The sequence below is a fragment of the Bradyrhizobium sp. th-b2 genome (assembly GCF_000426785.1).
Taxonomy (GTDB): domain Bacteria; phylum Pseudomonadota; class Alphaproteobacteria; order Rhizobiales; family Xanthobacteraceae; genus Bradyrhizobium; species Bradyrhizobium septentrionale.
Map to the genome: position 1 here is coordinate 55,489 of NZ_AUGA01000029.1, position 56,783 is coordinate 112,271.

Annotated in this window: 50 protein-coding genes and 1 pseudogene; 15 read left to right on the forward strand and 36 right to left on the reverse strand. The window is 64.0% G+C overall.

Annotated elements, in window-relative coordinates:
• Positions 1 to 236 precede the first annotated feature (236 nt).
• The 4 genes from K359_RS0130250 to K359_RS0130265 all read right to left on the reverse strand — a co-directional run bounded on the left by K359_RS0130250 (position 237) and on the right by K359_RS0130265 (position 4,483).
• The gene (locus K359_RS0130250) at positions 237 to 1,112 is read right to left on the reverse strand and encodes a PCC domain-containing protein (RefSeq protein WP_029082665.1); all 876 of its coding nucleotides are present in this window, start codon (positions 1,110 to 1,112) and stop codon (positions 237 to 239) included.
• 4 nt (positions 1,113 to 1,116) lie between these two features.
• A complete protein-coding gene (locus tag K359_RS0130255; RefSeq protein ID WP_051346494.1) occupies positions 1,117 to 2,757 on the reverse strand; it encodes an acyl-CoA synthetase in 1,641 nt (546 codons plus the stop codon).
• 205 nt (positions 2,758 to 2,962) lie between these two features.
• Entirely contained in the window at positions 2,963 to 3,364 is a 402-nt protein-coding gene (locus K359_RS0130260) for an SPW repeat protein (RefSeq protein WP_029082667.1), read from the reverse strand.
• A 174-nt stretch (positions 3,365 to 3,538) separates the two neighbouring features.
• Entirely contained in the window at positions 3,539 to 4,483 is a 945-nt protein-coding gene (locus K359_RS0130265; protein ID WP_029082668.1) for a tetratricopeptide repeat protein, read from the reverse strand.
• A gap of 100 nt (positions 4,484 to 4,583) precedes the next feature.
• Between K359_RS0130265 and K359_RS0130270 the strand changes: the two genes are divergently transcribed.
• Positions 4,584 to 4,856 carry a GNAT family N-acetyltransferase gene (locus K359_RS0130270; protein ID WP_029082669.1) on the forward strand — a complete coding sequence of 91 codons (273 nt, stop codon included), beginning with the start codon at positions 4,584 to 4,586 and terminating at the stop codon, positions 4,854 to 4,856.
• Positions 4,857 to 4,867: 11 nt separating this feature from the next.
• Here K359_RS0130270 and K359_RS0130275 read toward each other — a convergent pair whose 3' ends face one another.
• On the reverse strand, positions 4,868 to 5,659 hold the full coding sequence (locus K359_RS0130275) for a fumarylacetoacetate hydrolase family protein (RefSeq protein ID WP_029082670.1): 792 nt from the start codon (positions 5,657 to 5,659) through the stop codon (positions 4,868 to 4,870).
• Positions 5,660 to 5,761: 102 nt separating this feature from the next.
• Positions 5,762 to 6,169 (reverse strand): DUF3597 domain-containing protein, encoded by a 408-nt coding sequence (locus K359_RS0130280; RefSeq protein ID WP_029082671.1) that lies wholly within the window; start codon positions 6,167 to 6,169, stop codon positions 5,762 to 5,764.
• Positions 6,170 to 6,458: 289 nt separating this feature from the next.
• Between K359_RS0130280 and K359_RS0130285 the strand changes: the two genes are divergently transcribed.
• From K359_RS0130285 to K359_RS0130295, 3 genes are all read left to right on the forward strand, one after another.
• A complete protein-coding gene (locus tag K359_RS0130285) occupies positions 6,459 to 7,364 on the forward strand; it encodes a DUF2189 domain-containing protein (protein ID WP_029082672.1) in 906 nt (301 codons plus the stop codon).
• Positions 7,365 to 7,487 (forward strand): hypothetical protein, encoded by a 123-nt coding sequence (locus tag K359_RS65870; RefSeq protein ID WP_256375180.1) that lies wholly within the window; start codon positions 7,365 to 7,367, stop codon positions 7,485 to 7,487.
• 107 nt (positions 7,488 to 7,594) lie between these two features.
• Positions 7,595 to 8,410, forward strand: a complete 816-nt coding sequence (locus tag K359_RS0130295) for a lytic transglycosylase domain-containing protein (RefSeq protein WP_029082673.1) — start codon at positions 7,595 to 7,597, stop codon at positions 8,408 to 8,410.
• A gap of 164 nt (positions 8,411 to 8,574) precedes the next feature.
• On the opposite strand, the gene K359_RS0130300 is transcribed toward K359_RS0130295, so the two are convergent.
• Positions 8,575 to 8,859, reverse strand: a complete 285-nt coding sequence (locus K359_RS0130300) for a hypothetical protein (RefSeq protein WP_029082674.1) — start codon at positions 8,857 to 8,859, stop codon at positions 8,575 to 8,577.
• Positions 8,860 to 9,583: 724 nt separating this feature from the next.
• Between K359_RS0130300 and K359_RS59240 the strand changes: the two genes are divergently transcribed.
• From K359_RS59240 to K359_RS0130320, 4 genes are all read left to right on the forward strand, one after another.
• Positions 9,584 to 9,736, forward strand: a complete 153-nt coding sequence (locus K359_RS59240; protein WP_016846063.1) for a DUF1127 domain-containing protein — start codon at positions 9,584 to 9,586, stop codon at positions 9,734 to 9,736.
• A gap of 110 nt (positions 9,737 to 9,846) precedes the next feature.
• A complete protein-coding gene (gene trmFO, locus K359_RS0130310; RefSeq protein WP_029082675.1) occupies positions 9,847 to 11,280 on the forward strand; it encodes a methylenetetrahydrofolate--tRNA-(uracil(54)-C(5))-methyltransferase (FADH(2)-oxidizing) TrmFO in 1,434 nt (477 codons plus the stop codon).
• Positions 11,281 to 11,285: 5 nt separating this feature from the next.
• A complete protein-coding gene (locus K359_RS0130315; protein WP_029082676.1) occupies positions 11,286 to 12,389 on the forward strand; it encodes a serine/threonine protein kinase in 1,104 nt (367 codons plus the stop codon).
• 174 nt (positions 12,390 to 12,563) lie between these two features.
• Positions 12,564 to 12,848: a DUF1488 family protein gene (locus tag K359_RS0130320; RefSeq protein WP_029082677.1), complete on the forward strand. Its 285-nt coding sequence runs from the start codon at positions 12,564 to 12,566 to the stop codon at positions 12,846 to 12,848.
• A gap of 44 nt (positions 12,849 to 12,892) precedes the next feature.
• Here K359_RS0130320 and K359_RS0130325 read toward each other — a convergent pair whose 3' ends face one another.
• From K359_RS0130325 to yajC, 5 genes are read right to left on the reverse strand one after another with little or no spacing between them, the layout of a single operon-like run.
• Positions 12,893 to 13,756 (reverse strand): phytoene/squalene synthase family protein, encoded by an 864-nt coding sequence (locus K359_RS0130325; RefSeq protein WP_029082678.1) that lies wholly within the window; start codon positions 13,754 to 13,756, stop codon positions 12,893 to 12,895.
• Complete coding sequence (locus tag K359_RS0130330; RefSeq protein ID WP_029082679.1) at positions 13,753 to 14,136, reverse strand: Mth938-like domain-containing protein; 384 nt, start codon at positions 14,134 to 14,136, stop codon at positions 13,753 to 13,755. The genes K359_RS0130325 and K359_RS0130330 overlap by 4 nt, the downstream gene beginning before the upstream one ends.
• A gap of 6 nt (positions 14,137 to 14,142) precedes the next feature.
• The gene (gene secF / locus K359_RS0130335; RefSeq protein WP_029082680.1) at positions 14,143 to 15,171 is read right to left on the reverse strand and encodes a protein translocase subunit SecF; all 1,029 of its coding nucleotides are present in this window, start codon (positions 15,169 to 15,171) and stop codon (positions 14,143 to 14,145) included.
• A 10-nt stretch (positions 15,172 to 15,181) separates the two neighbouring features.
• Complete coding sequence (gene secD / locus K359_RS0130340) at positions 15,182 to 16,777, reverse strand: protein translocase subunit SecD (RefSeq protein ID WP_029082681.1); 1,596 nt, start codon at positions 16,775 to 16,777, stop codon at positions 15,182 to 15,184.
• Between the two features lie 40 nt (positions 16,778 to 16,817).
• Positions 16,818 to 17,174, reverse strand: coding sequence for a preprotein translocase subunit YajC (gene yajC / locus K359_RS0130345; RefSeq protein WP_029082682.1), 357 nt, complete (start codon positions 17,172 to 17,174; stop codon positions 16,818 to 16,820).
• Between the two features lie 190 nt (positions 17,175 to 17,364).
• Here yajC and K359_RS0130350 point away from each other — a divergent pair, with 190 nt between their 5' ends.
• The 3 genes from K359_RS0130350 to K359_RS53420 all read left to right on the forward strand — a co-directional run bounded on the left by K359_RS0130350 (position 17,365) and on the right by K359_RS53420 (position 20,761).
• Positions 17,365 to 18,336 (forward strand): ATP-binding protein, encoded by a 972-nt coding sequence (locus K359_RS0130350; protein ID WP_029082683.1) that lies wholly within the window; start codon positions 17,365 to 17,367, stop codon positions 18,334 to 18,336.
• Positions 18,337 to 18,402: 66 nt separating this feature from the next.
• Positions 18,403 to 18,882: a hypothetical protein gene (locus K359_RS53415; protein WP_035977379.1), complete on the forward strand. Its 480-nt coding sequence runs from the start codon at positions 18,403 to 18,405 to the stop codon at positions 18,880 to 18,882.
• Positions 18,883 to 19,237: 355 nt separating this feature from the next.
• Positions 19,238 to 20,761 carry a porin gene (locus K359_RS53420; RefSeq protein ID WP_051346495.1) on the forward strand — a complete coding sequence of 508 codons (1,524 nt, stop codon included), beginning with the start codon at positions 19,238 to 19,240 and terminating at the stop codon, positions 20,759 to 20,761.
• 343 nt (positions 20,762 to 21,104) lie between these two features.
• Here the strand turns inward: K359_RS53420 and K359_RS0130370 are convergent, their stop codons facing one another.
• Positions 21,105 to 22,484, reverse strand: coding sequence for a LysM peptidoglycan-binding domain-containing M23 family metallopeptidase (locus K359_RS0130370; protein WP_029082684.1), 1,380 nt, complete (start codon positions 22,482 to 22,484; stop codon positions 21,105 to 21,107).
• Between the two features lie 110 nt (positions 22,485 to 22,594).
• The gene (locus K359_RS0130375) at positions 22,595 to 23,245 is read right to left on the reverse strand and encodes a protein-L-isoaspartate(D-aspartate) O-methyltransferase (RefSeq protein ID WP_029082685.1); all 651 of its coding nucleotides are present in this window, start codon (positions 23,243 to 23,245) and stop codon (positions 22,595 to 22,597) included.
• 359 nt (positions 23,246 to 23,604) lie between these two features.
• Between K359_RS0130375 and K359_RS0130380 the strand changes: the two genes are divergently transcribed.
• Positions 23,605 to 23,982 carry a response regulator gene (locus K359_RS0130380; RefSeq protein ID WP_029082686.1) on the forward strand — a complete coding sequence of 126 codons (378 nt, stop codon included), beginning with the start codon at positions 23,605 to 23,607 and terminating at the stop codon, positions 23,980 to 23,982.
• An 84-nt stretch (positions 23,983 to 24,066) separates the two neighbouring features.
• On the opposite strand, the gene surE is transcribed toward K359_RS0130380, so the two are convergent.
• From surE to K359_RS0130440, 12 genes and pseudogenes are all read right to left on the reverse strand, one after another.
• Positions 24,067 to 24,834 (reverse strand): 5'/3'-nucleotidase SurE, encoded by a 768-nt coding sequence (gene surE / locus K359_RS0130385; protein WP_029082687.1) that lies wholly within the window; start codon positions 24,832 to 24,834, stop codon positions 24,067 to 24,069.
• Between the two features lie 79 nt (positions 24,835 to 24,913).
• Positions 24,914 to 26,014: a hypothetical protein gene (locus K359_RS61705; RefSeq protein ID WP_156928732.1), complete on the reverse strand. Its 1,101-nt coding sequence runs from the start codon at positions 26,012 to 26,014 to the stop codon at positions 24,914 to 24,916.
• Between the two features lie 13 nt (positions 26,015 to 26,027).
• Positions 26,028 to 27,359, reverse strand: a complete 1,332-nt coding sequence (gene serS, locus K359_RS0130395) for a serine--tRNA ligase (RefSeq protein WP_029082689.1) — start codon at positions 27,357 to 27,359, stop codon at positions 26,028 to 26,030.
• 195 nt (positions 27,360 to 27,554) lie between these two features.
• Positions 27,555 to 28,361 carry a twin-arginine translocase subunit TatC gene (gene tatC, locus K359_RS0130400; RefSeq protein WP_029082690.1) on the reverse strand — a complete coding sequence of 269 codons (807 nt, stop codon included), beginning with the start codon at positions 28,359 to 28,361 and terminating at the stop codon, positions 27,555 to 27,557.
• A complete protein-coding gene (gene tatB, locus K359_RS0130405) occupies positions 28,358 to 28,903 on the reverse strand; it encodes a Sec-independent protein translocase protein TatB (protein ID WP_029082691.1) in 546 nt (181 codons plus the stop codon). Before tatB ends, tatC begins: the two co-directional genes overlap by 4 nt.
• Positions 28,904 to 29,062: 159 nt before the next feature.
• Positions 29,063 to 29,296 (reverse strand): twin-arginine translocase TatA/TatE family subunit, encoded by a 234-nt coding sequence (locus tag K359_RS0130410; RefSeq protein ID WP_028332136.1) that lies wholly within the window; start codon positions 29,294 to 29,296, stop codon positions 29,063 to 29,065.
• A gap of 169 nt (positions 29,297 to 29,465) precedes the next feature.
• Positions 29,466 to 30,332: pseudogene (gene scpB, locus K359_RS0130415) on the reverse strand (SMC-Scp complex subunit ScpB); the annotation flags it as partial.
• A 22-nt stretch (positions 30,333 to 30,354) separates the two neighbouring features.
• Complete coding sequence (locus K359_RS0130420) at positions 30,355 to 31,176, reverse strand: ScpA family protein (RefSeq protein WP_029082693.1); 822 nt, start codon at positions 31,174 to 31,176, stop codon at positions 30,355 to 30,357.
• Positions 31,173 to 32,198, reverse strand: a complete 1,026-nt coding sequence (gene nagZ / locus K359_RS0130425; protein WP_035977381.1) for a beta-N-acetylhexosaminidase — start codon at positions 32,196 to 32,198, stop codon at positions 31,173 to 31,175. The genes K359_RS0130420 and nagZ overlap by 4 nt, the downstream gene beginning before the upstream one ends.
• Before the next feature lie 46 nt (positions 32,199 to 32,244).
• Positions 32,245 to 33,729 carry an SPOR domain-containing protein gene (locus K359_RS0130430; RefSeq protein ID WP_029082695.1) on the reverse strand — a complete coding sequence of 495 codons (1,485 nt, stop codon included), beginning with the start codon at positions 33,727 to 33,729 and terminating at the stop codon, positions 32,245 to 32,247.
• Positions 33,730 to 33,847: 118 nt separating this feature from the next.
• Positions 33,848 to 35,644, reverse strand: a complete 1,797-nt coding sequence (gene argS, locus K359_RS0130435; protein WP_029082696.1) for an arginine--tRNA ligase — start codon at positions 35,642 to 35,644, stop codon at positions 33,848 to 33,850.
• Positions 35,645 to 35,653: 9 nt separating this feature from the next.
• A complete protein-coding gene (locus tag K359_RS0130440; protein ID WP_029082697.1) occupies positions 35,654 to 36,862 on the reverse strand; it encodes a deoxyguanosinetriphosphate triphosphohydrolase in 1,209 nt (402 codons plus the stop codon).
• Positions 36,863 to 36,999: 137 nt separating this feature from the next.
• On the opposite strand from K359_RS0130440, the gene erpA reads away from it, so the two are divergent.
• Positions 37,000 to 37,329 carry an iron-sulfur cluster insertion protein ErpA gene (gene erpA, locus K359_RS0130445; protein ID WP_029082698.1) on the forward strand — a complete coding sequence of 110 codons (330 nt, stop codon included), beginning with the start codon at positions 37,000 to 37,002 and terminating at the stop codon, positions 37,327 to 37,329.
• A gap of 56 nt (positions 37,330 to 37,385) precedes the next feature.
• Here erpA and K359_RS0130450 read toward each other — a convergent pair whose 3' ends face one another.
• Entirely contained in the window at positions 37,386 to 40,514 is a 3,129-nt protein-coding gene (locus K359_RS0130450; RefSeq protein WP_029082699.1) for an efflux RND transporter permease subunit, read from the reverse strand.
• 3 nt (positions 40,515 to 40,517) lie between these two features.
• Entirely contained in the window at positions 40,518 to 41,651 is a 1,134-nt protein-coding gene (locus K359_RS0130455) for an efflux RND transporter periplasmic adaptor subunit (protein ID WP_029082700.1), read from the reverse strand.
• A 163-nt stretch (positions 41,652 to 41,814) separates the two neighbouring features.
• Here K359_RS0130455 and xth point away from each other — a divergent pair, with 163 nt between their 5' ends.
• A complete protein-coding gene (gene xth, locus K359_RS0130460; RefSeq protein ID WP_029082701.1) occupies positions 41,815 to 42,606 on the forward strand; it encodes an exodeoxyribonuclease III in 792 nt (263 codons plus the stop codon).
• Positions 42,607 to 42,625: 19 nt separating this feature from the next.
• On the opposite strand, the gene K359_RS0130465 is transcribed toward xth, so the two are convergent.
• Both K359_RS0130465 and ilvD read right to left on the reverse strand, forming a co-directional pair.
• Positions 42,626 to 43,462 carry a tetratricopeptide repeat protein gene (locus K359_RS0130465; RefSeq protein ID WP_029082702.1) on the reverse strand — a complete coding sequence of 279 codons (837 nt, stop codon included), beginning with the start codon at positions 43,460 to 43,462 and terminating at the stop codon, positions 42,626 to 42,628.
• Positions 43,449 to 45,173: a dihydroxy-acid dehydratase gene (gene ilvD / locus K359_RS0130470; protein WP_029082703.1), complete on the reverse strand. Its 1,725-nt coding sequence runs from the start codon at positions 45,171 to 45,173 to the stop codon at positions 43,449 to 43,451. The genes K359_RS0130465 and ilvD overlap by 14 nt, the downstream gene beginning before the upstream one ends.
• A gap of 1,023 nt (positions 45,174 to 46,196) precedes the next feature.
• On the opposite strand from ilvD, the gene K359_RS0130475 reads away from it, so the two are divergent.
• Positions 46,197 to 47,225, forward strand: a complete 1,029-nt coding sequence (locus K359_RS0130475) for a hypothetical protein (protein ID WP_029082704.1) — start codon at positions 46,197 to 46,199, stop codon at positions 47,223 to 47,225.
• A gap of 343 nt (positions 47,226 to 47,568) precedes the next feature.
• Here K359_RS0130475 and K359_RS0130480 read toward each other — a convergent pair whose 3' ends face one another.
• The 6 genes from K359_RS0130480 to K359_RS0130505 all read right to left on the reverse strand — a co-directional run bounded on the left by K359_RS0130480 (position 47,569) and on the right by K359_RS0130505 (position 56,732).
• Positions 47,569 to 48,546: an HAD family phosphatase gene (locus K359_RS0130480; RefSeq protein ID WP_051346500.1), complete on the reverse strand. Its 978-nt coding sequence runs from the start codon at positions 48,544 to 48,546 to the stop codon at positions 47,569 to 47,571.
• A 247-nt stretch (positions 48,547 to 48,793) separates the two neighbouring features.
• Entirely contained in the window at positions 48,794 to 50,473 is a 1,680-nt protein-coding gene (locus K359_RS0130485) for an arylsulfatase (protein WP_156928739.1), read from the reverse strand.
• A gap of 127 nt (positions 50,474 to 50,600) precedes the next feature.
• Positions 50,601 to 51,527 (reverse strand): formylglycine-generating enzyme family protein, encoded by a 927-nt coding sequence (locus K359_RS0130490; RefSeq protein ID WP_035977384.1) that lies wholly within the window; start codon positions 51,525 to 51,527, stop codon positions 50,601 to 50,603.
• Between the two features lie 665 nt (positions 51,528 to 52,192).
• Positions 52,193 to 53,107 (reverse strand): hydroxymethylglutaryl-CoA lyase, encoded by a 915-nt coding sequence (locus K359_RS0130495; protein ID WP_029082708.1) that lies wholly within the window; start codon positions 53,105 to 53,107, stop codon positions 52,193 to 52,195.
• On the reverse strand, positions 53,104 to 55,113 hold the full coding sequence (locus tag K359_RS0130500; RefSeq protein ID WP_029082709.1) for an acetyl/propionyl/methylcrotonyl-CoA carboxylase subunit alpha: 2,010 nt from the start codon (positions 55,111 to 55,113) through the stop codon (positions 53,104 to 53,106). Before K359_RS0130500 ends, K359_RS0130495 begins: the two co-directional genes overlap by 4 nt.
• A 14-nt stretch (positions 55,114 to 55,127) precedes the next feature.
• On the reverse strand, positions 55,128 to 56,732 hold the full coding sequence (locus K359_RS0130505; RefSeq protein ID WP_029082710.1) for a carboxyl transferase domain-containing protein: 1,605 nt from the start codon (positions 56,730 to 56,732) through the stop codon (positions 55,128 to 55,130).
• Positions 56,733 to 56,783 lie beyond the last annotated feature (51 nt).

The window sequence follows — 56,783 nt, forward strand, 5'->3', positions numbered from 1 at the left end:
TATCCCCACGCCATTCCAATAGACCTCGCTTCCGAAGCAACGTTCTACTCGCAGACCGCGCAACAAATTCGATGTCGTCCCGGCCTAGTGCGCAATTGCGCACGGGAGCCGGGACCCATAACCGAATGACTATTGTTGCGCGACGCTGGAAGGACGAGTCCCTCTCCAACAACTGCTGCGGAGTATGGGTCCCGGCCTTCGCCGGGACGACCGTGGGGAGAAAGCTCACCCCACCCCTACGGCCGCTCCGTCTCTTCCAGCACCTCGAGCGCCAGCTCCATCGTCATCAGCACCGGATTGTCGCCGCGCACCAGGTGTCCCTCGGCGATGCCGCCTAGATAGTCGACCAGCGCGATGTCAAGCTCGGCGTGCAGCCGGCCATCCGCATCAGGCGCGATCTCGCCTGCGGTCAGCGCAAGCTCGGTCGCGAACGGCACCACGCTGTGGCCGTCGGTGAAGATGGCGCCGATGGTCGAGCCGACACCGCCATGCACCCGCGCGCGCAAAATGCCGTGCTGGCGGCAAAAGCCCTCCAGCGCGCAGGCAAAATCCTGGTTCGGCCGCAGCCGCAACGCGTAGGCATGGCGCGTCGCCTTCGCCCCGCGCGGCTCGGTTGCGACCGGACCGAACAGCTTGAAATTGGTCTCGCTGTCGGGCTCCGCCAGAAACGTCGCGCCGTCGATCCCGAACGCATTCACCTCGAACGGCTCGGCGACGATGGTCTCCTCCGGCAGCATGTGGCCACCGTTGCAACGGCCGTCGGCCTCGGTCCACAATCCGTGGCAGTGAAAGAACGGCGCGCCGTCACGTTCGCCAAAGGTCAGCGCCGCGAGCTTGAGCCGCGTCACGCCGTCGGGACGGAACGTGTCGCTGTAGAACGCAGCGTTGACGCCGTCCTTCGACAGCGCCGGCATCACATAGGCGAACGGGCCGAGCGCGCCGGCCTTCGCGCTCAGCACGCCGCCGGCAAATCCTTCCGCCGCAAAGCCGCGGCGCACGGCCTCGAGCAAGGGAATGCCGGCTTCCAGCACGAATGAAAAGGCGCGGCCGCGCGCGGCGACCCACTGGATGCGCTCGGGGATGGGAGCGCCGGGCTGGGCGATGCTGCGCATCGCCTCAAGCGCCCGTCGATTTGGCAATCACCTCGAGCAACCCGCGCGCCTCGAGCTCGTCGCGGATCAGTCGCTTCGGCACCTTGCCATAACCGGACTTCGGCAGCGCCTCCCAGAAGAAGAAGCGCTTCGGCATCTTGTAGCGCGGCACTTTTGGCGCGAGATAGGCGGCAAGCTCGGCCTCCGCGACCGCCTCGGTCCCCTCGCGCGCGACACAGACGGCGACGCCGACCTCGCCCCAGAACGGATCGGGCACGCCGAGCACCGCGACCTCGCCGACCGCGGGATGCGTCAGCAGCTTCTCCTCGATCTCGCGCGGATAGATGTTGGAGCCGCCGGAGATGTACATGTCCGAGGCGCGGCCGGTGATGTAGACAAAGCCCTCCTCGTCGATGTGGCCGAGATCGCCGGTGCGGAACCAGCCGTCGCGAAACGCCTTCGCGTTGGCCTCGGGGTTGTCGTAATAGCCGGCGAACACGCCGGGGCCGATCACGCAGATCTCGCCGGTCTCGTGCGGCTTTAGCTCGCTTCCGTCGTCGCCCTGGATCGATACCTGCATGCCGGTGCGCTCGAAGCCGCAGGTGCCGATCCGCGCATGCGGCCCGTCCTCGGGATCATGCAGGCCCGGCGGCAGCACGGTGATATTGCCGGTGACCTCGCCGAGCCCGAAATACTGCACCAGCACGCCGCCGAACTTGCTCAGCGCCGCCTTCTGGTCCTCGCGATACATCGGCGCGCCGGCATAGATGATGTAGCGCAGCGAGGAATGATCATGCTGGTCGGCAGCGGGATGCTCGACCATCATTTTCAGGATGGTCGGCACCGTGAACATGTTGCTGACACGGTGCTTGGCGATCAGGCGGAACGCCTCCGCGATGTCGAACTTCTCCGACGGCAGCAGGATGGTCGGCACGCCGCGCGCGGTCTGCACCAGCTGATGCACGCCAGCGCCATGCGACAGCGGTGCCACCACCAGCGAGGCGTCGTCTTCGGTGGTGCCGGGCATCAGGTCGGCGAGATGGTTGGTGATCACGAAGGCCATCTGGCCATGGGTCAAGACCGCGGCCTTGGAGCGGCCGGTGGTGCCGGAGGTGAAGAAGAACCAGCAGGGGTCGTCGTACTCGACCGCGACGTTCTCAACCGCAGCGCCGGCGTGTTTGGCGATGACGTCGCCGAGCGTCGCCTCGCCGAACGTGCCCTCCTCACCGATCCGCCAGACGAATTCGAGCGCGGGATTGGTGGCCGCCTTGGCGTGCTCGGGGAAATCGCTGTGGCACAGAAACGCCTGGGCGCCCGAGGCTGCTGCCAGATAGGCGACCTCGTCCGGCATCAGGCGGAAATTGGTCGGCACCCAGACCGCGCCGAGCCGGAAGGCCGCGAACATCGACCAGAACATCTCGTCGCAGTTCCTGGAATGCACCAGGATACGGTCGCCCTTGACGATGCCGCGCGCGGCGAGCGCCGCCGCCAGCGCCGAGACGTTCTGGTCGATATGGCGCCACGACCAGGCCTTCTCGTTCCAGATGAAGCCGGGCCGATCGCCGTGGCGGCGGGCGTTCTGGGTCAGGATGTAGGCCAGGTTCATCACCCGGCGCGACACCCGCGCGATCCCGCCGCGCGGCGCGGTCGAAGCCTCCCCGCTCATTGCTGCCCCGTCGACACGCACAACAGACTGGGCAGGATCAGGACGGTCATCGGGTATTTCCTCGGTCAGAACCGGGCGTCTTCAAGCGCCGCAAGGGGATGGTGCTGTCCGGTTTATCGCCAAGCCGCAGCCTTCGGCAAGGCCCGACCGCCGCAGCGCCATGATACCGCGGCGGCGGTCAATCCGTTGGTCTTGGGCCGGACCGCTACTGCGGATGCCTGGCCAGTTCCTGCTCGCTCAGGTTCCAGTCCTGCCAGAGCTGCAACGCGCCGATCACGGCGACCAGCGCGCCGAGCAGGATGTGCCAGAACTGCAGCGCCTGGTCTTCGGAGTAGCCAAAGACCAACGGCGATATCATCAGCCAGAGGCCGAGCAGGATGCTCGCCACCTCCTCCCAGCGATGCAGTGCGACATATTCGAGCTGGGAGACGCCCAGTACCAGCATGCCGACCATGAAGCTGTTGAGGACGAGATGGCTGCGCTCGATATCGACGGCGCCGCTCACCTGCATCGGAAACCAGGGCGAGACCATGATCAGCACGCCGAGCAGCATGCCGACCCAATCCTCCCAGGGGCGATGTGTGTTGAAGAAACGATTGTTCGACATGACCAACCTCCTTGCGACAAGGGGCATACGTCAGCGGCCACTCCATATCAGTCGACCATCCGGCCGCTTCAGGGGCGTATGTCTGATATCAAACCTAATCGAACCGTATCGGCCCGCAAGGCCCTGGCGGGCTGTGTGCGACGCCGCAGAAGCGCCGGCCGACCGCGTCGAACCTCACCGCGCCGCGCCGAGGCGCTCCAGCGCCTCCTGGGCGGTCTTGAGATCCGGGCGCAGTTCGAGCGCCTTGCGGAAATCGGCCGCGGCCCCCTTCTTGTCGCCAAGCTGCATCTTGCCCAGCCCGCGGTTGCTCCAGGAATAGGCGTCATTCGGATCGTATTGCAGCGCCTTGTCGTAATCGGCGATTCCGCCCTTGATGTCGTCCTGATAGAGGCGGATCAGGCCGCGGTTGCGCCAGCCGCGCGCGTCCGTCGGCGCGATCCGCGCGGCCTCGCCATAGTCGGCCGCGGCGCGGTCGAGCTGATTGATGTCGCGATAGACGTTGCCACGGTTGATATAGGCGAGCACGTTGGGCTCGAGCTTGATCTCGGCGGTGTAGTCGGCGATCGCATGCGCCGCATCGCGCTTGCGGAAATAGGCAAAGCCCCGATTGCCATAGGCGGTCGCGAGCTGCGGATTGTATTTGATGGTGAGGCTGAAATCGGCCAGCGCACGGTCGAGATCGCCCTTGGTAGCCCAGGCGTCGCCGCGATTATTGTAGGCCAGCGCGAAGGTCGGATCGATACGGATCGCCTCGTCGTAGTCGGCCAGCGCATGATCGAGATCGCGCTTGAAGGCGTAGACGCGGCCGCGATTGGAATAGGCGCAGGCGTAGGCAGGATCGAGCTTGATCGCCTCGTTGAGGTCGGCGAGCGCGGCGTCGAGCTCGCGCTTCTCGGTCAGGCCGTGGCCGCGGTTGCAATAGGCCCCGGCCAGCCGCTTGCCGGTCTCGGTCTTGCCGTCGATTACGGCGTTGCAGGCCGTCACACGGTCGCTAGGTGCCGTCGTCAGGCCGACGCAGGCCTGCCAGTTCGGATCGTCGCCGGCGGCGGCTTGCGGAGGATTTGGCAGTGTCAGGGCGGCGCCGAGCAATGCCGCGGTCAGGCAGGCCAAAATGCGCATATCGTCAATCCACAAATGCCAATTTGCGGGTTGGTCGCGGCTTTGCACCGGTGGGTTCACGCGCTTAGATCAGGGCCTGTGAATCAACCGGGATTTTGCGATGGCTGCCGTCCGCGACAACAAGGCCGAGAGGCGCTTCGAACTCGACACCGAGGGTGGTCTCGCCTTTGCGAACTACCGGCAGACGCCCTCGGCCGTGATCATCACCCACACCGAGACGCCCCGCGCCCTGCGCGGCCGCGGCATCGCATCGGAGCTGGTCAAGGGAGCGCTGGAGCTGATCCGCGCCGACGGCCACAAGGTGATCGCCGGCTGCAGCTTCGTGGTGGACTATCTCAGCAAGCATCCGGAATATGCGGATCTCGCGGGCTAGCGCCTTGTCCGTCAGACGATCTTGATCGACATGTCCGGCAAGCCCTCGAGCTTGCAAAGCAGCACGTCGCCCTTGACGACCGGGCCGACATTCTCCGGCGTGCCGGAATAGATGATGTCGCCGGCCTTCAGCTCGAACGCCTCGGACAGCTTTGCGATCTGCTCGGCTACGCTCCAGATCATGTTCTTCAGATCGGAGCTCTGCCGCACCGTACCGTTGATCGCGAGCGAGATCGCGCCTTGCGTGAAGTGGCCGGTCTTATCAGCCGGATGGATCGGCCCGAGCACCGCCGCGTGGTCAAAGCTCTTGCCGATCTCCCACGGCTTCTTCTCCGCGGCCATGCCGTTCTGCAGATCGCGCCGCGTCATGTCGAGCCCGAGCGCGTAGCCATAGACGTGATCGAGCGCCCTGTCGGCTTGGATGTTAGTGCCGCCGGATTTCAGCGCCGCGACCAGCTCGACCTCGTGGTGGTAGTTCTTGGTCAGCGAGGGATAGGGATGATCGGCGACGGTACCAACGGCGACATTCTGGATCGCGTCGGTCGGCTTCTGGAAGAAGAACGGCGGCTCGCGGGTCGGGTCGGAGCCGCGCTCGATCGCGTGCGCCGCATAGTTGCGGCCGATGCAGTAGATGCGGCGGACCTGGAACACCTCGGCCTCGCCGACGATCGGGATCGTCACCGCCGGGACCGGAAATATCGCCTTCGGTCCGGCCTGCGCATGGGCCGGCGCGGATTGCGCGGCGGCGCCTGCCAGTGCGAAGGCGCCGGTCGCAAGCATGGTCCGGCGGTCGAGATCAGTCATGAGCGTTCTCCTTGTTGTTGGCCGATCTATAGATGTTCGCCGCCGCATAAAAAAGGGCCCGCGCTGGCGCTGGCCCTGGCCGTGCGCGGGATGATGATCCCGTCAGTGCTTGATGTCCGGAGGCAGCTTGCCGCCATTGGCGGCGAGCTTGCCCATCACCTGCTTGTGCAGCCAGATGTTCATGCTGGCGGAATCGCTGGTGTCGCCGGAATAGCCGAGCTCCTTGGCGAGCTCCTTGCGGGCCGACAGGCTGGAATCGATGTCGAGCGCCTTCATCAGGTCGACGATCGAGGTCCGCCACTCGAGCTTCTCGCCCTTCGCGGCGACCGCCTTGTCGAGGATCGGGGCGACGTCAACGGACTGGGCGGGCGCCGCACCGGCGGGCACTGCGGCGGGAGACGGCGACGTGCTGCCGGATCCACCGGCGGGAGCTGTGGTGGTGCCGCCGGCGGGCGCAGCACTCGCGCTGCTGCCGAAGATCGCGCCCATGATTTTTCCGAAAATGCTCATCGTTCGCTCCCAAGAGAGTTGAGATGTGAAGGCCAGACGGCGCTGGGACGCCTGACCGAGGTCGCCGACAAAGTGTATCGCCCCCACCATAGCCTGCCAATGCGACATTTCACTTAAGCGTGAGTGCTTTTGGCGCGGTTTGGGAGTAGCCTCAATGCACAGTTCGCGACACGGCCAGTTCCCTGCTTTGTCTTTCGCGTCTGGCTTGATCGTGATCGTTTCGAGAGCCGGTACGTTTGTGCTCGCGCGCCGGGCGCAAAATGCGACCGTCCAGAGGGAGACAACGACCATGGCCAGTCAATACCAAGGCAATGTCACATCGATGACGCAGAGCGGCGCCGCATCTGCGCCTGTCATCCGCACCATCGGCCTGTCCGATTTGCATCATGCGCTGCGTCTCGGCTGGGAAGACTTCAAGGCGGTGCCAAGCCACGCCATCATCCTTTGTCTGATCTATCCGGTGCTCGGCCTCGTGCTGGCGCGCGCCGTGCACGGTTATTCCGTGTTGCCCCTGCTGTTTCCGCTGGCCGCGGGCTTTGCCCTGCTCGGCCCGTTTGCCGCGATCGGTCTTTACGAGATGAGCCGCCGCCGCGAGGATGGCGGGGAAGCATCCGCATGGGATGCCCTGGAGGTATTCCGGTCGCCGTCATTCGGCGCGATGCTCGGGGTCGGAACGCTGCTGTTCGCGCTGTTCGTGACCTGGATCGCGACCGCCCAGGCGATCTACACGGCGGTGTTCGGCTATGAGACCGCCGCCAACATTCCCGATTTTGCCGCGCGCGTGCTGACCACCCCGCAAGGCTGGTGGCTGATCGTGGTCGGCTGCAGTGTCGGCTTCCTGTTCGCGCTCGTGGCGCTGTGCATCAGCGTGGTCGCCTTCCCCATGATGCTGGACCGCCAGGCAACCGCCGGCGAAGCGATGGTGACGTCGATGCGCGCCGTGGCACAGAACCCGGTGCCGATGGCCGCCTGGGGCCTGATCGTCGCGGTGCTGCTGCTGCTCGGCTCGATCCCGTTCTTCCTCGGGCTTGCCGTCGTGATCCCGCTGCTTGGTCACGCCACCTGGCATCTCTATCGCGAGGTCATCGTCAAGGATCCGAATGCGCGGCCGGTGATTCCCGAGCCCCGCGAGCGCAAGCCGGCCGCGGACTTCCCCGCCAACCTGTTCCCGTGGCGGCGCAGCGATCGCGGGTAAGTGCTGGCCGAACGTGAACTCGTGAACGTCAAAGCAACCGTCGGCCGATGCTTGGCCGGCGGTTTTGTTGTCCTGACCGTCAAATGGGGTGAGATTGGCGTGGCAATTGCCAGTGCCATCTGAGATAGATCGATCGATCAAGAGCCTTGTTTTGGCCGCTGTTGCCGCGAACATACCGCCGGATTCCGCGACCAATCGATAACATCGCAGACTCCGGAGTGAATTGCCTGATGACCTCTCACCTTTCCCTTCGCACGCTCGCCATCGGGGCGTGGCTCGTGACCTCGACGGCGTCCGCGCTCGCCGCCCCGTGTGGCACGGGCACGTTCGAGTCCTGGCTCGACGATTTCAAGAAGGAGGCTGCGGCGAAGGGCATTTCGCAGAACGCGATCCAGGCCGGGCTGAATGGCGTCACGCAGGACAAGGCGATCCTGGCGCGCGACCATTCGCAGCAGGTGTTCAGCCAGACGTTCGAGCAGTTCTCCGGCCGCATGGTGCCGCCGCGCCTCAACCGCGGCTCCGACATGATGAAGCGCTACGGCTCGGTGTTGTCGCGAATCGAGGAGGCCTATGGCGTGCCGGGTGAAATCCTGGTCGCGATCTGGGGGCTGGAGACCGATTTCGGCGTCAACACCGGCAAGTTTGCGACCATGCGTTCGCTGGCGACGCTCGCCTATGATTGCCGCCGCTCCGACATGTTCAAGGCCGAGCTGATGGATGCGTTGCGCATCGTCGAGCGCGGCGACCTTGCGCCGCAGGAGATGCGCGGCGCCTGGGCCGGCGAGCTCGGCCAGACCCAATTCATGCCGTCGTCCTACATCAAGTTCGCGGTCGACTTCGACGGCAACGGCAAGCGCGATCTCCTGCGCAACGTGCCCGACGTGCTGGCGTCGACGGCGAACTTCCTGAAGAGCCATGGCTGGAAGCAGGGCAAGGGCTGGGAGCCCGGCAGCGAGAATTTTGCGGTGATCCAGCAGTGGAACAAGAGCGAGATTTACGCTCGGACGATCGGCTACTTCGCGACCCAACTCGCCAAGGCGCCATAGCGCTTTGGAGTTCGTACCGGCTTGCGTAGCGGCGAGCCAGGAACGACAGCCAAGACGAGAAGCCCGAACTTCGGCGCTGGTTCGATCAGCGCTGATGCTGCACGGATGAATCAAAAAGGGCCGATCGCCCCAGGCAATCGGCCCTTATCGCCATGATCAAAAGCTTACTTCGCCATGCTGGCTTCTGCAGCCTTGCTGAGGTGCGCGCCGCAAGCGCCCCACTTGTTGTTCAGCATCGCGTCCTGGGCGAGCGAGACTTCCTTCTCCGCCGCGAATTTGACCTCGTTGTCGGCCATAGCTTCGACAGCGGCTTCGGTCTTGCCGAGGTTGTCACCGCTGCAGCCGAGGCCCGCATGATGATGATGTGCGGCCTGAGCGGGAGCGACGGCGTAAGCAACGGCAGCTACGGTGGCTGCTGCGATCAATGTCTTGATCATGAGATGTTCCATCTTTTGTTCTTGAACAGAAACCAGCGTGATTGCGGAATCTGCAGAACGATTTATCGCTGTTCCCAGCAGCGTTCAGAATGAACTTCGTGCGATCCAAATGTGATGAGCGTTGCGCGCGGATCGCGCATGCGTTGCATAGTGTTTTGATTACATGTCCGTAAGGAAGCGCCGCCGCATTAGCTTTGCTGCAGCTGTTCACTTCAACCGAAGTGCGCTTCCGATAATCAGCAAATCGATCTGCGCGATCGAAAGCCAAATATGAGGTAGACACAGGATCGAACTACCTCTCGGGTCAATGCGACCGATTGACGCTGCAATCATTCAGCACCATCGAGATGATACAATGAACTAATGATCATTCTTATGTCACGATTCTGCATGCGAATCACGCATGGAACACATCGAAGTGATCCGTCTCTAATGGGTGCGCCAGAAGTTGATTGAACGGTCCTTAATTACCACGTAAGCAAAGTCTTTAGACACGCTGAAATTCTATTAACCTACTGATCTCAGGAATATTTCTCCGGGAGATGCAGATTCCTTGGAACGTCCGTCCGGAGAGCGGCCCGCGATACCCGGAACGGTTAATCGAAGCTTACCTCCGCCATGCGTTTTGAGCCTAGCTGCATCGCACCATTGCAACTACCGCGCTGCACCATATCATCTATATTCACTTCAACGGTGAGGCGTTGAAAAGCTGAATCGGAACTACTAGGAGACTACCATGTTGCTCTCGCTCATCCGCATGATCCAGGCTTTCCGGGATTATCAGCGCAATGTCAGCGAACTGTCCCAGCTCAGCGATCGCGAACTGGCCGATATCGGCCTCGACCGCTCGGACATTCCGCGCGTTGCCGCCGGTACCTACAACGGCTAATCGGCCGCAAGCCATCTGATGAACGGATAACGCCCGCTCCTGCAGCGGGCGTTATCGTTTTTGGCGCGGTTTCAGATGCATATGGAATCAAAACGCGCTAACGCTGCGCGATGACACCGCATCAATCCTCTTCCCAACCCGTGCACATCGTGGGCGCGGGGCTCGCCGGCTCGGAAGCCGCCTGGCAGGTCGCCAATGCCGGCATCCGCGCCGTCCTGCATGAAATGCGCCCGCACCGGATGACCGAGGCGCACCGGACCGAAGGCTGCGCCGAACTGGTCTGTTCGAACTCCTTCCGCTCCGACGATGCCGCCAACAACGCAGTCGGGCTGCTGCACGCCGAGATGCGGCGGCTGGGCTCGCTGATCATGCGCTCGGCCGATACCAACCAGGTGCCCGCCGGCGGCGCGCTGGCGGTCGACCGCGACGGCTTTTCCGCCGCCGTCACCAAGGCGCTGAACGAACATCCGCTGATCGAGATCAGCCGCGAGGAAGTCGCCGGCCTGCCGCCGGCCGACTGGAGCAACGTCATCGTCGCCACCGGTCCCCTCACCTCGGCGCCGCTCGCCGACGCCATCAGGCAGCTGACCGACGAGAGCGCGCTCGCGTTCTTCGATGCGATCGCGCCGATCGTGCACAGGGATTCCATCGACATGTCGGTGGCCTGGTTTCAGTCGCGCTACGACAAGGTCGGCCCCGGCGGCACCGGCGCCGACTACATCAACTGCCCGATGACCAAGGAGCAGTATGACGCCTTCGTCGCGGCGCTGCTCGATGGCGAGAAGGTCGACTTCAAGGATTGGGAGACCAACACGCCCTATTTCGACGGCTGCCTGCCGGTCGAGGTGATGGCCGAACGCGGTCACGAAACGCTGCGCCACGGGCCGATGAAACCGGTTGGATTGACCAATCCGCACAATCCGACGGTCAAGCCCTATGCGATCGTCCAGCTGCGGCAGGACAACAAGCTCGGCACGCTCTACAACATCGTCGGCTTCCAGACCAAGCTGAAGCACGGCGCGCAGCAGCGTGTGTTCCGCACCATCCCGGGCCTCGAGCAGGCGGAATTCGCCCGCCTCGGCGGCCTGCATCGCAACACCTTCCTCAATTCGCCAAAGCTGCTCGACGGGCAATTGCGGCTGCGCGCGCAGCCGCGGCTGCGCTTCGCCGGGCAGATGACGGGCTGCGAGGGCTATGTCGAGTCGGCCAGCGTCGGCCTGATTGCCGGGCTCTGCGCCGCCGCCGACACGCGCGGCGCCGCGCTGACGCCGCCGCCGGCCACGACCGCACTCGGCGCGTTGCTCGGCCACATCACCGGCGGCCATATCGAAACCATCGAATCCGGCCCGCGCTCGTTCCAGCCGATGAACATCAATTTCGGTCTGTTCCCGCCGCTGGCCAGTCCTCCGACCAAGAAACCGGACGGCTCGCGACTGCGCGGCAACGAGAAGACGGTCGCCAAGAAGCAAGCGATCAGCGCGCGGGCGCTCGTCGACCTCGACCATTGGATCGCAGAGCACCTGCGTATTGCAGCGGCGGCCTGACCATCATGAGCTTGCCGAAAGACGACGACGCGACCCTGTCGGCGCGATGGCGCCAGGGTGTCCTGCTCAAGCGCGATGTGTTCTCGACCGTCGAGCGCGGCCGCTTCCGCGCCGACGACGGCGAGGTCGACGGCGTGCTGCGCCGGCTCGACCATGTGCCGTTCTGGTCGTTCGCTGTCGCGCTGCATCTGTTTTCGCGCGAGCGCCGCGCGCTGACGCTGGCGCGCGACCTCGATGTCGGCCCCAAATTGCTGTGGGCCGGCAAGCGCGCGCTGGTGCGCGGCTTCATCGACGGCGCGGCGCTGCATCTGGCGAAGCCGCACGGCGACGTCGCCTATTTCCGCTCGGCCAAGGCGGCGTTGCGCAAGCTGCATCGCGCCGGCATCTGCCACAACGACCTCGCCAAGGAGCAGAACTGGCTGGTCGGCCGCGACGGCCGCGCCTACCTCACCGACTTCCAGCTCGCCGCCTGCTTCAAGAGCCGAAGCCGGCTGTTCCGCATCGCGGCCTATGAGGATCTGCGGCATCTCTTGAAGCACAAGCGCAGCTACGCGCCGGAGGCGTTGACGCCGAAGGAGCGCAAGGTGCTCGCCAAGAAGTCGGCGGTCGCCAGCATCTGGCTCAGGACCGGCAAGAAGGTCTATCAGGCTGTGACCCGCGGCATCTTCAATTTCACCGACCGCGAGGGCGGCGGCCGGCGGCTGGTCAACGACGCCCCGGTGCTGGTCGATCTGATCCGCAGGAATCCGGATGTGCGCGACACCGCGATCGTTGCCTTTGCCGACCGGCGCGTCGGCGTCGGACTCTATGCGTTCGTCGAGGCCGACCAGTCCGCGCTGGAGAGGACGCTGCGCAGCGAGCTTGCTGCAGCCAAGGGCGTCAAGCCGCCCGAGCACATCCAGATCGTGCATGCGCTGCCGCGCGATGCGGCCGGCAAGCCGCGCACCGAAATCCTGCAGCTCGTCGCCATGAACCAGATCGACCTGATCGAGCCGATGATGCGCAGCGACGCCGATCGCGAGTTCCTCAAGGACATCCTCGAGCAACGCAAGAATCTGCGCGATCGCTTCAATTTTGAAGTGGCCGAGATGGATCGGCCGGCGCGTTAAAGCATGATCCGGAAAAGTGCGAAGCGGTTTTCCGAAAAGATCATGCTCAAACAACAAGCTAAAGCGCGACGACGATCCAACCCGATCTCATCGCGCTTTAGCGCGCGCACTCTCGACAAACGCAGCGCGAAACGCCAATCTTGCGAAGGCTAGCGCGCTCAAGGGACAAGCTTAATGCCACTCACCCGTGGCCGTATCGGGGGATACAATTCCGAACGCCTGGCGTTCGGATTCACCATGATGCACGGCGATCAGGAAATTGAATGCCAGATCAGCGATGCCGCAATGGACGAGCTGGCGGGCACGCGCGGAACACCGAGCCTGGCCCGGCAGGCGCAATTCGTTGCGCTGCGCGACGCCATCGAGATGATCGCATCCGACATCTTTGACAGCGGTCCGGTGGTCAAGGGCGCGACGATCCGGATATTCACCAAGCACATCTCGAAAGAGCGGAGTTGAGCATCATCTCCACGCAAACGTTTCGCGCTTTTCGGGATGATGCCTTAGCGACCGAATTCCTCGGTGCGCGCAGCCCGCCACAACGTCCAGAGCGTGCGCAGGCGTGAGACCGGTTGCGGCAGGAACGGATCGTTGTCAGCCCTCCTCGCCCGGTTCAGTTCGCGCCTGACATAAGCGAGCGGCAGAAAGATCGGCCGCACGCCGGATGGCACATCCGCGAGCAGCCCGAATGCGGTCCTGAGATGGCCCTGTGCCTCGTCCGCGAGCTGATCGATCGCCGCACGGATGTTCGGCGTCGGCTTGCCGGCAAACACCTCCTCCTTGCTGCTGCCGTGCTGCTGAAGCAGCGGTAGCGGCAGAAACAGCTGTTGCCGCGCGGCGTCGCGGCCCAGACCCGCGATGACCTGCGCCATGCCCTGGGCAAGGCCGGCATGACGGGCCAGGTGATCGATCGCCTCCGATGGCCGCGCCACGATGCGCGTGGCCTCCGAGAACAGCCCAGACGCCGTGGCGTCAAGATAGCCCTCGAGCGCGGCCAGCGACGGCATCGGGTCGTTGTAGAGATCGAACTGGTGCTCCTCGACCAGCTGCGACAACGGCGAGACCGGCAGGCGGTGAGTGCGGATCGCCTGCAGCAGTTCGGCTGCGACAGGATTGCCTTCGACACCGCCATGCCCTGCCCCGGCCAGCATGTCGGTCCACCATTGCAGCCGCATCTCGCCGGGCAGCGGCTGGCTGACCTGCTCGTGCACGCGCGAGACCTCGATGTTGAAGGCGTAGAGCGCAAGCAACGCCCGGCGTTCCGGTCCCGGCATGAACAGGGTCGACGCGTAGCGCACGAAGTCATGGGTGCGCACCAGATCGGCGCAGAAGGCCGCGCCGTCCTTTGGCGCCTCCGCGGCGCTCATGGCACCGCGATCAGCGCCGCCGCGACGCGGCGCCGCTCGCCCAGCATGATGTTGTAGGTGCGGATCGCGGGGCCGGTCTGCATCGGGTCGAGCACCACCCGCACCGCGCGCAGGGCCTCGCGCAGGCCCTTTGGCGGCACCCAGACCTCGGTGCCGGTGCCGACGATCAGCGTGTCGATCGCATTGGCTGATGCGAACACCTTCTGCAGCGAATATTCGTCGATCTCCTGCGGCCTGGTCACCGGCCAGGCCCAGATCGCGTCAGGCAGGCACAGCAGCGAGCCGCGGTGCGACATATCGGCGAACGCGAAGCCGCCCTTGCCGTAAGCCTCGATCGGCGCCGACCTCGGAAGATGGGGAGCGTCCGAGGAGTTGCTCATGACCGGCTACTTCTTGGCTGCCGCCGCGTCCGGCTTCTTGGCCGGCGCATCCTGCGCCTCGCCCCGCGTGGTGTGAACGCCGAGATAGATCAGGATCGGCGCCGCGATGAAGATCGAGGTGTAGGTGCCGACCAGCACGACGCCGAACATCATCACGGCGGTGAAGCTGTGAATCGCCTGGCCGCCGAACAGCAGCAGCGCGAGCAGCGCCAGGGTCACGGTGACGTGGGTGATGATCGAGCGCGACAGCGTCGAGTTGATCGATTCGTTGAGAAGCTGCGGCATCGGCATCTTCTTGTAACGCCGCAGCATCTCGCGGATACGATCGTAGATGACGACGGTATCGTTGAGCGAATAACCGAGAATTGTCAGCAGCGCCGCGATACTGGTGAGATCGAAATCGACCTGAGTGATCGACATGAAACCGATCGTCAGCACGATATCGTGGACGTTGGCGATCATGGCGCCGAGCGCGAACTGCCACTCGAACCGGAACCAGAGATAGATCAGGATGCCGACGATCGCGAGCATCAGGCCGAGCATGCCGAACGCCAGCAATTCGCCCGAGACCCGCGGTCCTACCACTTCGACTCGCCGGTATTCGACGGATTCGCCGAGCGCGCCCCGCACCTTCGTCACCGCATCCTGTTGCGCCTTATCGCCGCCGGGCTGCTCGGCGACGCGGATCAGGACTTCGGCCGGACCTCCGAACTGCTGCAACTGCACCTCGCCGAGACCAAGACCGTTCAAGGTCGTGCGCATCCCGGCGATGTCGGCGGTGCCGGACTTGGCCCGCACTTCCAGCAGTGTGCCGCCCTTGAAGTCGATGCCGAAGTTCAGGCCGTGGGTGAAGAACAGCGTGATCGCGACGATCGAGAGCAGCGCCGAGATCGGGAAGCTGATGCGACGGAAGCGCGTGAAATCGAAATGCGTATCGTCGGGCACGATACGCAGCGACGGCAGCAGGCCGAGCACCGCGACCACGGTCAGCACGGCGATCAGGATGCCAAGGCCAATGAGAACGATATGAGTCACAACAGGCCTCTCAGATCGGCACGGTTTGCGGCCGCTTCCACCGCACCCACCCGGCGACGATCAGGCGCGTCAGGGTAAAGGCGGTGAACACCGTGGTGATGATGCCGATACCGAGCGTCACGGCAAAGCCGCGCACCGGTCCGGTGCCGATGTAGAACAGCACGGCGGCAGCGATGAAGGTGGTGATATTTGAGTCGAGGATGGTCGCCAGCGCCCGCTTGAAGCCGGCGTCGATTGCCGAAATCGCGTTGCGGCCGCCGCGCAATTCCTCGCGGATACGCTCATAGATCAGCACGTTGGAGTCGACCGCGATGCCGACGGTCAGCACGATGCCGGCGATGCCGGGCAAGGTCAGCGTGGCGTTGAGCAGCGACAGCAGCCCGAAGATCATGGCGACGTTGATGGCCACGGCAATGTTGGCGAACACCCCGAACAGCCGATAGGTCAGCAGCATGAACACGATGACCAGGATCGAGCCGACATAGGCCGCGAGCTCGCCCTTTTCGATCGAGTCCTGCCCGAGGCCGGGACCGACGGTGCGCTCCTCGACCACGGTCAGCGGCGCCGGCAGCGCGCCGGCGCGCATCAGGATCGCCAGATCGTTGGCCGACTGCACGGTGAAGCTACCGGAGATCTGGCCCTGTCCGCCGGTGATCGGCTCGCGAATCACGGGCGCCGAGATCACCTTGCCATCGAGCACGATCGCAAACGGCTGGCCGACGTTCTCGGCGGTCGCCTGAGCGAATTTGCGGGCGCCCGACGTATTGAATTTGAAGCTGACGATCGCCTCGCCCGTACGCTGGTCAAAGCCGGGTTGGGCATCGGACAGCTCGCTTCCGGAAACCAGCACCTGCTTTTTCACAATGTACGGAACGGGCGGCGGCGATGCGCTCATGAGCCGCTCTGAATCCGGCGGCACCACGCCCTGATCGGCCGACACCGTGGTGTCGACCATGCGGAATTCCATCTTCGCGGTCTTGCCGAGCAGCTCCTTCAGATGGGTCGGATCCTGCAGGCCCGGCACCTGCACCAGGATACGATCGGTGCCCTGACGCTGGATCAGGGGTTCGACGGTCCCGAGCTCGTTGACGCGACGTTCAACGATCTGAATCGACTGTTCGATGGTCTTGCGCATCCGCTCGATCATCGCTGGCTGCGACAGGGTCAGGCGGATCAGGCCGCCCCCCGCATCGGTCACGTCGACATCGCGCTGGCCACTGGAGCCGAGCAGGCCGCCGATCGGCTGCGCGACTTCCCGAAGTTTGGCCAACGCCGCCGGAACATCGGATTCCTTCGAGATCCGGACTTCGACAGCGTCGTTGCGGACCTGCACGCCCCCGCTGAAGAGGATCTTGGCGTCACGCAGCGCCTTCCGGACATCGTCACGAACCTGTTCGAGCTTCTCCTTCTTCACGTAGTTGGAGTCGACCTCGAGCAAGAGATACGAGCCGCCCTGCAGGTCGAGGCCAAGCACGAGGCGCCGCTGCGCCCAGGCCGGCCAGGTCTTGACCTGCGCCTCGGGAAAGAAATTGGGCACGGCGCACAGGCAGACCACCAGCGCTGTCAGGATGATCGCCAGCGCTCGCCACCGCGTGAAATACAACATCGAATTGACCTGTCAGATTCGGCAAAAGGCTCCGCGGCAATCAGCTCGCGGACGCCTCGTCCTTGGCGTCGCCCTTCGCCGGCTCACCCTTGGTCCGCACGCCCGAGATCATCTGGCGCATCTGCCGCACGCGAACGCCGTCCGAAATCTCGAACTCGATCTGGTCGTCGTCGACCACCTTGGTCACCTTGCCGACGAGGCCGCCCGTGGTCACCACGGTGTCGCCGCGGCGGATGTTCTTCACGAGGTCCGCATGATCGCGCACCTTCTTCTGCTGCGGGCGCAGAATCAGGAAGTACATGATGACGAAGATCAGCGCGAATGGCAGCAGCGACATCAACATGCTGTTGGTATCAGTGCCAGCTCCAGCCTGAGCAAACGCAGGAGTAATCAGCATTCGGACGATCCTCGGATAAGACGGGAAAGAACCGGCAGCGCCCTCGGTTTCGGGGCGGTATGGCGGTCCGGACAAATTCGCGCGGACTATAGCGGCCGCGGTCCCAATTGCAACGTTAACGGACCTTCATTTAGGGCGCTTGCGGGACCGCCGCCAGCCCGATAAGGCTGCGCCGTCAGGAACTGGACAAATGCCGAAAAAAGCCAAGAAAACCACCAGTAAAACAGCCCCCAAAACCGCCGGCAAACGCGCTGCGAAAGCCGCGACAAAACGCCCGGAAACGCCGCTCGACGGCGCGACCGCCGAGCGGATCGCGAACGCCCTGGAGAACATTGCGAGCCGACTTTCGGCTGCCTCCCCCGCCGCCGATCCGGCCGAGTCGTTCGGCGTCGCCGACGCCTTTGTCTGGCACCCGGATGGGCGCCTGGCCCCGGTGCCACGCGTCAGCCGCGTCGAGATCGGCCTGCTCAAGGGCGTCGACCGGATGCGCGATATCCTGATGGAGAACACCGAGCGCTTCGCCAACGGACTGCCCGCCAACAATGCGCTGCTGTGGGGCGCCCGCGGCATGGGCAAGTCGTCCCTGGTGAAGGCCACCCATGCCAGCATTAATGTCGACCGCAAGCCGGCCGATCGGCTCAAGCTGATCGAGATTCACCGCGAGGACATCGAAAGCCTGCCCGGCCTGATGGAGCTGTTGCGCAACTCCTCCTTCCGCTTCATCGTGTTCTGCGACGACCTCTCTTTCGACGGCAACGACGCCTCCTACAAATCGCTGAAGGCGGTGCTCGAAGGCGGTATCGAGGGGCGCCCCGACAACGTCATCCTCTATGCGACCTCGAACCGGCGGCATCTCTTGGCGCGCGAGATGATCGAGAACGAACGCTCGACCGCGATCAATCCGGGCGAAGCGGTCGAGGAGAAGGTGTCGCTGTCTGACCGTTTCGGCCTCTGGCTCGGCTTCCATCGCTGCAGCCAGGACGAGTACCTCGCGATGGTGAAGGGTTATTGCGACCATTACGGCATCAAGATCGCCGAGGACGAACTCGAGCGCGAGGCGCTTGAATGGTCGACCACTCGCGGATCGCGCTCCGGCCGCGTCGCCTGGCAATACACCCAGGAACTGGCGGGGCGGCTCGGCGTGCGGCTCGCAGGGGCGTAGCCCGAATCGCGATTTGGGCCGGCCACCGGCCTTCTGAATTCGGCGCGGCATGGGTACACTCGCTCCATGCCGGCCGATCCAAGCACGACCAAGAGACGATGTGGCGACTGTACGGCTTGCTGCGACGGCTGGCTGAAGATCCGGATTCGCGACCACGACGTCTATCCGGGTCATCCCTGTCCGTTCAGCCGTGCGGGCCAATGCGCGATCTACGAGGAGCGTCCGGTCGACCCGTGCCGGAATTTCGTCTGCGGTTGGCTTGCTCCGACGAGCCCGCTGCCCGAGTGGATGCGTCCGGATAAATCCGATCTGATCTTTCTTCCGGCGAGCTTCGTCTGGCGCACCATTCCGGTCGACGTCGCGGTTGCCGTCGGCGCTCGTCCGAAAGCAAAGGCGCGCGCGTGGCTCGAAGCCTTCAGCCGCGACACTCGCCGTCCCCTGTTGCTGCAGTCCGACGGGGACTGGCACGCGAATGGACCGCCGCAATTCCTGACCGACATGGTCGAGCGTCTCGCAGCCGGGCGCGGCCCTTGGCAGTCGGTCTAGGCCTCTCGCGAGGCTTGAATTCGTCCCAGACAGCGCAGTTTCTGGAATCCATTATCCCAGAACGGGTCGACAATTTTGCATCGCAACCATAATTTGTCAGTACACCTGTCTCAATCGGAGGATCATATTTTATCGTTCTAACTCTGACACTTGATAGTCTCAGGAATTCTATTCCAAAATCCCCCTGCGACAAATTGATGCAGTGCATTAGTATTATTGTACCTCCTATATCACAGCAGGTGATTATCTCCCCGGCATTGCTGGCATCCGTGTATCTGGTGTTTGGTATACATTAACTTCCCTCACTTTGTGTCGCCCAGCACCCCGCTGAGGCGATTGGCAAAGGGGGGATCAAATGAAGAAGGTATTTCTCGCCGGAACCGCATTCACGGCGATCTGCCTCGTGCTCGCGCAACAGCCGGTACAGGCAGCGACACTGGACGACGTGATGGCGCGCCTGGATGCACTCGAACGAAACAATGCGAAGCTCGCCAAGGAGAATGCGCAGCTAAGGGACCGCGTAAATCACATCGCGAGCCGTCCCGCCGAGCCCGCTTCGACAGGCTCGCCGCCAAAGGGCAACCCGGTGCAGCACGCCTGGGTCGCGCCCTCCCCGAAGCAGCCGCCCGAGCGGCCCATCGTCAGCATCGGTGGCGCGCCACTCTACAGCAAGGCACCGGGCAGCAACGCCTTCGTCGACAACACGACCGTCACGCTCTACGGCCACGTGGATCTGTCGGGTGACGTCTTCAATCCCGGTGTGTTCGACCAGGGCACCAAGACCGGCGTGGCGAGCAACCTCACCTTTTTCGGCATCAACGCGCGTCACGATCTCGAACCCTATGGCTACGCCGGGTGGGCCGCCGTCGCCCAGTTTGAATCCCTCGTCGAGGTCGCCGCGGTTCCGACCGAGCGTGCCGCGTTCGGGACGCGCGACAGCTTCATCGGGATGGCAACGCCGTGGGGCACGATCAAGGCGGGCAAATCGGATACGCCCTACAAGAAATCGACATCAAAGTTCGATCCGTTCTCGGCGACGCTCGGCGACTACAACTCGATCATGGGCAATACCGGCGGCGACCTGCGTGCGAAGTTCGACTGGCGCGCGGCCCACGCGATCTGGTACGAATCGCCGTTCTGGAACGGCTTCCAGGCCACGCTGATGATCTCGCCAGGGCAGAACACCGCAAAGGACAACAGCGATTTCGCGCTCGGCGATTTCAACTGCCCCGGCACCTCCGCACGCGGCAGCGGCAGCGGCTTCCCGCTGACCTCGGCGCCGGAAGGCTGCACCGACGGCTCCTATGGCAACCTCTACAGCGCGTCGCTGACCTACAATCAGGGACCGTTCACGGCGATCGCCGCCTACGAGATGCATGAGGGCACCAACCGCACCGGCGACGAGGCCGTCACGCCGTTGAGCAATGGCGGCGTGCTGATCGTGCCGCCGGGAGCGGTCGGCATCGCCAACGAATGGGCCGCGAAGATCGGCGCCGGATATCGCCTCGACGACGGCATCGGCAAGCTGCAGCTCTACGGCATCTACGAAGTGATGCGGCGCGAGAACACCGTGGCCGACTTCAACGAGCGGTCGCGCGACGGCTACTTCCTCAGCGCCACCCAGACCGTCGGCGCCTGGGATGTCAGCGCGTCATGGGCCCACGCCAACGCCTCACCCGGTTCGCCCGGGACCGGCGTGCTCAACAACTACACCGTCACTCCGGCTGCGGGATCGGCTGACTTTGCGCTCAACACGCTCGACAGCAGCGCCGATCAATATGCAGCTGGTGTCAAGTACCACTTCAGCCCGGTCGTGGCCTGGTATCTTGTCGGCAGTTATCTGCGCAACGGCCCGGCGCACACTACTGCCTCGGCGTGAGCGGTCACGGCTATGGCGTGTGCGGGCGTGACGCCAACAACAATGTTGTCGCGGGCAACAAGGCGTCGGCCGTGACCACCGGCATGACGTTCGACTTCTAGAGCGTTTTCGAGCGAAGTGGATACCGGTTCGCGTGAAGAAAACGCGTCAAAAGAAGAATCTATTGCCCCGTTCCGATTCCATCGGAACGGGGCTATAGCGCATGATCCGGAACGATCTGTAGCGATATTCCGAAAGCGGGATCGCACCTGCGCTCGACCAAAACAAAACGGGGGAGGCTTGCGCTTCCCCCGTTGTCTTTGTTGTGAGACTTGGAAGTCCCTTGGAAGTCCCGGCGCGTGACTTACGCGCCGTTGAGGAACTGGAGCGGATCGACCGGCGACGATCCCTTGCGAATTTCGAAATGGAGCTGCGGTGAGCCCGCCTCACCCGACTGGCCCGACTTGGCGATCACCTGGCCGCGCTTGATGGTATCGCCGCGCTTGACCAGGATCTCGCTGGCATGGGCGTAGGCGGTGACGTAGCCGTTGGAATGGCGGACCAGCACCAGATTGCCGTAGCCCTTCAGCTCGTTGCCCGAATAGGCGACGACGCCGTCTTCGGCGGCCTTCACCGGCGTGCCTTCGGGCACCGCGACGTTGATGCCGTCATTGACCTTGCCGTTGGTCTTCGAGCCATAGGCGGTGATGACCTTGCCGCGCACCGGCCAGCGGAAGGTCGGCAATGCGCCGGTGGCTTCGCTCGACTTGGTGGCTGCGGGCGCTTCTACGGCAGCCGCGGGCTGTTCCACAGTCGCGGTCGGCTGAACCAGCCGCGCGCTCTGCTGCGGCAGCGCGGTGGCGACGACCTTCGGGGCTGCCAGGGTCGGTGCCGGGGCGACTGCGACCGGTGCCGCAGCAACAGCTTGCGCAACGGGCGCGGGAGCCGCCATCGCAGTCTTGGCGCCGGGCACGACGAGCTTCATGCCGAGGCTGAGCCGGGCCGACTGATCGAGATTGTTGGCGCGCGCGAGATCGGCGACCGGGATGTGGTGCTGGCGCGCGATGCTGTGCAGGGTGTCGCCGCGGTTGACGTAGTGGATGCCGGCAGGCGCGGCTGCCACGGCAACAGGACGCGCGGCCGGCGCCGCCATCGCAGGCGCCGCAGCTGACGCCGTCGGGCGTGGAATGATCAGCTGCTGGCCGGGCGACAGTGCGCGCGGTCCCTTGTAGCCGTTAGCGCGCAGGATCTCGGCCGACGAGACGTTGTAGCGGCGCGCCAGCAGCTCCAGCGTATCGCTGGTGCCGACGATGATGGTGGTGCCGTTATGCCCGGCATGCGCCGCGGCGACCGAACGCGGAACGGTGCCGGTTGCTTCGATCTGCGGGCGCGCGGCCGGCGGTGTGTAGGACGAAAGCCCGCGCCCTCCGCCGGAGACGCCAGCGCCGGCGACCGGATAGGATTGCGGCGCCGCAACCGGCGGCGGCAATGGCTGTGACTGATACTGGGAATACTGCGGTTGGCTGTGCGGCCGCGCGTATTGCGGCAGCTCGCGCGGCGGCTGTGCCTGCTGCACGGTGCCGGTCGGCTGCGGATCAAACGCAAACGGATTTTGCGAGTAGGAGTTTTGCGAGAAGCGCGACGACATGTCGGCGCTGCAACCGGCAAAAGCCATGGACATCAGCGTCAGCACCGCAACCTGCGGCACGCGACGCGAGCGAAGCAACTCAACAACCCCGGACATGGTTACTCACTCGTACGCAACAAAAGACTGTTTTGAGTAAACACGTACTGAGTAAATAACCGCTTAACCCTGCGAATAAGGCGTTGGCGCCAAGCGGCAAATCGCCAAATTTACAATTCGCGCGCGATTCCCGGCAGCGCCGGCACAAAGCGGACGTCGACCAGGTCCTTGCGGTCGAAGCCGTTCTCCGTCCGCACCACGCGGACCAGGGTCTGGGTGCCCTGATGCGGTCCGACCGGGGCGATCAGGATGCCGCCCGGATCGAGCCGCTCCAGGAGTTTCTCCGGGATCTGCTCCATCGCCGCAGTGACCATGATGCGGTCGAAATCACCTGCCCCGGCCGGGATATCGAAGCCGTCCCCGAGCAGCACCTCAATGTTGTAATAGCCGAGCGTTTCGAGGCGCTTGCGGGCGCCGTCGGCCAGCGTCCGGTAACGTTCGATGGTCAGGACCTGCTTGCACAGCCGGGACAGCACGGCCGCCTGGTAGCCCGAGCCGGTGCCGATCTCGAGCACGCGGTGGTCCTTCTGCAGCTGCAGCTGCTCGGTCATGTAGGCCACGACGAAGGGCTGGCTGATGGTCTGCCCGCAGGCGATCGCCAGCGCGCTGTCGCGATAGGCCTCGCCGCGATCGCGCGGATCGACGAACAGCTCGCGCGGCACCTCCTCCATGGTGCGGAGCACCGCCTGATCGCTCACCCCTCGCCGCCGCAGGGTGAGCTGAAACATCATCTTCTCGGTCGGATCTGACTTCACGGCCATGTTCGTCAGCGTCTCTGGGCAGCAGCACGGAATCTTGCTCTGCTTGATGCCATTGAAATCCGAAATACCGCGTTAAGGAAAAATTTCCCGTTGCGTTTTGTTCCTCGTCAGGAACCAGCACTCTGATTTGGCGTTGGCACCTTCCCATATAATCGGCAACGCCGCGCGGCTAACGTGCTGGTGGCGCCGACCGGGGTATCTGGCTGTATCGCCACACCTCGCTGACTGCGGGTAATGCTTCAGCGGGGCGATGCGACGAACGGCGGTCGGCGCTGGAAAACGACCAAATCCCAAACGTTTGCGTTGCGCGCTGTAATGTTATTTGCGAGCCTATTTCAGGGACGGGCAAGGATTCCATCATGACAGCGATACGGCCGGCGGGCTGTTCAGTTTTCCTCGTGGAGGACGAGGTCATGATCCGGATGATGGTCGCCGACATGCTGGAGGAGCTCGGCCACACCGTCGCGGCCGAGGCCGGCGAAATCGGCGAGGCGGTCAGGCTTGCGCAATCCACCGAATTCGACCTCGCGATCCTCGACGTCAACGTCAATGGCAAGGTGATCACCCCGGTCGCCGAGTTGATCAACGCCCGCAACCGCCCCTTCATCTTCGCGACCGGCTACGGCTCGTCCGGCCTGCCTCCGGAGTATCGCGACCGTCCGGCGCTGCAAAAGCCCTTCCAGCTGGAAACGCTGGCCCAAGTGATCTCAAGCGCGATGAAGAGCGCGCCGGTCTAGATCTCACCGCATACGGAGCGCGTAGCCCGGATGAGCCAACGGGTCGCGCGAACGCGCGCCCGATGGCTCATCCGCGCTACTGGATTACTTCAGCGTCGCGGCCAGCGTTTCCGAAAACGCTTCATCGGTGCGGTCGAGCCGCAGCGGCGTCACCGAGACGTAGCGCGCCGCAAGCGCGGCGAGATCGGTGCCTTCGGCCGGCGTATCCATCATCGCCGCGCGCTCGAAGCCGATCCAGAAATATGGATTGCCGCGGCCATCGTGACGGCGATCGATCTTCAGAAACCCCTGATTGCGCTTGCCCTGCCGTGTGATCCTGATGCCCTTGACGTCATCGGGCATGCAGGACGGGAAGTTGACATTGACGACGGTGTTTCTCGGGACGCCTGCGGCAATGACCTTGCGGATGATGTCGGGTCCGAATTTCAGCGCGGTCTCCCACAGCGGCGCGTTGCGGGTTTCGATGGAAAATTCCTGCGACAACGCGAATGACGGAAAGCCCAGGATGGTGCCTTCCAGCGCGCCGGCGATGGTGCCGGAATAGACCACGTCCTCGGCGACGTTGCGGCCCTTGTTGACACCGCTCAGCACGAGATCGGGCAGCTTGTCACCGAGAATGTGGCGCGCGCCCATGATGACGCAATCGGTCGGCGTGCCGCGCACTGCGAAGTGACGCGGGCTGACTTCGCGCAGCCGCAGCGGATCGTTGAGCGACAGCGAATGCGAGACGCCGGACTGATCGAGCTCGGGGGCAACGATCCAGACGTCATCGGACAAGGAGCGCGCGATCTGCTCGACGATCTGCAGGCCGGGAGCGTGGATGCCGTCATCATTGGTGCAGAGAATTCGCATCCGTCAAAGTGCCCTTTGTTCCGATTCGACGCGGGTTTCTTGAGTTGCAGTTTCTTGAGTTGATTGCCGTCTTAACCGGCTAGGGCCGCGGAGGCAAACCCGCCGAAGGCCCGTGCCATTGCGCCGACGTCACGCGCCAGGGACGCACAAATCTGCCGGTCGCGGCAATCTTGCCGTCGAACGCCGGCCAGGCAGGCCCGGCTCGCGGCCGCACAAGCACGACAGCGGGCCGGCGAACGTCGGGCTTGGGAGTTTCGGAGTTGAGAGGCTCAGATTTGAGAGGAGACTCTGGCTTGGAGCCCTCGCGTTCGGCAGACGCAGGCTCGGCAAGCTCGGGCTTGGCGACTTCGGCTTTGGCAGGTTCAACCCTCGGTGCTTCGGAGCTGGGCAGCTCGGGGGCGACCGGCGCTGTCTGGCGAGGCTCCGGCTGGGGAGAGCTCGGAGACTCCGATTTCAGAAGCTCGGACCTGCCAGCTTCGGACTTGCCAGCTTCGAACTTGGCGGGCGCAGGTCTGGGAGGCTCGGGCTTGAGAAACACGGGCTTGGCAGGCAGAGCCTTCGGAGGTTCAAGCGTCCGGGCAGGCCCCGGTGGCTCGGGGGGCGCAGTTCGGCGAAGCACGAGCTTGGGAAGCTCCGGCTTGGGAGGTTCTGGCTTGGGAAGCTCTGATTTGGGAGGCTCTGATTTGGCAGGCTCTGACTTGCTCGCTTCAACCTGGCGAAGCTCAATCCGAGGCGGTTCGGGTTTGGCCGGTTCGGGTTCGGGCGGATCCGGTGTGGGTGCCTCGGCCGGTTTTGCGACCAGCGCTGCTGCAGCCGATTTTGATTTCAGCCTGGCCAGCAGCTCCTCGATCGAGGGCACCGATGACGGTTCAAGCGGAGCACGCGGCACGGCCAGCGGCGGCGTCCGGACCGGTGGCGGCAGCGGCGCAACCGCCGCTGATGGCGAAAAATCGGCCGGCGCCAGCTGGGCGAACCTGGCGCGTGCGAGCTCCAGTGCGTTGTCGAAGTCCGGCCTGTCGATCCAGGCCTTCGATTGCACCTCGGTCACGCGCGCCTCCCACAAGCGCGCGGCCTCGATGTCGTAGTAGCCCATCTGCTTCTGATTGATCAGCTGCAGACCATGGCCCGTGACGGCCCATTGTCGACCAAGCCAGTGGATGTCACGGTGGAGCGGCATCACACTGGCCCTCGCCTCACATGCCGCGCTCGATGACCTTGAGCCCGCCCATATAGGGCTGCAGCACATCGGGCACCGCGATCGAACCGTCCTGCTGTTGATAGGTCTCCATCACCGCGATCAGGGCGCGCCCGACCGCCGTGCCGGAGCCGTTCAGCGTATGCACGAAGCGCGGCTTGCCGTCGGGGCCGCGATAGCGCGCGTCCATGCGGCGGGCCTGGAAATCGCCGCACACCGAGCAGCTCGAGATCTCGCGATAGGCGCCGCCGTCGCCCTGCCCGGGCATCCAGACCTCGATGTCGTAGGTCTTCTGCGCGGAGAAGCCCATGTCGCCGGCGCACAGCGTCATCACGCGATAATGCAGGTCGAGCTTCTGCAGAACCTGCTCCGCACAGGACAGCATGCGCTCGAGCTCGTCCTTGCTGGCTTCGGGTGTCGTGATCGACACCAGCTCGACCTTTGTGAATTGGTGCTGGCGGATCATGCCGCGCGTGTCGCGTCCCGCCGCGCCGGCTTCGGCGCGGAAACACGGCGTCAGCGCGGTGAGCCGCATCGGCAACTCTTTTTCATCGAGGATGGATTCGCGCGCGAGGTTGGTCAGCGAGACTTCAGCGGTCGGAATCAGTCCGAGGCGCTCGCCGCGCAAATCGGCATTCGGCGTCGAGAGCAATTCACCCTTGATCGCCCAGAACTGGTCGTCCTCGAATTTCGGCAATTGCCCGGTGCCGAACATCACGGCGTCGCGCACCAGAAGCGGCGGATTGATCTCTGTGTAGCCATGCTCGCCGGTGTGCAGATCGAGCATGAACTGCCCGATCGCACGCTCGAGCCGCGCGAGCCCCCGCTTCAGCACGACGAAGCGCGCGCCGGACAGTTTCGCGGCCGCCTCGAAATCCATGTCGCCGAGCGCGGTGCCGAGATCGTCATGCAGCTTCGGCGCGAAGCCGTAGTCGCGCTTCTTGCCGAACACGTGGTGCTGAACGTTGCCGTGCTCGTCGGTGCCGTCGGGCACCTCGTCGAGCGGCAGATTGGGAATCGACGACAGCTCCTTCGTCAGCTCGTCGTCGAACGATTTCGCCGCCAGCTCGAGCTGCGGCATCGTGGTCTTGAGCTCCGCGACCTCGGCCATCAGCTTGGCCGCACGGTCTTCGTCCTTGGCCTTCTTGGCGTCGCCGATCTCTTTCGAGGCCGCATTGCGCCGCGCCTGAGCCTGCTCGGACGCCAGGATTGCGGCACGGCGCTTCTCGTCGATCGCCAGCAGCGACGGCGACAGCGCCTCTAATCCGCGGCGCTTCAGGCCGGCGTCGAAGGCTGTCGGGTTGTCGCGGATCGCTTTGATGTCGTGCATGGTAGTCCTGATGGCGGGCTTGCAGATAACGTCGTACGTCAACGCTTGCGTTGCATGTTTCCACTACCACGACCGTCATTATCAGCGAAAGCGGGTGATCCAGTATTCCAGAGATCCGTGCGTGACGGAGGGGCCGCAGCGTACTGGATACCCCGCTTTCGCGGGGTATGACACCTGTTTCGGGGGAGACGGGCCCTACTCGGCCGGATTGGCCGCCGGCGGTACGCTGGACGAGGCTGCCTTGGTCGCGGCCTTCTTCTCCACGATCCGGACCGCGATGATGGCGCCCTCGTAGAGCGCGAGCAGCGGGATCGCGAGCGAGGCCTGGCTCAGCACGTCCGGCGGCGTCAGCACCGCGGCGATGATGAAGGCGATCACGATGAAGTAGCGCCGCTTCTCTCTCAGCATCTTCGAGGTGACGATGCCGATGCGGCCCAAGAGCGTCAGGATCACCGGCAGCTGGAAAGCGATGCCGAAGGCGAAGATCAGCGACATCATCAGCGACAGATACTCGCCGACCTTGGGCAGCAGCTGGATCTGCGCGGTCTCCGCGCTGCCGGCCTGCTGCATGCCGAGCGAGAACCGCACCAGCATTGGCAGCACGACGAAGTAGACCAACATCGCGCCCATCACGAAGAACACCGGGGTCGCGATCAGATACGGCAGGAAGGCGTTGCGCTCGTGCCTGTAGAGGCCGGGCGCCACGAACATGTAGATCTGTCCGGCGACGATCGGGAACGAGATGAAGGCGGCGCCGAACATCGCGAGCTTCAACTGCGTGATGAAATATTCCAGCAGCTGCGTGTAGATGAATTTCGAATTCTCAGGCCCCGCCACCAGCACGAACGGCCAGACCAGCACGTTGTAGATCTGCTTGGCAAAGAAGAAGCAGATGATAAAGGCCACGCCGAAGCCGAGCAGCGCCTTGATCAGCCGCGAGCGCAGCTCGATCAAATGATCCATCAAGGGGGCCTTGCTGGCCTCGATATCTTCTGCGCTCATGACGCCCTCGCGTCCTTGAGCACCTCAGGCTCCGCCGGCGTCACATCCTGCGACGGTGCCGGCGCGGGCTTCACCTCGCTGGTGATCGCAAGTGGCTCAGTTGTGGCAGCGTGCGTCTCAGCCTCGACGAAAGTCTCCGGCGTCGGCGCTGCGGGTGTTGTTGGCGTGACCAGTGCGTCACTTGACGTCACCTGTGCGTCGCTCGACGTCACCGGCGCGTCGATCGCGGAGGCGACCTGCGCATCGACGGGCTTGTCGATCTGCAGGGCGTCACTGACGTCCTTCTGCAGCGAGGTCATGATGTTGCCGCTGGTGATGCCGGTTGCGGCTTCCTTGACCTCGTCAAAGCTCTTCTTGATGTCGGCCATCTCGGCCTCGCGCATGGCTTCCTGGAACTGACCCTGGAATTCGGAGGCCATCTTGCGGGCCTTGCCCATCCATTGCCCGACCATGCGCAGCACGCCCGGCAGTTCTTTCGGGCCGATGGCGATCAGCGCGACGACCGCGATGACGACCAGTTCACTCCACCCGATATCGAACATGAATTCTTCCGCCTAGCGCGCCGCGATCGGCCCCATCGGTCCTAACAGGATTTGGGGCCGCCGGCGCCTCTTCTCAATCGGCGTCAATAGCGCTTCCGAGCGACGGCGTCACCGTTTCGCGCAAAGATAAACGTCGAAATATGTGTCAGTACAGGCGCGTCAGACGGCCTTGCTGCCGACATCCTGGCGCGCGGCTGACGGCGCCGCATTGTGATCGATCGACTTGGTGGGCTCGGTCTTCTCGGCGACCTTGTCGTCGTCCTGCATGCCCTTCTTGAAGGCCTTGATGCCCTGGGCGACGTCACCCATCAGGTCCGAGATCTTGCCGCGCCCGAACAGCAGCAGGACCACTGCGATCACGACGATCCAGTGCCAAATGCTGAGTGAACCCATCCTGCAACCCTCCAGAAATGGCCGGCGGGCCGGCCTGAACTTTGCCGGAAGGTAGGCCCGCGGGGTGTCAAAAACAAGGACCTCGGCCGCGGCAAATCGCTGTCGCGGCTACGTAATATTGCTAGCCTTAACCGGGAATATTTGGCGGCTATTCGCCTCTGTCCTCGGGGTCGGCCTCGCCGCGCTCGTCGCCGTGGGAATCCGGTTCGTCGACGTCGGCTTCGGCCGCTTCCGATTCGTCGGCAACGTCCGCTTCGATCTCGATTTCGGCCTCGGCTGTCATTTCAGCCTCAGCCGACGCTTCGGCTGCAGTCTTCGGTTCCTCGGCCTCCGGCTCGACGGCCGGCGCCAGCAGCAGCTCCAGCGTATCGCCCGGCTCGAGCGGCTCCTCGTCTTCCCGCAGCGTCGCGTCGTCCGAGGGCGACGGAACGGAGAAGCCGGTCGGCAGGCGCGAGTCGAGCAGACCGGTGCCCTTCAGCTCCTCTAGTCCCGGCAGATCGCCGAGCGCTTCCAGGCTGAACTGCGACAGGAATCCGTCCGTGGTTCCAAAGGTCAGCGGACGGCCCGGCGTCTTGCGGCGGCCGCGCGGGCGGATCCAACCGGTCTCCAGCAGCACGTCGATGGTTCCCTTCGACGTCACCACGCCGCGAATCTCTTCGATCTCGGCGCGGGTCACCGGCTGGTGATAGGCGACGATTGCCAGCACCTCGATCGCTGCACGCGACAGCTTCCGGGTCTCGGTGCTCTCGCGCGTCATCAGCCACGACAGATCGCCGGCGGTCCGGAACGTCCACTTGTTGGCGACACGCACCAGATTGACACCGCGCGGCGCGTATTCCGCCTGCAACTGCGCGAGCGCCACCTTGATATCGACGCCGTCGGGCATCCGCTTTGCGAGCGTCGCCTGATCGATCGGCTCGGCCGATGCGAACAACAGGGCTTCCAGGAGCCGCAATTCCTCAGGACGCGCCACCGGATCCATAGGAGAAACCTCCTCCTCGGGCTCTTCTCTGCGCACTTCCGCCAAGCTTGCCATGGGCCTGCTCTCCTTCTTCCACTTACTCAACCGACAGGTTCGGCGCGGCCATTACGGCTTGCGCTGGACGCTTTCGGAAATAGATCGGCGCGAACGCCTGTTTCTGGTTGATCTCCATCTCGGCTTCGCGAACCAGCTCGAGGGCGGCAGCGAAGCTCGATGCGAACACCGTCGCTCTCTGCTTCGGATCGGCGACGTAGTTCATCAGATACTCGTCGAGGCAGCTCCAGTCCTCGGCGAGGCCGACCAGCCGCTCCAGCGAGGCGCGTGCTTCGGCGAGCGACCATACCGTCCGCTTGGCCAGATGCACCGAGGTCAGCACGCGCGAGGCGCGCTGCGTCGCATAGGCCGACAGCAGGTCGTACAAGGTCGCGGTGAACTTCGGATGCTTGATCTCGGCGATCGATTCCGGATTGCCGCGCGGAAAGATATCGCGCTGGAACTGCGGCCGGTTCATCAGCCGGTTTGCCGCCTCGCGGATCGCCTCCAGCCGGCGCAGCCGGTTGGCGAGCGCGGTCGCCATTTCCTCGGCGCTCGGCCCCTCAGCGCTCGGCGGTTCGGGCAGCAACAGCCGCGACTTCAGGAACGCAAGCCAGGCCGCCATCACCAAATAGTCGGCCGCGAGCTCGAGGCGGATCTTGCGTGCCGCCTCGATGAACGAAAGGTACTGGTCGGCAAGCGCAAGGATCGAAATCTTCGACAGATCGACCTTCTGCTGCCGCGCCAGCGTCAGCAGCAGGTCGAGCGGGCCCTCATAGCCCTCGACATCGACCACCAACGCCGGTTCGCCCTCGGCGAGGTCAGCCGGCCGCCCGGTCTCAAACGATAGAATTTCAGCGGTCATGCCGTCCCTACCCGATCCAACAACGCATCCAGTTCAGCCCGTGCCGCCTGCCGGTCGAGCGGCTGAGGCTGCTTCCGCGCCGCGAGCGTCGCCTTGGCTCGCTCAAGCGCCTTGCCGGTCAGTTCCGGCGTCTCCCGCGCCACGTCGCGCATCTCGTCGATGTTGCCGTTGCAGTGCAGAACCACGTCGCAACCGGCGCTGACGATGGCGCGGGTCCGCTCGGCAATTGATCCGGCCAGCGCATTCATCGACACGTCATCACTCATCAACAAACCTTGGAACCCGATCAGGCCGCGAATCACCTGTTCGATGATTGTCGCAGAAGTCGTCGCCGGATGGACGGGGTCGAGCGCGCTAAACACAACATGTGCAGTCATGGCCATCGGCAGGTCCGCAAGTGGCTGGAACGCGGCGAAATCGGTCCGTTCCAGCTCGTCTCGGGCGGTATCGACCGTCGGAAGCCGGAAATGACTGTCCGCCGTGGCCCGGCCATGGCCAGGAATATGTTTGAGAACCGGCAGCACACCGCCTTGTTCCAGCCCCTCCGTGACGGCGCGGGCGATCACCGCAACCTTGTCCGGTTCGGTTCCATAGGCCCGGTTGCCGATCACCGCGTCCGCCCCGGCGACGGGAACGTCGGCCAAGGGCAGGCAATCGACGGTGATTCCGAGGTCGATCAGGTCGGCTGCGATCAGCCGCGAGCTGAGCTTGGCCGCCGCAAGGCCGAGCTTCGGGTCGATGTCGTAGAGGGCCGAGAAGCTCGCGCCGGGCGGATAGACCGGCCAATGCGGCGCGCCGAGCCGCTGTACCCGGCCGCCTTCCTGGTCGATCAGGACCGGAGCATCGGCCTCGCCGCCTGCAGACCTGAGTTCCGCAACAAGAGCGGCCACTTGGGCAGGAGTCTCGATGTTGCGCTTGAACAGGATGAAGCCCCATGGCCGCTCGGCGCGAACGAATTCGCGTTCAGCGTCATTGAGGGTCAGCCCGGATACGCCCGTAATGAATGCGCGGTTCGTCGTCATTCGGCCGATTAGGCCGTATGCAGCCCACGGGTCAAGGAAACGGCCCTTAATTTCTTTGGATGAGGCACTGCGGCCCACCGGCCGACATCAAGCTCTTGCACACTTGGCTCGCCTCCTCCGAGGACGCAAACGGGCCAGCGAAGGCGCGGTAATAGACGCCCTTCTCGCCGAGATCGACGCGTTTCACCACCAAAGGCTGCGAACCGAGCACGTTGCGATATTTGCCCTGCAGCGTCCGGTACGACGACTGCGCGTCGGCCTCGTTCTTCTGCGACGACACCTGAACCAGATATCCACCACCACCGCCGACCGAGGCCGTCGAGGTCGATGCCACCCGGGTCGGAGGCGCGGTAGGCGCAGCTTCAGCCTGACCGGGTGCCAGCGACATCGGCGCGTTCACGCTGGCATTGGCCGCAGCCGGGTTGCCGCGTGACACCGGTGGCTTCGCAGCCGCCGCAGGCTTGGCCGGCACGGCCGCTGTGGCTTGCGTGCCATCAGGTCCATCGCCCTTGACCGCGAGCGTGCGGATCTTGCGCGGCTCGTTGTTCGGCAAGGTCCCGTTCGCATTGACCGGGGCCGGCGCGGGCGGCGTCGTCTGCACGCTCGCCGCCGGCGGCGGATTCGCATTGGCGTTCAGCGGCGGAAACACCACGCGCGGTCCGGCGGTCTTCGAGTTGACGTCAACCGGGGTTTCTTCGCGCGAGACGATCTTCTCGGTGCCGTCCCCCGTTGCCATGCGGTCCGGCGTCTTGGCCGGCGCGTCGGCTTGGGCCGGGATCACCTTGGTCGGCGTGTTGTCGGCCTTGATGATCGGCGGCTCACCGCTGCGGGGCGAGCCGACATAGTTGCGATAGCCGAGCGCAGCGCCAGTGCCGACCACCGCAAGCGCCACCACCGCTACGACCGTGATCAGGCCGCTGCGCCGCTTGCGCGGCTCCGGTTCTTCCTCGTAGCCCTCATAGGCATAGGGATCGTCCGGATAGGCCGGATCGCGCTGGAGATCCTGTTGGCCGGCTTCCAGCTGGCCATAGAGCGCGTCGTCATAGCGCGACGGATCGACATTCTGACCGCCGCCCTGATAGTGCGGCTCCTCGTCAAACGCCTCGGGCTGCCGGGGGGGCTCGACCGGCCGATACTGCGCCACCGGCGCAGTCGCTGGCTGCGTCTGCGGGGCTGCATAGCGGTGCAACGGATGGACCGGCTTCGGCTGGTCGTCCTGCTCAGGCTCGTCGTACTCGGTGTGCTGCACGGGTGCCAGCTGCACAGGGGGCGGAACAACAGCCTCCTGTCGCGCGCGCTGCATCCAGGGTGGCGGACCTGCGGGCGGCGCATCCTCGTCGTCCGCCTGCGGCTGATACTGCTGCGGCCGTACGTTGGCGCGCGACTGCAGTGGATGCGGTGGCGGCGGCTTGTTGGCGCTGCCGAACGGATCCGTCTGGCCGATCAGCCGGGCCAGTTCGGCGAGCGGATCGACTTCGGCCCTCTGGGCCGTGTCGGCGGAAAAATTTCGGTCCTGATATCGATCAGCCATTGTGATGATGCATCCCCTCCGGGACAGCGCCAGGATCGCCGGCGCTGCTGGTCCGAACGAATTGGCCCCTGCCAGATGCCCTCACAAATCCCCACTCGTGAGGGCCAAATGCCCCTACCTACCGCATCTCGGTTGGAGCCTGGACGCCTAGAACAGCTAAGCCCGATGCCAGAACCGAGACGACGCCCTGAACCATTGCCAGTCGCGCCCTCGTGATCTCTGCATCATTATTGATAATGAAGCGTAAATAGGGCAAATCCCGCCCCTTGGTCCAGAGTGCATGAAATTCACTGGCCAAATCATAGAGATAAAAAGCGATTCGGTGCGGCTCATGTGCAATGGCCGCCGCCTCAATGATCCGGGGATAAAGCGCAAGACGCTTGAGCAGATCGAGCTCAGCCGGATCGGCCAGCCGCTCGACGGCGGCATTTCGCAGATAGGCCAGCCGCGCCTCGTCGGTCTCCGGCAGGTCTGGAACCGCCTCCTCCCGCGCATTGCGGAAGATCGAATGGCCGCGGGCGTGGCCGTACTGGACGTAGAAGACGGCGTTGTCCTTTGACTGCTCGATCACCTTGGCAAGGTCGAAATCGAGCACCGCGTCGTTCTTGCGGAACAGCATCATGAACCGCACAGCGTCGGAGCCGACCTCGTCGACCACCTCGCGCAGCGTCACGAACTCGCCGGAACGCTTCGACATCTTCACCGGCTCGCCGTCGCGCAGCAGCTTCACGAGCTGTACGATCTTGACGTCGAGCACAGCCTTGCCCGCGGACACCGCCTTCACCGCCGCCTGCATCCGCTTGATGTAGCCGCCGTGATCGGCACCGAACACGTCGATCAGATTGGTGAAGCCGCGCTCGAACTTGTAGCGGTGGTTGGCGATGTCGGATGCGAAATAAGTGTACGAACCATCCGACTTGATCAGCGGACGATCGACGTCATCGCCATAGGCGGTGGCGCGGAACAGCGACTGCTCGCGGTCCTCGTAATCCTCGACCGGCTTGCCCTTCGGCGGCGGCAAGCGGCCCTCGTAGATGTCGCCCTTGGCGCGCAGGAAATCGATGGTCTCGGCAACCTTGTTGTTGCCTGACGTGATCAGCGATCGCTCGGAGAAGAACACGTCGTGATGGATGTTGAGCGCGGCGAGATCGCCCTTGATCATCTCCATCATCATGGCGATCGCCGTGTCGCGCACGATCGGCAGCCACGCGGCTTCCGGCATGGTCAGGAGCTTGTCACCATGCTCCTTCGCGAGCGCCTCGCCGACCGGCACGAGGTAATCGCCGGGATAGAGCCCTTCCGGGATCGCGCCTATGTCCTCGCCGAGCGCCTCGCGATAGCGCAGGAACGCGGAGCGCGCGAGCACGTCGACCTGGGCGCCGGCGTCGTTGATGTAGTATTCACGGCAGACGTCGAAGCCTGCGAATTGCAGCAGGCTGCACAGCGCGTCGCCGAACACGGCGCCGCGGCAATGGCCGACATGCATCGGCCCGGTCGGGTTGGCCGAGACGTATTCGACATTGACCTTTTCGTCCTTGCCGATGCTGCTGCGCCCATAGGCTGCACCTTCGGCCAGCACGGCGCGCAGCGCGTCGGCCCAGACCTGCGGCTTCAAGGTCAGGTTGATGAAGCCGGGACCGGCGACATCGACGGAGGCCACCAGCGCGTCGGCCCGCAGCCGTTCGGCGATCTTGTCGGCGAGCTCGCGCGGCTTGGCCTTGGCATCCTTGGCGAGCACCATCGCGGCATTGGTCGCCATGTCGCCATGGCTGGCATCGCGCGGCGGCTCCACCACGACGCGGGAGAGATCGATGCCGGCGGGCCAGTTATCCTCGGCTGCAACAGCGGCACAGATCGCGTGCACGCGCGTCAGCATGTCGGCAAAAAGGTGTGGTGAAGCAGTGGTGTCGGCCATGGCAGGGCGCTAACGCAAATCCGGGGTCGAGTCAAAAAGCCTTTGGTGCTCGATCAAGGCGAAACGGTCGGTCATCCCGGCAATGAAATTGCCGATCCGCCTGTTCCGCGCGCTGCCGGTCTCCTCTGCGCTGCCCTCGATCCATTCCGCCGGCAGGTCTTCAGGCGACTGCCGGTAGCGCTCGAACAGATTGCGGACCACCTGCTCCGCCTCCCGCATCACGATCATCACCCGCTGGTGGCGATACATCCGCCGGTACAGGAACGCCTTGATCGCCGCCTCCTGCTCGGCCACCTCTGTGGGAAACGCGATCAGCGGGGCATTGTGGTGGCGCACATCGTGGGCCGATTGCGGCCGGGCCGCCGTAAGGCGCCGGTTCGCCTCCGTGAAGACGGCGTTGATGAAATGTGAGATCAGCTCGCGCACCAGTTCGGCGCCGCGCCGGACCTCGTCGAGCCCGGGATAATGCCGCTCGATCTCGGCGATGATCTCGGCGGTCAGCGGCATCTCCTTGAGGTCGTCGACCGCGAACAGACCGGCGCGCAGACCATCGTCGATGTCGTGGGCGTCATAGGCGATGTCGTCGGCGAAGGCCGCGATCTGCGCCTCCAGCGAAGCGTAGCTCCAGAGCTCGAGATCGTAGCTCCTGTTGTAGTCGGCGATCCCGACCGGAATCCCGCTTTCCAGGTAGCGGCCGGCCGGCGCGCCGTTGCGCTCGGTCAGCGGCCCGTTGTGCTTGACGATTCCCTCGAGCGATTCCCAGGTCAGGTTCAGCCCGCCAAATTCAGGATAGCGATGCTCCAGCGAGGTGACCACCCGCAGCGCCTGCGCATTGTGGTCGAAACCGCCGTCATCCTTCAGGCATGCGTCGAGCGCCCGCTCCCCGGCATGCCCGAACGGCGGATGGCCGAGGTCATGCGCCAGCGCCAGCGTCTCGGTCAGATCCTCGTCGACCCCGAGCTGGCGGGCCAGCGCGCGGGCGATCTGTGCCACTTCCAGCGAATGGGTCAGCCTGGTGCGGTAATGATCGCCCTCGTGGAAGACGAAAACCTGGGTCTTGTGCTTGAGGCGGCGGAACGCGGTCGAATGGATCACCCGGTCGCAGTCGCGCCGGAACGGGCTCCTGGTCTGGCTCGGCGGCTCCGTGACCAGCCGGCCCCGGCTACGATCGGGGTCGCAGGCATAGGGCGCGCGCGGGGCAGCCATTCCGACCGACACGGTATTTTAGTCCTTATCCATTTGATTCCATGGTCCGACGCACTTAACTATGCTTGAGGCGGCCGACCAAATGAATTGGGTATGACGCCGGGCATGATCCGATCAGACCATGCTCAAATAGGGTTTCGGAGACCGACATGACTGTTGCCATCACCGTCAGCGAACGGGCCGCCCGCAAGATCGGGCAGATCCTCAGCAAGGAAGGCGAAGGCGCCAAGCTGCGCATTTCGGTCGAGGGCGGCGGCTGCTCCGGTTTCCAGTACAAATTCGACGTCGAGCGCACCCAGGCCGATGACGACCTCGTGATCGAGCGCGATAGCGCCGTGGTGCTGATCGATCCCGCCTCGGTCCCGTTCCTCGCCGGCTCGGAAGTCGACTTCGTCGACGACCTGATCGGCGCCTCGTTCCGCGTCGTCAATCCGAACGCCACCGCCTCCTGCGGCTGCGGCACCAGCTTCTCGATCTAATCACCCGACGCTCTGACGCGTTTCCACGACGCTAGCCGGCTCGCCGGGATGCGCGGCTATTCCGCCGCGACCACCTGCGGGCGCTCGACGTCGCCGCCCGCCTCCGCCTGCGGATCGAGCTTGCGCCGCAGCCTGCGGTCGATGCGGTCGAGATAGATGTAGATGACAGGCGTGATGAACAGCGTCAGCAGCTGCGACACGCAGAGGCCGCCGACCACGGCGACGCCGAGCGGCTGACGCAGCTCTGCGCCGGCGCCCGCGCCGAGCGCGATCGGCAGCGTGCCGAAGATTGCCGCGAACGTCGTCATCATGATCGGGCGGAAGCGCAGCAGCGCCGCCTCGCGGATCGCGTGCTCGGCGCTGAGGCCGACGCGGCGGCGCTCCAGCGCGAAGTCGACCATCATGATCGCGTTCTTCTTGACGATGCCGACCAGCATCACGATGCCGATCATCGCGATCACCGACAGCTCCATGCCGAACATCATCAGCGTCAGGATCGCGCCGATGCCGGCCGAGGGCAGGCCCGAGATAATCGTGATCGGATGAATGAAGCTCTCGTAGAGAATGCCCAGGATCACGAAGGCCGCGAACACCGCGGCGAGGATCAGGACGCCCTGCCCGCGCAGCGAATCCTGGAACACCTGCGCGGTGCCCGAGAAGCCGGTCGCGATCGTCGGCGGCAGGTTCGCGGTCTGCTCGAGCTCGGTGATCTTGTCGACCGCGTAGCCGAGCGAAGTGCCCGGCGCGAGGTTGAACGAGATCGTCACGGCCGGCTGCTGGCCCTGGTGGTTGATCTGCAGCGGCCCGACCGTCGGCACCAGCCTCGCCACCGCATCCAGCGGGATGGTCTGGCCGTTGCCAGTCTTCATGTAGAGTTTCGAGAGATCGGACGGATCGACACGGAACTGCGGCTGCACCTCCAGGATGATCTGGTAGTCGTTCGAAGGCATGTAGATGGTGCCGACCTGCCGCGCGCCGTAGGCGTTGTAGAGCTGGTTGCGGACCTGATCGACGGTGACGCCGTAGACCGCGGCCTTCTCGCGGTCGATATCGACCGTCATCTGCGGGTTCTTGATGTAGAGGTCGGTGGTGACGTCGAGCAGGCCCGGAATCTTGTCGATCTTGTCCCGCATCTCGGGCGCCAGCCGGTAGAGCGACTCGGTATCGCCACTCTGCATCACATACTGATACTGGCTCTTGGAGATGCGGCCGCCGATGCTGAGGTTCTGGACGCTCTGGAAGAACGCCTGCATGCCCGGGATCTCGCGCGCCTTCTGCCTGAGACGGCCGATCACGACAACGGCGTTGTCGCGGGTCTTCTGCGGCTTCAGCGCGATGAACAGCCGGCCGTAATTCGTGGTCGGGTTGGGACCGCCGGAGCCGACCGTGGAATTGATGTAGTCGATCGCCGGATCGGTCCGGAGCACCTCGACCAGCGCCTGCTGCCGCACCCTCATCGCCTCGAACGAGGTGTCGGTCGCCGCTTCCGTCACGCCGATCAGGAAGCCGGTGTCCTCCTGCGGGAAGAAGCCCTTCGGCACGATCATGTAGAGGTAGATGGTGCCGCCGAGCGTCGCGAGCGTCACCACCAGCATCAGGGCCTTCTTGGCCAGCACCCAGTCCAGCGCCCATTCATAGGCGCGCAGCCAGGCCTCGAACATCGCCTCGAACGCCCGCAGCACGACGTTCGGCCGCTTGGTCGCGTCATGCGCGCGCAGCACGCGGGCGCACAGCATCGGCGTCATGGTCAGCGACACGAAGCCGGAGACGATGATCGCGACCGAGATCGTGACCGCGAATTCGCGAAACACGCGGCCGACGATGCCGCCCATCAGCAGCACCGGGATGAACACGGCGATCAGCGAGAAGGTGATCGAGATGATCGTGAAGCCGATCTCGCGGGCGCCCTTCAGCGCCGCCTCGAACGGCTTCATGCCGTGCTCGATATGGCGGACGATGTTCTCCAGCATGACGATGGCGTCGTCGACCACGAAGCCGACCGAGAGCGTCAGTGCCAACAGCGTCATGTTGTTGATGGAGTAGTCCAGCGCGTACATCACCGCGCACGTGCCGAACAGCGAGATCGGCACCGCCAGCGCCGGAATGAAGGTCGCCGACGCCGAGCGCAGGAACAGGAAGATCACGAGGATCACCAGTGCGACCGCGATCAGCAGGGTCTCCTCGACGTCGCTGACCGCTTGGCGGATCGAGACCGAGCGGTCCATCATGACTTGCATGGTCACCGAGGGCGGGATCGCGGCGCGCAGCGCCGGCAGCTTGGCCAGCACGGCATCGACGACCGCCACGGTGTTGGCGTCGGGCTGCTTCTGGATCGCGAGCACGATTGCCCGCTCGTCGTTCATCCAGGTCGCGATCTTGTCGTTCTCGACGCTGTCATAGACCTTGGCGATCTCGTCGAGCCGAACCGGCGAGCCGTTGCGCCAGGCCACGTAGATCTTGCGGTAGTCGGCCGCCTTGTCCATCTGGCCGGAGGCCTGCAGCGCAACATCCTGCTTGGGACCGTTCAGTGTGCCGACCGGCGTCGAGGAATTGGCGCGCGACACCGCGGCGCGGATATCCTCCATCGAGACGCCGCGGGCGGCCGCGGCCTCCGGATCGGCCTGGACGCGGATCGCAAATTTCTGCGTGCCGTAGATCAGGACCTGGGCGACGCCCGGCAGCTGCGACAGCGCCTGCCCGATCGTGATGTCGCCGTATTCATTGACGCTCGACAGCGGCAGCGTTGCCGATCCCAGCGAGACGAACAGCACCGGGAAATCCGCCGGGTTCACCTTCCGGAAGCTCGGCGGGATCGTCATCTCGATCGGCAGCCGGCGCTGGGCGATGGTCAATGCCGTCTGCACGTCGAGCGCGGCGGCGTCGATGTTGCGGTTGAGGTCGAACTGGATGGTGATGACGCTCGTGCCCTGCGAGGAGTTCGAGTTCATCGAGGAGATGCCGGAAACGGTCGAGAGCTGGCGCTCGATGATGCCGGCAACGGAAGCGGCCATGGTATCGGCGCTGGCGCCCGGCAGGGTCGCGGTGACCGCGATGGTCGGGAAGTCCACCTTGGGCAGCGCCGAGACCGGCAGCAGGCGGAAGCCGAACACGCCGAATGCGATGATCGACGCCGTGATCAGCGTCGTCATGACCGGGCGGCGGATGCAGAGCTCGGAGAGCGTCATCGGTCAGGCTCCGGCCTTGCGCGCCAGCTGCTCGACCCGCGATCCTTCCGAGAGCAAGAGCTGACCGTCGACGACGATGCTTTCATCGCCCGCCAATCCCTCAGAGATCACCGAGCTGCCCTGGAAGGTGCGATCGACCTTGACCGGCTGGACCTTGGCGACGCCATCCCTGACGACGAAGACGAAATTACCGTTCTGGCTGCGCTGGACCGCGACCGTCGGCACCACGACCGCGTCCTCGCTGCGGATGATCAGCTTGGTCTGCACGATGGTGCCAGGCCACAGCGTTTCGTTCTCGTTGCTCATGATGCCACGCACGGTGACCATGCCGGTGGTCGCGTCGACGGCGTTCTCGACCATCGCGACCTTGCCGCTCTCGGAACGCTGGTGGCCGGGAATGGTCGCGATCACCTTCGAACCGCCCTTCCCCATCGCGTCGCGCAGATCGACCAGCGCGCGCTGCGGGATCGCGAAGGTGACATAGACCGGCGCCATCTGGTTGATGACGGCGAGCGGCTGGGTGTCGGCGGGACGAACGAAGTTACCGACCTTGACGTTGGCGGCGCTGATCCGCCCCGCGAATGGTGCGCGGATGACGGTGTAGCTTTTCTGGACGCGGAGATTTTCCAGCGCGAACTGGTCGGCCTTGATGGTGCCGATCAGCACGTCGGACTGGGTCTTGGCGTTGTCGAGATTGACTTGGGTGGTCGCGCCCTTGCCGACCAATTCGGTGTAGCGGCGGAGGTCGCGCTGCGCGCCCTCGAGTTGGGCCTGGTCGCGGGCCAGCACACCCACGGCCTGCTCGATTTGGGCGTCGATCTGCCGCGCATCGAGCATGAACAGCAGGTCACCCTCATTGACCTTGGCGCCGTCCTCGAAATGCACCGAGACGATGGTGGTCTCCAGCCGCGACTTCAACGCCACGCTGGAGATCGGCGTGACGGTCCCGATGGCGTCGACGTCGACCGGCACCGATTTGCGTTCCGCCTTGGCGAGATCCACCGACACCACACGCGGCCGCGGGGTCCCTTGCGCGGTGGCGGCACCGCCAGCCATCCATGAAGCGCGGGTCATGTAAGCCGCCCCGGCCGCAATGCCGAGAATGGCGACAGTCAGAACCAAATTGCGTTTTTTCATTTGTTTTGCACGTGCGCCACAGGCCACCCTTGAAGGCCGGAACGCTTCGTCACTCCCCCGTCGGCAATTGTTACGCCTTGTTTCCGGAGAGAGTTAGCACAGGCGGACCGCCCATGGTATGCCACCTAAGTAAAATCGTGCGGCTTCAATCCCGGTCATTTGCATGCGCATCGCTACTTGGAACGTCAACTCGGTCCGGCAACGGATCGAGCTTCTGGTCAGCTGGCTGAAGGAGTGCTCCCCCGACATCGTCTGCCTGCAGGAGATCAAATGCGTCGACGACGCGTTTCCCCGGCTCGAGGTCGAGGCACTCGGATACAATGTCGTCACCCACGGCCAGAAGACCTTCAACGGCGTCGCGCTGCTCTCCAAGCTGCCGTTCGACGAGACCAAATCGGGGCTGGCCGGCGACGACGAGGACGCCCATGCCCGCTTCCTCGAAGGCGTCGTCACGCTGAAGCAGGGCGTGGTGCGGGTCGCGTGTCTTTATCTGCCCAATGGCAATCCGGCGAATACCGACAAATATCCCTACAAGCTCAAATGGATGTCGCGGCTTCTTGAGTACACGCGGGAGCGGCTTAAGACCGAGGAGCCGCTGATCCTGGCCGGCGACTTCAACGTCATTCCGGCCGCCCGCGATGTCTACAACCCGACCGCCTGGACCGATGACGCCCTGTTCCGCCCGGCCACCCGCAAGGCCTTCCAGTCGCTGCTTGGCCTCGGCCTCACCGATGCGCTGCGGGCGGTCAATGACGAGCCCGGCCAGTACACCTTCTGGGACTACCAGGCCGGCGCCTGGCAGAAGAACTGGGGCCTGCGCATCGACCACCTGTTGATGTCGCCGCAGGCCAGCGACCGGCTGATCGATGTCGGCATCGACAGCTATGTCCGCGCCTGGGAGAAGCCGTCCGACCACGTTCCGGTCTGGGCCGATCTGGATTTCGAGACCGCCTGAGCGACGGCCTGCCGGGACATCAATCCCGGCGACCCTGCACCCAATGCTCGAGCATCTGGAGCGCCATCGCGCGATCGTCCTCGGAGGCCTTGGCGATCGCCCGGTTGTAGCTTTCCTTGATCCAGGCCTCGTCCGGCGTGGCGCTGTCACGCGCCAAGGTCAGCCACATCAGGCCGCGCGCCCGCTGCGGCGGCAGCCGGTCGCCGTTGAACAGCATCGCGCCAAGCAGCGCCTGCGCCTGATGCTGGCCCTTCTGGGCAGCGAGCCCGAGCCAGCGCGCGCCATAGCGGAAGTCATCCCGCGAGGCGTCCGGCGTCTTCAAATACAGCCGGGCAAGGTCATACTGGGCGTCGGCATTGCCGAAATAGGACGCGGCATAGGAGAACATCTCCCGCGCCCGCTCGGTGTCCGCCTTCACCTTGGAATTGGGGATGCCGCTCAGATAGTAGCGGCCGAGCGCGACGAAGGCGTTGGCCACGATCGAGGCCTGCGGCGCCGACGGCGAATCCTCGGCATGCGCGTTGGCAATCCGGCTGAAATATTCGAAGGCGCGCATGTCGTCCTGGATGACGCCGTCGCCCTCGGCGTACATCTTGCCGAGCTTCCACTGCGCCACGGGGTGGCCGCCCTCGGCCTGATACTGCAGCGTGCTGAAGGACGAGGTCGGTGAGGTCGCCGCCGGGGTCACTGGGGTCGTGGCCCGCTTCAGCGCTCCGGCCGTCCCCGGCTGTGGGGACGCCACCGGAAGGACCGTATCCTGGGGATTGACCGGGGCGCCGTCGAATCCAAATACGGGGGCCGCCACCGGAATGGCCCCTAACGCCAACGCAACTATCGTACGCCTAAACGTCCGCATAACACTGTTTCTCGTACGCGCCACCCGGATGGGTGACTGCGCCATCCACCGCCGGCCCCACTTGCTCGGCGTACTTCCACAGCGCACCAGATGTATGGTTCGTCGCGCGAGGGGCCCATTTGGTCTTACGATTTGCGAGTTCGGCGTCGCTCAATTTTACGTTAAGGGTGCCGACGACCGCATCGATCTCGATGATGTCACCGTCTTGCAACAACCCGATCGGCCCGCCGACGGCCGCTTCGGGTCCAATATGTCCGATGCAAAAGCCACGGGTGGCGCCGGAGAACCGGCCATCGGTGATCAGGGCAATCTTGCCGCCCATCCCCTGCCCGGTCAGCGCCGCCGTGGTCGCCAGCATCTCCCGCATGCCGGGACCGCCCTTCGGCCCCTCGTAGCGGATCACGATAACCTCGCCTTCCTTGTACGTGCGCTTCTGCACCGCTTCGAAGGCGTCTTCCTCGCGGTCGAAGCACCGGGCCGGACCGGTGAACCTCAGGTTGGACATTCCCGCGACCTTCACGATCGCACCCTCCGGAGCGAGATTACCCTTCAGCCCGACAACGCCACCTGTCACGGTGATCGGATTGTCGGCGGGCCGCACCACGTCCTGGTGCGGATTCCATTTCACGCTTTTGAGGTTTTCGGCGATCGTTCGGCCAGTGACGGTCAGGCAATTCCCGTGCAGGTGGCCATTGTCGAGCAGCGTCTTCATCAGCAGCGGAATGCCACCTACTTCAAACATGTCTTTGGCAACATAACGGCCGCCCGGCTTCAAATCCGCGACGTAAGGAGTCTTTTTGAAGATTTCGGCAACGTCGAACAAATTGAATTTAATGCCGCACTCATGCGCGATCGCCGGCAGGTGCAGTGCAGCATTGGTCGAACCACCTGAGGCTGCAACCACAGCTGCAGCATTTTCAAGGGCTTCCCGGGTGACGATGTCGCGGGGCCGGATGTTTTTCTCGATCAGCTCCATCACCTTCTCGCCGGCGGCGGAGCAGAAGGCGTCGCGGATCTCGTAGGGCGCCGGAGCCCCGGCCGAATACGGCAACGCGAGGCCAATCGCCTCGGAGACGGTCGCCATGGTGTTGGCGGTGAACTGGGCGCCGCAGGCGCCGGCCGACGGGCACGCCACCCGCTCGATTTCGTCGAGGTCCTCGTCCGACATGGCGCCGACCGAGTGCTTGCCGACCGCCTCGAACATGTCCTGCACGGTCACCGGCTGCCCGCGGAAGTTGCCGGGCAGGATCGAGCCGCCGTAGATGAAGATCGACGGCACGTTGAGCCGGACCATCGCCATCATCATGCCCGGCAGCGACTTGTCACAGCCGGCGAGCCCGACCAGGGCGTCATAGGAATGGCCGCGGACGGTCAGTTCGACCGAATCGGCGATGCATTCGCGCGACGGCAGCGACGAGCGCATGCCGTCATGGCCCATCGCGATGCCGTCGGTGACGGTGATGGTGCAGAACTCGCGCGGCGTGCCGCCGGCGGAGGCCACGCCCTTCTTCACCGCCTGCGCCTGGCGCATCAGCGAGATGTTGCAGGGGGCAGCTTCATTCCAACATGAAGCAACGCCGACAAAGGGTTGATGAATCTGGGCTGTCGTCAGCCCCATCGCGTAGAGATAGGAACGATGCGGCGCGCGCTGGGGCCCCTCCGTCACGTGACGGCTCGGCAGCCTGCCCTTGATGTTCGTCTTGGCGTCCATCCTGGCGTCCAATCGCGACCCTGTTTCCGGCGCTCTTTGCTTCATCAACGCCGGAACCCATCAAAAGTCCCGCCGTCGGAGCGCTGGCAATTCAGCTACGTGAATATCCTTTCATGTCGGGGTGTGGCTAAAAAGCGGCGCGACTACGGACCGGCTGTGTTTAGGGTTAAATGCCCCACTACTGTTGCGATGACGCAACAATCGTGGCTCCCGGGCAACCATGTATTATCGGTCCTTATGGGAACCTGATCCGTGCCTGACGGAATAACCAAGAGATTGCGGCCTCGCGACGGAACTCGCCCGAGTTGTGGGTTGGCTCACCGCCCTCGCTCGAACAGAGGGCGCAGGGAAAGCCGGGTGCCGATCGCACCCATGGGCCCCGTGCAAAGGTAGAAAGCACGGGGGTAGGACCACAGGTGTAACCGGAGCAATCCGGCTTTCCCTGCGCGATGGCTTACGGCTTATTTCGTGCTCTCCCCGGCGAGACTGGGCTTGCTTGTCACCGCCTTCGCAAAACGCCTTCGCGTGTTGCGACGAGACACCTGCCGCTAGGGCGTCAGGACCACACGACTTCACCGTCCGCTTCACGTGTGCCCGTCAGTCACAACGTTCGGGCGTCCACCGCATCTCACACCTCGTTCGTGACGACCGCGAAGCGCCCCTCGATCGGGTGAGACGGGCAAATCTATACACTGAGTTGCATTTCTGATAAAGCGAAATATTTTCGCGCGCGAGGATTGACAGGTTTTGCTGAGTTGCCCGTCGGGTTGTTTTGTCGCACCTCGATGGGCCATTAGCGGACATTGACTGGCCTTCCGCGTTCTCCGGAAAACGGAGTAGGCTACGCCTACTGCCGTCCGTGCCCAATTGTTGTGGAGGGACTGGCCAACTTCGCAGCCGAAATTTTCTGCATCTCGCCGCGGGGGCCGGCCGGATTGTGTTCCCGCCGCCGCAGAAGGAGGCTCTCATTTCCGCGCGCAAAATTTCGCGTTGACGGACCGAACCAGGAGAGGAGAACCAGACGTGGCCGCTTTTCAAGAGGTTTTCCGCCGCTCCGGCATCGATGAGCGCCGCAGCCCGCCGGGCATGGTGGTGCCGTTCGGCGGCTCCAACATCGTGGCGCTGATCGATCCCGGAAGAAAGCTCAAAGTCGATCCTAACGCCCATGCCCTCGGGATCAAGGAGATCGATGGCGCCGATACCCTTAGACGCCTAATGCAGGCCAGAGACACCTTCTCCAAACCCGATATCGATCCGCAGCTCAGGGCGGCGTCACTTCCCGCCACCTTCAATGGCGATGCACGGTTTTTCGAAATCAATGGCCGGATTAAGCCGATTGGCTTTCCCGGCCTGGAGGTGGTGGCCCGGCCGGCCGGCCGGAAGATCGAAGCCAAGCTCAATGTCGCCGTGCTGCCGGAAATCAAGATCAAGGTGGCGTTCCGCAATGTCATGGTTCCGGGGAGTGGCGGCGCTCCGGCATTTCACGCCAAGAAGCCCTGCAACGAGCAAGATGAATTGCTGACGATGAACAATATATGGAGGCCGCAGGCCAACATCCGCTTCGAGCGGGTGCCAAGCGACTGGCTGGTCATCGACGACTCGCAGGCTGCCGTCAAACAGGAGCTCGCCAACGCCACTGGCATGAAGGATGCGAGCCTGGCGACCTTTCCCGATGTGATCGAGGTCGAAAAGCTGAAGAGCTTGTTCGTCAAACACAAAGTTCAGGGCGCCCATCTAACCATTTTCTGCGTCGATAAGCTCTGGTCCAATGGCGGCTCCGCCAATGGCTCGTTTGCTCGATCGCTGGACATTGCCTTCATCAGCTCGCAACGCGGGCCTAACACGTCTGCCCATGAAGCCGGGCATTTTCTCGGCTACTACTCGAAAAGCGCGAGCAAACCTTGGGACAGCCAAGGCCACACGCTGGAGACCGATCCGAAAACCGGAAAAGAAAACAGGGCGGAAGACATCAAGATGCTGATGCGCGGTGGAGGCGCCGGGTGGAAAATTCCGTTTAATCTCGTCAAGGAGTTCCGCGACTTCCCCGGCTAGCATCCGAAGGTCAGCCAGAAGCTGGAAATCACTCCAGACGTTGAATGTCGCCTTTGGGTCATTCGCGACCAAGTCGAGCCAACAGCAACCCGGCCAAGTCCGCCATGCCGCCGAAAGCGGAAGCAAAGGCGGCCCGCGTGCTGGACTTTGAGCCAATCATGTTGAAGCTTGGCCTTTTAGAACAACCGGATCGATACACCCTGCGATCAGGCCATAAGCCGCCGTAAAAATCCTACCGGGATCGGCTGGGATCATATGCGCCGACTGGAATATCGCCGGATGGCGGGCATTGGGGTTGGCTGTGCGCCGCATCCGCGCGGCCACGAACGTCGCGATTCCGCCGCTAGTCAAACGGGAATATCCTTTTCCAGTCCTTCTTCATGTCCACAACGGTCCACCTGTTCAGCGCTGCGGCATCGAGAGCGACATCGAGCTTGCCGAAATGCGACTGGCGGTCGTAGGCATATTCGCGTTCCACGTCGGTATGGTGGACAATCAGGCCGAACCGCGCGCCGCTGGTACCGAGCGTCGCCCATTGCAGCATTTCGAGGTCGCCATCGGAGTTGCCGAAGGCGGCAATCGGACGCCGGCCAATGTGGCTATTGATCCCGATTGGCTTGCCGGACTTGTCGTCGATGAAATCGACCTCCGGCAATCGAAATAGAACCGGCGTGCTGTCGCGCATTTCATAGCGGGTCTTGATTGACGATCCGACGACCTGCTCAGGAGGCACTCCATAAATCGTCTCGGTCCATGGCCGCATGAACTCGACGCCGCCACCTGACACGATGAAGGTCTTGAAGCCGTTGGCGCGGAGGTAAGCGAGCAATTCGAGCATGGGCTGATAAACGAGTTCGGTGTAGGGGCGTTTGAAGCGATCATCACGCGCGGTCGCAAGCCAGTCTGTGACGATCTTCTCAAACTCCGCTGTCGTCATACCGGCGTGAGTCACCGCCACCAGCTCGGCTACGCCCTTTTCGCCGGAAGCTGCGAACGCCTTCAAGTCGCCGTTCAGGACTGCCGCGAAGGGCTGCTTGTCCTTCCATTCCGGATGCATGGGCGCAAGAACCTTCACGCGATCCAACGCAAATGCGAGTTGCACATACATCGGCTGCTCGATCCAAAGGGTCCCGTCATTGTCGAAGGTCGCGATGCGTTGATCGGAAGGTACGAAATAGGGTCCACCATTCTCTGTGACCCGTTCGACGAAATCGACGATCGATGCTTTCGTCGGCCCCTCATTCCAAGATGGCAGAGGACCGGTTTGCGTTTGGGCCATGGCAGACGTGGAACGCAGAGCGGCAGATAGAAACGGAAGCATCGTCAGAGACGAGAGCAGCGCGCGACGGTCAAGGCGTGCAAATCGCATGATCTGTTTCCATGATCTGTTTCATTGTCGGTCCGATTCGATGGCCCGCACTGGTCAACATTGAGGGCAAGTGCGAGGCTGGTGTATCGCTGCTGTTCGTCGCACGCTTGCCGATATGCAGCTTCGTGAGCAGTTGGGTTCTGAGCGCAGTAGATTGGCGAGCGCCGAAAGTGACGCCCGCCAATTTAGTATCGAGCGACTAGTCGCTGCGACCAGCCACTTTGGCCTGCTTGACCTGTTGCAGCACCTGCTCGAGGTTGTAGCTCGCCGGGTCCTGTAGCGGCGGGTACGGAATATAGCTCTCAAGCTCCTTCAGCCAAAGCGCCTGGCCGATGGGCAGCATGTTCCAGTCATAGACGTAGGCGGTCGAAGGGGAGCCGATTGTGCCGCCCTGGCCCATGAGCGTCTTGTATTGTGAACCGATCGAGGTCTCGAACGGATCACGCTTGATATTGACGACTTGGGCCCAGTGATAAGGAAGCGCTCCGGCAATAAAGCCCGCCGGGTTGTCGGACACCATCGTGAAGTAGATCTTCCAGTTCTTGTAGCGGACCGCTGACGGGTCCTTGCCCGAATAGTAGAAGAAGGTATCGCGCGCCGACTTTTCCGAACGCCCCGAAAGATATTCAACCTGATCGACGCCATCGAGCGTCGTCTTGACGATGCCGGGATAACTTCCGGCCTCGATCTGTTTCTTCAGCGCGTCTCCTTTTGCGCCGCCCGCGATATTGACAAACGTGGGCAGCCAGTCGAGCGAAGCGAAGATGTCGTTCTTGATGGTGCCGGGCTTGATGACCCCCGGCCAGCGAATGAGCGCCGGAGCGCGCATGCCACCTTCCCAGGTGCTCAGCTTGCCGCCCTTGAACGGAGTGGTGCCGCCGTCCGGAAAGGTGATGGTCTCGGCGCCGTTATCGGTCGTGAACACGATGATCGTGTTGTCGAGCTGGCCCATGTCCTGGAGCTTCTTCATGACAACGCCGATGTTGTCATCCAACTGCTTCATGCCGGCCTCGTTGAGGCCCCAGTCCTTGCCGCCTGCCTCGCCGATCAGGCCTGCGTATTTGTCATTTAGCACGGTCGTGATGTGCATGCGGGCCGGATTATACCAGGCGAAGAACGGCTTGTTGGTCTTCTTGGGGTCGTTGCGATCAAGAAAGTCAACGACCTTGGCCGAGATTTCCTCATCGACGCCCTTCGATCGCTCCAGTGTCAACGGACCCTGGTCCTCGCATGTCATGTTTTTGGCGGTACCGTCAGAGGACTTGCACGCCAGCACGGGCCGCGGCGGCGTCAGGCAAACCGCCGACGTTTTCGGATCAACTGCGCCCGGTACTTCCGCAAGACCCGGGATCGGCGTGTTCTTGCATGGCGGGGCAACCGTCTGCTGGGTTGGCGTCTTGTTGATGTCCGGGAAGCTCACGCCCTGCATCGCGTCGAGGTGATACAGGTAGCCCCAGAATTCCTGGAAGCCGTGCGCGGTCGGCAGCGCGTCGGTATGATCGCCGAGATGGTTCTTGCCGAACTCGCCGGTGTTGTAGCCGAGATCGAGCAGGAATTTCGCGAGCGACGGAGTGCCGGGCCGCAGATAGGACGGACTGCCGGGAAGCTGCGGAGGAATCATACCCGTGCGCAATGGATGCATGCCGGTGAAGAAGGCGTTGCGGCCGGCGGTGCAGCTCTGCTCTGCGTAGTAATGCGTGAAGATCGCGCCTTCATTGCCGATGCGATCGATGTTGGGCGTCTCGCCGACCATCAAGCCGCGATGGTAGATGCTTGGCTGGTAGAGGCCGATGTCGTCACCCATGATGAATAGGATATTGGGTTTCTGTGGCGGTTGCTGCGCTACCGCCGGCGCGCTGACCAGTCCGGACAGTGGCATCAACATCGATGCGCCTAACAGGGCGGCGCAGGATCGCTTGAGACAACCGGACGCCTTGCTTGGCGGCGTTGCGGCAGAAGGCGGCTTGTCATTGAATATAGAATCCAACATGGCGTCGCTTTCCTTCTTATGATGGGTCAGTGGCTCCTCGCCTGATGCATCGAAAGCCAAGGTGACTGGTGGAAGTATCGACCGGCTCCGCATGGCGCGCTGCCGGCCGGTAGCGTCGGCAGTAGTTCGGCGCGCACAAATGCGAGCCGCCTTTGATGACCTTTCGTGGAATCTTCACATTGGTGGTTCTGGGGTCGTAGCTGTCGGCCTCGCTCCCGCCGCGCGGGTTCTCCGGAATGCAGCAAGCCTTCGGAGCATCTGCCTGATGCTTTGGGGAATACCAGTCGGCCGTCCATTCCCAGACGTTGCCGATCATGTCGTAAAGGCCGTAGCCGTTCGACGGGAATGCGGTGACCGGCGAGGTACGTTCGAAACCGTCGGCATTGGTGTTTTGGTGCGGAAAATCACCCTGCCAGGTGTTGGCCATTTGATGGCCGTGCGGCATGAATTCGTCGCCCCACGCATACTCGGCGTCGTCGAGCCCGCCGCGTGCCGCAAACTCCCATTCCGCTTCGGTCGGCAATTCCTTGCCAGCCCATTGCGCGTAGGCAAGTGCGTCGTTGAAGGCCACGTGCACGACGGGATGATGGTCGAGCGCATGGATGTTGCTATTCGGTCCGTAGGGATGGCGCCAGTCAGCACCCTTGGCGAAGGTCCACCACTGGCTGAAGTCGCGCAGGCTGACCGGATGTCCCGGCGGCAAGAACATCAGTGAGCCCGCATAGACCATATGCGGTAGGATCCCGGGATAGTCTCTCGGGTCGGGCGCAATCTCGGCCACAGTAACGTGACCTGTCGCCTTGACGAACTTTCTGAACTGTTTGTTTGTGACGGGATGGCGATCCATCCAGAAGCCGTCGACAGTCACCCGATGTGCCGGCGCCTCCTCTGGATAATGCTTGTCCGATCCCATGCGGAATGTCCCGCCGGGTATGCAGATCATCTTGTCGATATCTGACGGATCATCGCAAATAGCGATATCGCGCGTTCGCTTGGGCTTCGCTGTCAAGGCGTCACCTCCGGGCCGACGTGTTACACGCTACGTGGCAAAACCCTCGTGCGTGGACCGTGGTCGAGTATCCGTATCTCCATGGTTGGCCGCCTTGAACCCAAATCAGGTGACACTCACTCGATTAAGGCGACCTTGATCTAGATCAATGCGACTGCCCTCTGCCGATTGCGGTCTCGACCTAGTTTCCCTCTCGTTCCGATCACTGCAAAGATGTGGCAGCCAAATGGGCTGCGGCGTCCGCTCAGATGATTTTCGACGGTATCAGCAGGGATTGTCGTTTGGTTGATGTCCGCTTCTGCCCTAAGCGCCGAACGAAGACTGCCCAGGAGCGTTGCGTTCGGCCAGACCCCCGTGATTCAAACTCCCAAACTGGGGCTCGAATCATGCGCTACGAACTCGCCGATTATGAATGGGTTGCCATCAAGCCGATCATGCCCAGACACGAGTCACCCGGCCACATCCGTACGGCCGAAAGCGCGCGCGTCGTCAATTCGACACGCCCCCGCCGGACGGAAATGGTTCGTAGGATGGGCGGAGCGCATCATGTCAATCAATATGTGCGGAGACACGATGGGTATCGCTTCGCTCCACCCATCCTACGATCCGCTAAGCCGTTTCCGCTTCGCGTTGAGCGCGGACGCGACGCGGCTCACGGGCGGACGGCCCAGCAAACCGGCCACCTCGTTCGTCGTGGCGAGCAACTTGTCCATATCTACGCCGGTTTTCATGCCCATGCCCTCGAGCATGTAGACGACATCCTCGGTCGCGACGTTGCCGGTCGCGCCGGGTGCGTAGGGGCAGCCGCCGAGGCCGCCGGCGGCGGCATCGATGACGCGGACGCCCTCCTCCATGCCGGCATAGAGATTGGCCAGCGCCTGGCCGTAGGTGTCGTGGAAGTGCATCGCGAGGTTACCAACCGGAAGCTCGGCGCCGACCGCGCGCAGCATCTCCCTGGCCTTGAGCGGCGTGCCGACGCCGATGGTGTCGCCGAGCGATATCTCGTAGCAGCCGAGATCCCACAGGGTCACGGCGAGGTCGGCGACCGACTTCGGCTTGATCTCGCCGTCGAACGGACAGCCGAGCACGCAGGAGATATAGCCGCGCACCTTGACGCCGTCGTCTTTGGCGCGCGCCAGCACCGGCTTGAAGCGCTCGATCGACTCCGCGATCGAGCAATTGATGTTGGCGCGCGAAAAACCTTCGGAGGCCGCCGCGAACACCGAGACCACCTTCGCGCCCGCCGCGCGTGCGGCGTCATAGCCCTTCTCGTTCGGCACCAGCACGTGGAATTCGGCGCCCTTGATATGGCTGACGCCGCGCAGCACCTGGTCGGAGCCTGCCATCTGCGGGATCGCCTTCGGCGACACGAAGGCGCCGACCTCGACGGTTTTAAGCCCTGCCGCCACCAGCGCCTTGACGAAGGCGATGCGGGCCTCGACGCTGACCGGCGTCTTCTCGTTCTGCAGGCCGTCGCGCGGCCCCATCTCGACGATATGGATCTGATCGCTCATGACGCGGCCACAGCCTCGACTTCGGCCAGTTCGACGCCCTCGCCGACGATGTCGCCGACCTTGCATTTGAGCTTCTTCAGCACGCCGGCATAGGGCGCACGCAGGGTCTGCTCCATCTTCATCACTTCGAGGGTGAGGATCGGCGCGCCCTTCTCCAAGGTCGCGCCCTCCTCGGCCAGCAGCGCGACCACGGTGCCCGGCAAGGGAGCCACGATCTTGTCCTCACCGGCCTGCTCCTCGCTCTCGCCGCCGAACGGGTCGACCCAATGCAGGTCGAAGCGGCCGTTGCGGGTGCGCAAGTAAAGCTCGTGACCCTCGACGACTGCCGTGACGCGCGACCTGAGGCCATCAAGCGTCAGGTCGAAGCCATCCTCGCCTGATGACGAGATCGCGAAGGCGAGCTCATGCCCGCTGACTGACAGCGTCATCGGTCCGTGGCCATAGTGCAGCGTGATCGTATGCGGCGGCTCATGGCCCTGCCGGAACGAAAATACCCGCTGGCGGCGGCCGACCGGCATCCAGCCGAACGCCCGCCAGGGCGAGTTCGCCTCACGCTGCGCTGCCTTCTGCTCGTCGTTGACGATCGCAGCCACCGCCGCGCAGAGCTCGAACTCGCTGGCTGCGCCGGTGCCGGCCGTCAGGTTCTTCAGCTCGCGCTCGATGAAGCCGGTATCGATCGCATTGGCCCTCGTGTCCGGATGCGTCACCAGCGCCGACAGGAACGGGATGTTGGTGACGATGCCGCGGACGTCGGTCTGTTGCAGCCCGCGGTTGAGCTTCTCGATCGCGCCCTCGCGGGTCGGCGCCCAGGCGATCACCTTGGCGAGCATCGCATCGTAATAGGGCGAGACGTTGTCGCCGCTGCGATAGCCGGCGTCGATGCGCAGGCCGTCACCTTCGGGCGGCGTCCGCCAGGTCTTGATGCGGCCGACCGAGGGCATGAAATTCTTCTGCGGGTTTTCCGCGTAGACGCGGGCCTCGATGGCGTGCCCGTTCAGCGTGATCTGGTCCTGCTTCAACGGCAGCGCCTCGCCGAAGGCGACGCGCAGCTGCCATTCGACGAGGTCAACGCCGGTGATCAGCTCGGTGACGGGATGCTCGACCTGCAGGCGGGTGTTCATCTCGATGAAGAACACGTCCTTGCCGTCGGAGACGAACTCGATGGTGCCGGCGCCGACATAATTGACCGCGCCGGCCGCTTTTCGCGCGGCCTCGCAAACTGCGTCGCGCTGCGCGGCGTTCAGGGTCGGCGACGGCGCCTCCTCGATCACCTTCTGGTGGCGGCGCTGCAGCGTGCATTCGCGCTCCCACAGCGAGAGCAGATTGCCATGGCTGTCGCCGATGATCTGCACCTCGATGTGGCGCGGGTTCTGCACGTATTTCTCGATCAGCATGCGGTCGTCGCCGAACGCCGCCTTGGCCTCGCGCTTGGCGCTTGTGATCGCGGCCGACAGTTCCGCCGCCGCATTCACCACGCGCATGCCACGGCCGCCGCCGCCTGCCGAGGCCTTGACCAGTAGCGGGAAGCCGATCCGGTTGGCGGCCTCGGCCAGGGTCGCCTCGTCCTGGGCCTCGCCGTGATAGCCCGGCACCAGCGGCACGCCGGCCTTCTCCATCAGCGCCTTCGAGCCGGATTTCGAGCCCATCGCCGTCATCATCTGGGCGGTCGGGCCGACGAACACCAAACCTGCCTCGAGGCAGGCCTGCGCGAACTCGGCATTCTCGGACAGGAAGCCGTAGCCGGGATGCACTGCCTCGGCGCCGGTCTGTTTTGCCGCCGCGATGACGCGTTCGATGTTGATATAGCTGTCGCGCGCCCGTGCGGGCCCGAGCACCACGGCCTCGTCGGCGAGCGCGACGTGCATCGCGTCGCGGTCGGCCTCCGAATAGACCGCGACGGTGCGCAGCCCCATCGCGCGCGCCGAGCGGATGACGCGGCAGGCGATCTCGCCGCGGTTGGCGATCAGAAGCGTACGGAAACGCCGGTAGAGTTTTGAGCGGTCCATGGTCAGTTCCTGGGTCACATCCTGAACAGGCCGAACTTCGTCGGCTCGATCGGCGCATTGGCGGCGGCCGACAGACCGAGCCCGAGCACGAGGCGCGTATCGGCGGGATCGATCACGCCGTCGTCCCACAGCCGTGCAGTGGCGTAATAGGGATTGCCCTGGCTCTCATACTGGGCGCGGATCGGCGCGCGGAATTTGTCCTCCTCCTCCGCCGACCAGCTCTCGCCCTTGGCCTCGATATTGTCGCGGCGGACCTGACTGAGCACCATCGAGGCCTGCTCGCCGCCCATCACCGAGATGCGGGCGTTCGGCCACAGCCAGAGGAAGCGCGGGCTGTAGGCGCGGCCGCACATGCCGTAATTGCCGGCGCCGTAGGAGCCGCCGATCACGACGGTGAATTTCGGCACACCGGCGGTCGCGACCGCGGTCACCAGCTTGGCGCCGTCGCGCGCGATGCCGCCGGCTTCGTATTTCTTGCCGACCATGAAGCCGGTGATGTTCTGCAAAAACACCAGGGGAATGCCGCGCTGGCAGCACAGCTCGATGAAATGCGCGCCCTTCAGCGAGCTCTCGCTGAACAGGATGCCGTTGTTGGCGATGATGCCGACCGGATAGCCCCAGATATGGGCGAAGCCGCAGATCAGCGTGGTGCCGTACAGCTTCTTGAACTCGTCGAACTCGGAGCCGTCGACGATCCGCGCGATGATGTCGTGCACGTCGAACGGCTTGCGGCCGTCGGCGGAGACGACGCCGTAGATTTCTTCCGCCGGAAACAGCGGCTCCCGCGGGGGACGCATGTTAAGCGGCGCCTTCGCCGGCTGCTTCAGCGTGCCGACGATGCGGCGCGCGATGCCGATCGCATGGGCGTCGTTCTGGGCATAATGGTCAGTCACGCCGGACTGGCGCGAGTGCACGTCGGCGCCGCCGAGCTGTTCGGCGGTGACGACCTCGCCGGTCGCGGCCTTCACCAGCGGCGGACCGCCGAGGAAGATGGTGCCCTGGTTGCGCACGATGATGCTCTCGTCCGACATCGCCGGCACATAGGCGCCGCCGGCGGTGCAGGAGCCCATCACGATCGCGATCTGCGGGATGCCCTGCGACGACATCTGCGCCTGGTTGTAGAAGATGCGGCCGAAATGCCGCTCATCGGGAAATATCTCGTCCTGCAGCGGCAGGAAGGCGCCGCCGGAATCCACCATGTAGACGCAGGGCAGATTGTTCTGCCGCGCGATGTCCTGGGCGCGCAGATGCTTCTTCACCGTCATCGGGTAATAGGTGCCGCCCTTGATGGTGGCGTCGTTGGCGACGATGATGCATTCGCGCCCGGAGATGCGCCCGACGCCGGTGATGACGCTCGCCGAGTGCACGTCACCGCCGTACAGCCCGTTGGCGGCCAGCGGCGACAGCTCGAGGAACGCGGTGCCGGGATCGACCAGCAGATCGACGCGATCGCGCGCCAGCATCTTGCCGCGCGAGGTGTGGCGCTTGCGCGAGGTCTCGCCGCCGCCGTGGGCCACCTTGCCGAGCTTGTCGCGGAGTTCCGCGACCAGGCTGCGCATCACATCGGCGTTGCGGGCGAATTCAGAAGATGCGGGATCGATCGTCGAATGAAGCGGCATCTGTGTTGCACGTTCGTTGGAGGGGCCGTCAGGATTTTTTGAAGGCAGGCC

Excerpts from the sequence above, each read along its gene's own strand:
- K359_RS0130330 (WP_029082679.1), bottom strand. The coding sequence starts at position 14,136 with ATGAGCAACTCCTCGGACGCTCCCCATCTTCCGAGGTCGGCGCCGATC.
- K359_RS0130320 (WP_029082677.1), top strand. The coding sequence starts at position 12,564 with ATGCCACTCACCCGTGGCCGTATCGGGGGATACAATTCCGAACGCCTG.
- yajC (WP_029082682.1), bottom strand. The coding sequence starts at position 17,174 with ATGCTGATTACTCCTGCGTTTGCTCAGGCTGGAGCTGGCACTGATACC.
- K359_RS0130280 (WP_029082671.1), bottom strand. The coding sequence starts at position 6,169 with ATGAGCATTTTCGGAAAAATCATGGGCGCGATCTTCGGCAGCAGCGCG.
- K359_RS59240 (WP_016846063.1), top strand. The coding sequence starts at position 9,584 with ATGTTGCTCTCGCTCATCCGCATGATCCAGGCTTTCCGGGATTATCAG.
- erpA (WP_029082698.1), top strand. The coding sequence starts at position 37,000 with ATGACTGTTGCCATCACCGTCAGCGAACGGGCCGCCCGCAAGATCGGG.
- surE (WP_029082687.1), bottom strand. The coding sequence starts at position 24,834 with ATGCGAATTCTCTGCACCAATGATGACGGCATCCACGCTCCCGGCCTG.
- ilvD (WP_029082703.1), bottom strand. The coding sequence starts at position 45,173 with ATGGACGCCAAGACGAACATCAAGGGCAGGCTGCCGAGCCGTCACGTG.
- K359_RS0130285 (WP_029082672.1), top strand. The coding sequence starts at position 6,459 with ATGGCCAGTCAATACCAAGGCAATGTCACATCGATGACGCAGAGCGGC.
- K359_RS0130420 (WP_029082693.1), bottom strand. The coding sequence starts at position 31,176 with ATGACCGCTGAAATTCTATCGTTTGAGACCGGGCGGCCGGCTGACCTC.
- K359_RS0130380 (WP_029082686.1), top strand. The coding sequence starts at position 23,605 with ATGACAGCGATACGGCCGGCGGGCTGTTCAGTTTTCCTCGTGGAGGAC.
- argS (WP_029082696.1), bottom strand. The coding sequence starts at position 35,644 with ATGGCCGACACCACTGCTTCACCACACCTTTTTGCCGACATGCTGACG.
- secD (WP_029082681.1), bottom strand. The coding sequence starts at position 16,777 with ATGTTGTATTTCACGCGGTGGCGAGCGCTGGCGATCATCCTGACAGCG.
- K359_RS0130465 (WP_029082702.1), bottom strand. The coding sequence starts at position 43,462 with ATGCGGACGTTTAGGCGTACGATAGTTGCGTTGGCGTTAGGGGCCATT.
- tatC (WP_029082690.1), bottom strand. The coding sequence starts at position 28,361 with ATGAGCGCAGAAGATATCGAGGCCAGCAAGGCCCCCTTGATGGATCAT.
- K359_RS0130295 (WP_029082673.1), top strand. The coding sequence starts at position 7,595 with ATGACCTCTCACCTTTCCCTTCGCACGCTCGCCATCGGGGCGTGGCTC.
- K359_RS0130430 (WP_029082695.1), bottom strand. The coding sequence starts at position 33,729 with ATGGCTGATCGATATCAGGACCGAAATTTTTCCGCCGACACGGCCCAG.
- K359_RS0130270 (WP_029082669.1), top strand. The coding sequence starts at position 4,584 with ATGGCTGCCGTCCGCGACAACAAGGCCGAGAGGCGCTTCGAACTCGAC.
- xth (WP_029082701.1), top strand. The coding sequence starts at position 41,815 with ATGCGCATCGCTACTTGGAACGTCAACTCGGTCCGGCAACGGATCGAG.
- K359_RS53420 (WP_051346495.1), top strand. The coding sequence starts at position 19,238 with ATGAAGAAGGTATTTCTCGCCGGAACCGCATTCACGGCGATCTGCCTC.
- K359_RS0130275 (WP_029082670.1), bottom strand. The coding sequence starts at position 5,659 with ATGACTGATCTCGACCGCCGGACCATGCTTGCGACCGGCGCCTTCGCA.
- K359_RS0130325 (WP_029082678.1), bottom strand. The coding sequence starts at position 13,756 with ATGAGCGCCGCGGAGGCGCCAAAGGACGGCGCGGCCTTCTGCGCCGAT.
- K359_RS0130490 (WP_035977384.1), bottom strand. The coding sequence starts at position 51,527 with ATGATCTGCATACCCGGCGGGACATTCCGCATGGGATCGGACAAGCAT.
- K359_RS0130450 (WP_029082699.1), bottom strand. The coding sequence starts at position 40,514 with ATGACGCTCTCCGAGCTCTGCATCCGCCGCCCGGTCATGACGACGCTG.
- K359_RS53415 (WP_035977379.1), top strand. The coding sequence starts at position 18,403 with ATGCCGGCCGATCCAAGCACGACCAAGAGACGATGTGGCGACTGTACG.
- K359_RS0130495 (WP_029082708.1), bottom strand. The coding sequence starts at position 53,107 with ATGAGCGATCAGATCCATATCGTCGAGATGGGGCCGCGCGACGGCCTG.
- K359_RS0130455 (WP_029082700.1), bottom strand. The coding sequence starts at position 41,651 with ATGAAAAAACGCAATTTGGTTCTGACTGTCGCCATTCTCGGCATTGCG.
- K359_RS0130315 (WP_029082676.1), top strand. The coding sequence starts at position 11,286 with ATGAGCTTGCCGAAAGACGACGACGCGACCCTGTCGGCGCGATGGCGC.
- serS (WP_029082689.1), bottom strand. The coding sequence starts at position 27,359 with ATGCACGACATCAAAGCGATCCGCGACAACCCGACAGCCTTCGACGCC.
- K359_RS0130485 (WP_156928739.1), bottom strand. The coding sequence starts at position 50,473 with ATGCCACTGTCCGGACTGGTCAGCGCGCCGGCGGTAGCGCAGCAACCG.
- K359_RS0130500 (WP_029082709.1), bottom strand. The coding sequence starts at position 55,113 with ATGGACCGCTCAAAACTCTACCGGCGTTTCCGTACGCTTCTGATCGCC.
- K359_RS0130480 (WP_051346500.1), bottom strand. The coding sequence starts at position 48,546 with ATGCTTCCGTTTCTATCTGCCGCTCTGCGTTCCACGTCTGCCATGGCC.
- K359_RS0130410 (WP_028332136.1), bottom strand. The coding sequence starts at position 29,296 with ATGGGTTCACTCAGCATTTGGCACTGGATCGTCGTGATCGCAGTGGTC.
- K359_RS0130350 (WP_029082683.1), top strand. The coding sequence starts at position 17,365 with ATGCCGAAAAAAGCCAAGAAAACCACCAGTAAAACAGCCCCCAAAACC.
- trmFO (WP_029082675.1), top strand. The coding sequence starts at position 9,847 with ATGACACCGCATCAATCCTCTTCCCAACCCGTGCACATCGTGGGCGCG.
- K359_RS0130260 (WP_029082667.1), bottom strand. The coding sequence starts at position 3,364 with ATGTCGAACAATCGTTTCTTCAACACACATCGCCCCTGGGAGGATTGG.
- K359_RS0130250 (WP_029082665.1), bottom strand. The coding sequence starts at position 1,112 with ATGCGCAGCATCGCCCAGCCCGGCGCTCCCATCCCCGAGCGCATCCAG.
- nagZ (WP_035977381.1), bottom strand. The coding sequence starts at position 32,198 with ATGACGACGAACCGCGCATTCATTACGGGCGTATCCGGGCTGACCCTC.
- K359_RS0130375 (WP_029082685.1), bottom strand. The coding sequence starts at position 23,245 with ATGGCCGTGAAGTCAGATCCGACCGAGAAGATGATGTTTCAGCTCACC.
- K359_RS0130265 (WP_029082668.1), bottom strand. The coding sequence starts at position 4,483 with ATGCGCATTTTGGCCTGCCTGACCGCGGCATTGCTCGGCGCCGCCCTG.
- tatB (WP_029082691.1), bottom strand. The coding sequence starts at position 28,903 with ATGTTCGATATCGGGTGGAGTGAACTGGTCGTCATCGCGGTCGTCGCG.
- K359_RS0130300 (WP_029082674.1), bottom strand. The coding sequence starts at position 8,859 with ATGGAACATCTCATGATCAAGACATTGATCGCAGCAGCCACCGTAGCT.
- K359_RS0130370 (WP_029082684.1), bottom strand. The coding sequence starts at position 22,484 with ATGTCCGGGGTTGTTGAGTTGCTTCGCTCGCGTCGCGTGCCGCAGGTT.
- K359_RS0130255 (WP_051346494.1), bottom strand. The coding sequence starts at position 2,757 with ATGAGCGGGGAGGCTTCGACCGCGCCGCGCGGCGGGATCGCGCGGGTG.
- K359_RS0130505 (WP_029082710.1), bottom strand. The coding sequence starts at position 56,732 with ATGCCGCTTCATTCGACGATCGATCCCGCATCTTCTGAATTCGCCCGC.